This window comes from Acidovorax sp. Leaf191, from assembly GCF_001424425.1.
Taxonomy (GTDB): Bacteria; Pseudomonadota; Gammaproteobacteria; order Burkholderiales; family Burkholderiaceae_C; genus Acidovorax.
On sequence record NZ_LMPT01000003.1, the window covers coordinates 115,344 to 170,974 of the forward strand.

Annotated in this window: 53 protein-coding genes (2 of these 53 cut by a window edge); 26 read left to right on the top strand and 27 right to left on the bottom strand. The window is 67.3% G+C overall.

The features are described from left to right. From ASG27_RS04955 to ASG27_RS04965, 3 genes are all read right to left on the bottom strand, one after another. Positions 1-256: the start of an efflux RND transporter permease subunit gene (locus ASG27_RS04955; protein ID WP_056411798.1), read on the bottom strand. The gene continues 2,978 nt to the left of window position 1, outside the view; 256 of the gene's 3,234 nt are visible here — the first part of the coding sequence; the start codon lies at positions 254-256; its stop codon lies off the left edge, out of view. Positions 257-290: 34 nt separating this feature from the next. Further along, a complete protein-coding gene (locus tag ASG27_RS04960; protein WP_156370982.1) occupies positions 291-1,544 on the bottom strand; it encodes an efflux RND transporter periplasmic adaptor subunit in 1,254 nt (417 codons plus the stop codon). A 476-nt stretch (positions 1,545-2,020) separates the two neighbouring features. After that, positions 2,021-2,905, bottom strand: a complete 885-nt coding sequence (locus tag ASG27_RS04965; protein WP_082486161.1) for an alpha/beta hydrolase — start codon at positions 2,903-2,905, stop codon at positions 2,021-2,023. A 189-nt stretch (positions 2,906-3,094) separates the two neighbouring features. Here ASG27_RS04965 and ASG27_RS04970 point away from each other — a divergent pair, with 189 nt between their 5' ends. Then, positions 3,095-4,012 (top strand): LysR family transcriptional regulator, encoded by a 918-nt coding sequence (locus tag ASG27_RS04970; RefSeq protein WP_056411800.1) that lies wholly within the window; start codon positions 3,095-3,097, stop codon positions 4,010-4,012. Between the two features lie 155 nt (positions 4,013-4,167). After that, a complete protein-coding gene (locus ASG27_RS04975) occupies positions 4,168-4,482 on the top strand; it encodes a VF530 family DNA-binding protein (RefSeq protein WP_082486162.1) in 315 nt (104 codons plus the stop codon). A gap of 73 nt (positions 4,483-4,555) precedes the next feature. Here the strand turns inward: ASG27_RS04975 and ASG27_RS04980 are convergent, their stop codons facing one another. The 3 genes from ASG27_RS04980 to ASG27_RS04990 form a co-directional block, all read right to left on the bottom strand. Next, positions 4,556-5,515, bottom strand: a complete 960-nt coding sequence (locus tag ASG27_RS04980; RefSeq protein WP_056411801.1) for an alpha-E domain-containing protein — start codon at positions 5,513-5,515, stop codon at positions 4,556-4,558. Position 5,516: 1 nt separating this feature from the next. Next, positions 5,517-7,052: a circularly permuted type 2 ATP-grasp protein gene (locus tag ASG27_RS04985; RefSeq protein WP_056411804.1), complete on the bottom strand. Its 1,536-nt coding sequence runs from the start codon at positions 7,050-7,052 to the stop codon at positions 5,517-5,519. Positions 7,053-7,143: 91 nt separating this feature from the next. Further along, positions 7,144-9,591 (bottom strand): DNA internalization-related competence protein ComEC/Rec2, encoded by a 2,448-nt coding sequence (locus ASG27_RS04990; RefSeq protein ID WP_056411806.1) that lies wholly within the window; start codon positions 9,589-9,591, stop codon positions 7,144-7,146. 325 nt (positions 9,592-9,916) lie between these two features. Here ASG27_RS04990 and ASG27_RS04995 point away from each other — a divergent pair, with 325 nt between their 5' ends. Next, positions 9,917-10,375 carry a RidA family protein gene (locus ASG27_RS04995; RefSeq protein WP_056411808.1) on the top strand — a complete coding sequence of 153 codons (459 nt, stop codon included), beginning with the start codon at positions 9,917-9,919 and terminating at the stop codon, positions 10,373-10,375. A gap of 53 nt (positions 10,376-10,428) precedes the next feature. Here ASG27_RS04995 and ASG27_RS05000 read toward each other — a convergent pair whose 3' ends face one another. The 4 genes from ASG27_RS05000 to ASG27_RS05015 all read right to left on the bottom strand — a co-directional run bounded on the left by ASG27_RS05000 (position 10,429) and on the right by ASG27_RS05015 (position 17,630). Beyond that, positions 10,429-12,216 (bottom strand): methyl-accepting chemotaxis protein, encoded by a 1,788-nt coding sequence (locus ASG27_RS05000; protein WP_056411936.1) that lies wholly within the window; start codon positions 12,214-12,216, stop codon positions 10,429-10,431. A gap of 254 nt (positions 12,217-12,470) precedes the next feature. Beyond that, positions 12,471-14,831, bottom strand: a complete 2,361-nt coding sequence (gene parC / locus ASG27_RS05005) for a DNA topoisomerase IV subunit A (protein WP_056411810.1) — start codon at positions 14,829-14,831, stop codon at positions 12,471-12,473. Beyond that, positions 14,828-15,667 (bottom strand): lytic transglycosylase domain-containing protein, encoded by an 840-nt coding sequence (locus tag ASG27_RS05010; protein ID WP_369817193.1) that lies wholly within the window; start codon positions 15,665-15,667, stop codon positions 14,828-14,830. Before ASG27_RS05010 ends, parC begins: the two co-directional genes overlap by 4 nt. Then, positions 15,645-17,630 (bottom strand): DNA topoisomerase IV subunit B, encoded by a 1,986-nt coding sequence (locus ASG27_RS05015; protein WP_056173725.1) that lies wholly within the window; start codon positions 17,628-17,630, stop codon positions 15,645-15,647. The genes ASG27_RS05010 and ASG27_RS05015 overlap by 23 nt, the downstream gene beginning before the upstream one ends. A gap of 261 nt (positions 17,631-17,891) precedes the next feature. On the opposite strand from ASG27_RS05015, the gene ASG27_RS05020 reads away from it, so the two are divergent. The 6 genes from ASG27_RS05020 to ASG27_RS05045 all read left to right on the top strand — a co-directional run bounded on the left by ASG27_RS05020 (position 17,892) and on the right by ASG27_RS05045 (position 22,913). After that, a complete protein-coding gene (locus ASG27_RS05020) occupies positions 17,892-19,109 on the top strand; it encodes an MFS transporter (RefSeq protein ID WP_056411813.1) in 1,218 nt (405 codons plus the stop codon). A 2-nt stretch (positions 19,110-19,111) separates the two neighbouring features. Next, on the top strand, positions 19,112-19,291 hold the full coding sequence (locus ASG27_RS05025; RefSeq protein ID WP_056411814.1) for a hypothetical protein: 180 nt from the start codon (positions 19,112-19,114) through the stop codon (positions 19,289-19,291). Between the two features lie 92 nt (positions 19,292-19,383). After that, positions 19,384-19,938, top strand: coding sequence for a class I SAM-dependent methyltransferase (locus ASG27_RS05030; RefSeq protein WP_056411815.1), 555 nt, complete (start codon positions 19,384-19,386; stop codon positions 19,936-19,938). A gap of 30 nt (positions 19,939-19,968) precedes the next feature. Further along, positions 19,969-20,865, top strand: coding sequence for a 4-hydroxy-tetrahydrodipicolinate synthase (gene dapA / locus ASG27_RS05035; protein ID WP_056411817.1), 897 nt, complete (start codon positions 19,969-19,971; stop codon positions 20,863-20,865). 40 nt (positions 20,866-20,905) lie between these two features. After that, positions 20,906-22,000: an outer membrane protein assembly factor BamC gene (gene bamC / locus ASG27_RS05040; RefSeq protein WP_082486169.1), complete on the top strand. Its 1,095-nt coding sequence runs from the start codon at positions 20,906-20,908 to the stop codon at positions 21,998-22,000. Between the two features lie 112 nt (positions 22,001-22,112). Then, positions 22,113-22,913 (top strand): MBL fold metallo-hydrolase, encoded by an 801-nt coding sequence (locus ASG27_RS05045; RefSeq protein WP_056411818.1) that lies wholly within the window; start codon positions 22,113-22,115, stop codon positions 22,911-22,913. A 688-nt stretch (positions 22,914-23,601) separates the two neighbouring features. Here ASG27_RS05045 and ASG27_RS05050 read toward each other — a convergent pair. Together ASG27_RS05050 and ASG27_RS05055 are read right to left on the bottom strand one after the other, a co-directional pair. Continuing rightward, entirely contained in the window at positions 23,602-24,129 is a 528-nt protein-coding gene (locus ASG27_RS05050; protein WP_056411821.1) for a hypothetical protein, read from the bottom strand. 37 nt (positions 24,130-24,166) lie between these two features. Beyond that, complete coding sequence (locus ASG27_RS05055; RefSeq protein WP_056411823.1) at positions 24,167-25,303, bottom strand: cupin domain-containing protein; 1,137 nt, start codon at positions 25,301-25,303, stop codon at positions 24,167-24,169. 55 nt (positions 25,304-25,358) lie between these two features. Between ASG27_RS05055 and ASG27_RS05060 the strand changes: the two genes are divergently transcribed. Further along, complete coding sequence (locus tag ASG27_RS05060) at positions 25,359-25,883, top strand: FKBP-type peptidyl-prolyl cis-trans isomerase (RefSeq protein ID WP_056411826.1); 525 nt, start codon at positions 25,359-25,361, stop codon at positions 25,881-25,883. 63 nt (positions 25,884-25,946) lie between these two features. On the opposite strand, the gene ASG27_RS05065 is transcribed toward ASG27_RS05060, so the two are convergent. The 4 genes from ASG27_RS05065 to coaBC form a co-directional block, all read right to left on the bottom strand. Continuing rightward, positions 25,947-26,453, bottom strand: coding sequence for a glycine zipper 2TM domain-containing protein (locus ASG27_RS05065; RefSeq protein ID WP_056411827.1), 507 nt, complete (start codon positions 26,451-26,453; stop codon positions 25,947-25,949). Positions 26,454-26,648: 195 nt separating this feature from the next. After that, on the bottom strand, positions 26,649-27,095 hold the full coding sequence (gene dut / locus ASG27_RS05070; RefSeq protein ID WP_056411829.1) for a dUTP diphosphatase: 447 nt from the start codon (positions 27,093-27,095) through the stop codon (positions 26,649-26,651). Beyond that, positions 27,092-27,589, bottom strand: a complete 498-nt coding sequence (locus ASG27_RS27465; RefSeq protein ID WP_235503900.1) for a hypothetical protein — start codon at positions 27,587-27,589, stop codon at positions 27,092-27,094. The genes dut and ASG27_RS27465 overlap by 4 nt, the downstream gene beginning before the upstream one ends. A 39-nt stretch (positions 27,590-27,628) precedes the next feature. Next, the gene (gene coaBC / locus ASG27_RS05080) at positions 27,629-28,852 is read right to left on the bottom strand and encodes a bifunctional phosphopantothenoylcysteine decarboxylase/phosphopantothenate--cysteine ligase CoaBC (RefSeq protein ID WP_056411831.1); all 1,224 of its coding nucleotides are present in this window, start codon (positions 28,850-28,852) and stop codon (positions 27,629-27,631) included. A gap of 91 nt (positions 28,853-28,943) precedes the next feature. On the opposite strand from coaBC, the gene ASG27_RS05085 reads away from it, so the two are divergent. The 7 genes from ASG27_RS05085 (at position 28,944) to ASG27_RS05115 (ending at position 34,987) form a co-directional block, all read left to right on the top strand. After that, positions 28,944-30,602, top strand: a complete 1,659-nt coding sequence (locus ASG27_RS05085; protein WP_056411832.1) for a CTP synthase — start codon at positions 28,944-28,946, stop codon at positions 30,600-30,602. Positions 30,603-30,612: 10 nt separating this feature from the next. Next, on the top strand, positions 30,613-31,467 hold the full coding sequence (kdsA, locus tag ASG27_RS05090; RefSeq protein WP_056411834.1) for a 3-deoxy-8-phosphooctulonate synthase: 855 nt from the start codon (positions 30,613-30,615) through the stop codon (positions 31,465-31,467). Positions 31,468-31,534: 67 nt separating this feature from the next. Beyond that, positions 31,535-31,933 (top strand): hypothetical protein, encoded by a 399-nt coding sequence (locus tag ASG27_RS05095; RefSeq protein ID WP_156371003.1) that lies wholly within the window; start codon positions 31,535-31,537, stop codon positions 31,931-31,933. Positions 31,934-32,036: 103 nt separating this feature from the next. After that, the gene (locus tag ASG27_RS05100) at positions 32,037-32,327 is read left to right on the top strand and encodes a DUF1330 domain-containing protein (protein WP_056411837.1); all 291 of its coding nucleotides are present in this window, start codon (positions 32,037-32,039) and stop codon (positions 32,325-32,327) included. 172 nt (positions 32,328-32,499) lie between these two features. Beyond that, positions 32,500-33,786 (top strand): phosphopyruvate hydratase, encoded by a 1,287-nt coding sequence (gene eno, locus ASG27_RS05105; RefSeq protein ID WP_056411840.1) that lies wholly within the window; start codon positions 32,500-32,502, stop codon positions 33,784-33,786. Between the two features lie 198 nt (positions 33,787-33,984). Beyond that, positions 33,985-34,263, top strand: coding sequence for a septum formation initiator family protein (locus ASG27_RS05110; protein WP_056411842.1), 279 nt, complete (start codon positions 33,985-33,987; stop codon positions 34,261-34,263). Between the two features lie 211 nt (positions 34,264-34,474). Further along, positions 34,475-34,987 carry a hypothetical protein gene (locus tag ASG27_RS05115; protein ID WP_156371005.1) on the top strand — a complete coding sequence of 171 codons (513 nt, stop codon included), beginning with the start codon at positions 34,475-34,477 and terminating at the stop codon, positions 34,985-34,987. A gap of 106 nt (positions 34,988-35,093) precedes the next feature. Here ASG27_RS05115 and ASG27_RS05120 read toward each other — a convergent pair whose 3' ends face one another. The 3 genes from ASG27_RS05120 to ASG27_RS05130 form a co-directional block, all read right to left on the bottom strand. Then, positions 35,094-35,576, bottom strand: a complete 483-nt coding sequence (locus ASG27_RS05120) for a CZB domain-containing protein (RefSeq protein WP_056411846.1) — start codon at positions 35,574-35,576, stop codon at positions 35,094-35,096. A gap of 254 nt (positions 35,577-35,830) precedes the next feature. Beyond that, positions 35,831-36,823 (bottom strand): Hsp33 family molecular chaperone HslO, encoded by a 993-nt coding sequence (gene hslO / locus ASG27_RS05125; RefSeq protein ID WP_056411848.1) that lies wholly within the window; start codon positions 36,821-36,823, stop codon positions 35,831-35,833. Between the two features lie 208 nt (positions 36,824-37,031). After that, positions 37,032-37,556 (bottom strand): gamma carbonic anhydrase family protein, encoded by a 525-nt coding sequence (locus tag ASG27_RS05130; protein WP_056411851.1) that lies wholly within the window; start codon positions 37,554-37,556, stop codon positions 37,032-37,034. 118 nt (positions 37,557-37,674) lie between these two features. Here ASG27_RS05130 and ASG27_RS05135 point away from each other — a divergent pair, with 118 nt between their 5' ends. The 3 genes from ASG27_RS05135 to ASG27_RS05145 all read left to right on the top strand — a co-directional run bounded on the left by ASG27_RS05135 (position 37,675) and on the right by ASG27_RS05145 (position 41,209). Continuing rightward, positions 37,675-38,478, top strand: coding sequence for a ferritin-like domain-containing protein (locus ASG27_RS05135; protein WP_056411852.1), 804 nt, complete (start codon positions 37,675-37,677; stop codon positions 38,476-38,478). Between the two features lie 89 nt (positions 38,479-38,567). Then, positions 38,568-39,836, top strand: coding sequence for an EAL and HDOD domain-containing protein (locus ASG27_RS05140; protein ID WP_056411854.1), 1,269 nt, complete (start codon positions 38,568-38,570; stop codon positions 39,834-39,836). Between the two features lie 92 nt (positions 39,837-39,928). After that, positions 39,929-41,209: an EAL and HDOD domain-containing protein gene (locus ASG27_RS05145; protein ID WP_056411855.1), complete on the top strand. Its 1,281-nt coding sequence runs from the start codon at positions 39,929-39,931 to the stop codon at positions 41,207-41,209. 242 nt (positions 41,210-41,451) lie between these two features. On the opposite strand, the gene ASG27_RS05150 is transcribed toward ASG27_RS05145, so the two are convergent. From ASG27_RS05150 to ASG27_RS05165, 4 genes are all read right to left on the bottom strand, one after another. Next, the gene (locus ASG27_RS05150) at positions 41,452-42,417 is read right to left on the bottom strand and encodes a Bug family tripartite tricarboxylate transporter substrate binding protein (protein WP_056411857.1); all 966 of its coding nucleotides are present in this window, start codon (positions 42,415-42,417) and stop codon (positions 41,452-41,454) included. Between the two features lie 80 nt (positions 42,418-42,497). Next, positions 42,498-43,421, bottom strand: a complete 924-nt coding sequence (gene xerD / locus ASG27_RS05155; RefSeq protein ID WP_056411858.1) for a site-specific tyrosine recombinase XerD — start codon at positions 43,419-43,421, stop codon at positions 42,498-42,500. Positions 43,422-43,699: 278 nt separating this feature from the next. After that, positions 43,700-45,232, bottom strand: coding sequence for an aldehyde dehydrogenase family protein (locus ASG27_RS05160; protein WP_056411860.1), 1,533 nt, complete (start codon positions 45,230-45,232; stop codon positions 43,700-43,702). Between the two features lie 18 nt (positions 45,233-45,250). Next, positions 45,251-46,246: an NAD(P)-dependent oxidoreductase gene (locus tag ASG27_RS05165; RefSeq protein WP_268751116.1), complete on the bottom strand. Its 996-nt coding sequence runs from the start codon at positions 46,244-46,246 to the stop codon at positions 45,251-45,253. Between the two features lie 6 nt (positions 46,247-46,252). Between ASG27_RS05165 and ASG27_RS05170 the strand changes: the two genes are divergently transcribed. Then, positions 46,253-47,197: a LysR family transcriptional regulator gene (locus ASG27_RS05170; protein WP_235503901.1), complete on the top strand. Its 945-nt coding sequence runs from the start codon at positions 46,253-46,255 to the stop codon at positions 47,195-47,197. 79 nt (positions 47,198-47,276) lie between these two features. On the opposite strand, the gene ASG27_RS05175 is transcribed toward ASG27_RS05170, so the two are convergent. Both ASG27_RS05175 and ASG27_RS05180 read right to left on the bottom strand, forming a co-directional pair. Further along, positions 47,277-48,641, bottom strand: coding sequence for a DUF3100 domain-containing protein (locus tag ASG27_RS05175; RefSeq protein WP_082486171.1), 1,365 nt, complete (start codon positions 48,639-48,641; stop codon positions 47,277-47,279). A 244-nt stretch (positions 48,642-48,885) separates the two neighbouring features. Beyond that, positions 48,886-49,851: a tripartite tricarboxylate transporter substrate binding protein BugE gene (locus ASG27_RS05180; protein WP_056173646.1), complete on the bottom strand. Its 966-nt coding sequence runs from the start codon at positions 49,849-49,851 to the stop codon at positions 48,886-48,888. 131 nt (positions 49,852-49,982) lie between these two features. Here ASG27_RS05180 and ASG27_RS05185 point away from each other — a divergent pair, with 131 nt between their 5' ends. Together ASG27_RS05185 and ASG27_RS05190 are read left to right on the top strand one after the other, a co-directional pair. Further along, complete coding sequence (locus ASG27_RS05185; RefSeq protein ID WP_056411946.1) at positions 49,983-50,888, top strand: AEC family transporter; 906 nt, start codon at positions 49,983-49,985, stop codon at positions 50,886-50,888. Further along, the gene (locus ASG27_RS05190) at positions 50,885-51,586 is read left to right on the top strand and encodes a GDSL-type esterase/lipase family protein (protein ID WP_056411866.1); all 702 of its coding nucleotides are present in this window, start codon (positions 50,885-50,887) and stop codon (positions 51,584-51,586) included. Before ASG27_RS05185 ends, ASG27_RS05190 begins: the two co-directional genes overlap by 4 nt. 76 nt (positions 51,587-51,662) lie before the next feature. Here ASG27_RS05190 and queG read toward each other — a convergent pair whose 3' ends face one another. Beyond that, positions 51,663-52,754, bottom strand: a complete 1,092-nt coding sequence (gene queG / locus ASG27_RS05195; protein WP_056411868.1) for a tRNA epoxyqueuosine(34) reductase QueG — start codon at positions 52,752-52,754, stop codon at positions 51,663-51,665. 12 nt (positions 52,755-52,766) lie between these two features. Between queG and tsaE the strand changes: the two genes are divergently transcribed. The 3 genes from tsaE (at position 52,767) to ASG27_RS05210 (ending at position 55,261) form a co-directional block, all read left to right on the top strand. Further along, positions 52,767-53,300, top strand: a complete 534-nt coding sequence (gene tsaE, locus ASG27_RS05200) for a tRNA (adenosine(37)-N6)-threonylcarbamoyltransferase complex ATPase subunit type 1 TsaE (RefSeq protein WP_056411870.1) — start codon at positions 52,767-52,769, stop codon at positions 53,298-53,300. A 4-nt stretch (positions 53,301-53,304) separates the two neighbouring features. Continuing rightward, positions 53,305-54,744, top strand: coding sequence for an N-acetylmuramoyl-L-alanine amidase (locus ASG27_RS05205; RefSeq protein ID WP_056411872.1), 1,440 nt, complete (start codon positions 53,305-53,307; stop codon positions 54,742-54,744). Between the two features lie 178 nt (positions 54,745-54,922). Further along, positions 54,923-55,261 (top strand): cupin domain-containing protein, encoded by a 339-nt coding sequence (locus tag ASG27_RS05210; protein ID WP_056411875.1) that lies wholly within the window; start codon positions 54,923-54,925, stop codon positions 55,259-55,261. A 59-nt stretch (positions 55,262-55,320) separates the two neighbouring features. Here ASG27_RS05210 and ASG27_RS05215 read toward each other — a convergent pair whose 3' ends face one another. Next, positions 55,321-55,631, bottom strand: partial view of a methyl-accepting chemotaxis protein gene (locus ASG27_RS05215; protein WP_056411877.1) — the 3' end only. Its footprint extends 1,255 nt past the window's final position; the window shows 311 of its 1,566 coding nt (coding positions 1,256-1,566); the start codon falls outside the window, past its right edge — the gene reads right to left on this strand; it ends in the stop codon at positions 55,321-55,323.

Here is a 55,631-nt window from a genome sequence, read left to right on the forward strand (position 1 = left end):
TGGTGGCCTGGCTGCCCATGTAGAGCATGCCTTCCACGCCGTTGATGGATTCCTCCAGCGGCGTGGCCACGGTCTCGGCGATCACCTTGGGGTTGGCGCCCGGGTACTGTGCGCGCACCACCACGGAGGGCGGCGCGACTTCAGGGTATTCGGAGATAGGCAGACCGCGCAATGCGATGAGCCCCCCGAGGAAGATGAGCACCGACAGCACCCCGGCGAAGATGGGGCGGTCGATGAAGAAGCGGGATAGATTCATGGATGCAAATTCCTGGTGTCGCTCTGGCCCGTGCTCACGCGGCAGGCGACTTGGTGTTGTTCTTGGCTTCCTTGCGATCACCCGCAACTTCGGCCTTGGCGGTCATGGGGACGGACTGGGGTGCCACCACGGCACCGGGGCGCACGCGCTGCAGGCCGTTGACGACGATGTTCTCGCCCGCCTTCAGGCCCGACGTGACCACACGCAGGCCGTCGATGGGCGCGCCCAGCGTGACTTCGCGGTACTCGGCCTTGTTGCCTTCGCCCACCACCATCACGAACTTCTTGTTCTGGTCGGTGCCTACGGCACGCTCGTTGATCAGCAGGGCCTGGGTGTCGCGCGCCTGGCCCATGCGGATGCGGGCGAACTGGCCGGGGATGAGTGCGCCGTCTTCGTTGTCGAACACGGCACGCACGCGCACCGTGCCACTCTTGGCGTCCACCTGGTTGTCGATCAACTGCAGGCGGCCGGTGTGCGGCGTGCTGCCCGCGGTGCCAGTGCCCATCTGCACAGGAATGCGCTCGATGAGTTGGCGCGCGCTGTGGCCCCGTTGGCTGCTTTGCAGGTCGGCCAGCGCCTTCACCACGATCTGCTCGTCGGTGTCGAAGCTGGCGTAGATGGGGCTCACCGACACCAGCGTGGTCAGCACCGGGGCGCCGGCGCCGGCGGCCACCAGGTTGCCCACGGTGACTTCGATGCGGCCCACGCGGCCCGCCACGGGTGCACGCACCTGGGTGTAGCCAAGGTTCAGCTTGGCGGTCTGCAGCGCGGCCTGGGCGGCGCGCAGGTTGGCGTCGGCCTCCCGCTGGGCGTTCAGGCGCTCGTCGTGCTCACGCTGGGCAATGGCGCGTTCTTCGAGCAGGCGCGTGGCCCTCTCCATTTCGCTGCGGGTGTAGGACACGCGGGCCTGGGCGGCGACCACCTGGGCTTCGGCGCGGTCGACCTCGGCCGCATACGGCGCGGGGTCCACGGTGACGAGCAGGTCACCCTGCTTGACCAGCGAGCCTTCGCGGAAGTGCACGGCCTGCACGGCACCCGAGACGCGCGGTCGCACGTCCACACGCTGCACGGCCTCGAGGCGGCCGGAGAATTCATCCCACAGGGAGATGTCCTTTTGCACCACGGCAGCGACCGACACCGGCATGGCGGGCGGCGTGGCGCCTTCGCCGTTGGCCTGGGCCGTGGGCGCCTGGAAGACGAGGACCAATGCAGCCACGGCAGCGGTGACGGCGGTGGCGATGGTGGCCAGGCCCAGGGGGCGGTTCTTGGAGAGCGGGTTGGTGGTCATGGTCGTTTCAATCAATCGTTGAGGCGGGCGTTGCAGGCGCGCCAGGGAAGTTGTTGTCTGCGCCACGCGGTGCAGACGCGCAAGAGGCAAAGGTCACGGCGGGATGGACGGGCAGTCTCGGCAATGACACGGTGGAAAGGTCAAGGCCCCGGCCGGCACGCCCGGGGCATCGGCCCGCCTGTGTCACAAGACGCTGCGGCGCAGCGTTCTGTGACCAGCGGGGTGGCTGCAGGCAGCCGTTGAAAAGTGCGTTGTGTTGTTCACGTTGTTATTTCCTCCGTATCGTTGACGTCAGTAGCTCCGCGCGCCGTCCAGCCCCTCACGGGCACGGCGTGCAGAAATGCGCGGGCAAAGCTGTTCCCTCCGGCACGGCGTGCCGGAAAAATCAGCGTTGAAAACCAGGGTTCGGTAGAGAGGCTGCAGTATCGAACCTCAACTTACGTTGAGGTCAACACCTTTTTGCAGCGGGGGGGCGGTCAGGAAGGCACCGGACATCGGGTGGCCTCGAAGAACTGGCGGAACTGCTCCTGCGCACCAGCGGCACAGGGGCATTCGTGCGGGCCTGTCTGCGTTTGCAGCAGGGCATCGGGCCACTGCGCGGCCTTGGCAAACACATGGCAGGTGACCTGGAGCCCGGCAGCTTCCAGCCGGGCGGCATAAGCCACCGCCTCATCGTGCATGGGGTCGGTGTCGCCCACCAGCACCAGCGTGGGCGGCAGGCCCGCCAGGCGGCGCGCTGCACCGGGCACGGCGTAGGGATGGTCGGCATCGCGCGGGCAGCTCAGGAAATTGCGCCACCCTTCGGACCACTTGCAGCCGGTGGCGTCGCCCGTGGCTTCGCGCAGCGACGCCGTGCCCACGCAGGGGTCCAGCATGGGCGACAGCAGGATCTGTCCGGCCAGCGGCGGGTGCGACTGGTCGCGCGCCATCAGGCTCACGGCTGCGGCCAGGTTGCCGCCCGCCTCTTCACCGGCCAGGTACACCAGCGAGCCCTGCCCGCCCAGCTTGGTCCGGTTGCGGTGCACCCACTTGAGGACACTGTAGCCGGTGTCCACCGGCTGGGGGAACGGGGTGAGCGGGTAGGCGACCGACACCACCACAGCGCCCACGCTCTCCAGCAGCGACGCCACGGTGCAGCCATTGTCCAGGTCGCCCGAGGTGAATGCGCCGCCGTGAAAATGCACCACCACCGGAGACACCTTGCCCGTCTTCTTGCGGCCATACATGCGCACGGCCACGTCCTGCCCCGCCGCCACCTCAATGGTGGAATCGGTGCACACGGACGCCGCCTTGGACACCTTGGCAGGTGCGGCGGTCGGCTGCGATGTAGAGGATGGCGAAGACGGTCTGTCGGGCTGCATGGCATGTACCCAGGGAATGGAGGATGGGATAAATGTAGTGGCTCAGGCCCACGGGATAAACAGGCCAAACACCACTGCACTGTTTCCAAAAGCTCAACAATCAAACGGCGGCTTGCGTGTGAGAATTCCTCAGCACCCACTGGTGGGTGCTGCAGTCCGGATTGCAGTTTCAGATTTCAAGGAGAAGCCATGGACCAGATACAGGCCATGCGCATATTCGTGCGGGTGGTGGAGGCCGGCACGTTCACCCGGGCAGCGGATTCGCTTTCGCTGCCCAAGGCCACGGTCACCAAGCATGTACAGGCGCTGGAGGAGCGCCTGCGCGTGAAACTGCTCAACCGCACCACCCGCCGCGTGACGGTGACGCCCGACGGCGCCGCCTACTACGACCGGACGGTGCGCCTGCTGACCGACCTGGACGACATCGAGGCCAGCATGACCAACGCGCGCGCCAACCCGCGCGGGCGCTTGCGCATCGACGTGGGGACGTCGGTGGCGCAGTTGCTGCTGATCCCGCACCTGGCGGAGTTCCACGAACGCTACCCGGACATCCAGCTCGACCTGGGGGTGAGCGACCGCATCGTGGACCTGATCGGCGACAACGTGGACTGCGTGATCCGCGGCGGCGAGCTGAGCGACCAGTCGCTGGTGGCGCGGCGCATCGGCAATCTCGAATTCATCACCGTGGCATCGCCCGACTACCTGGCGCGCAAGGGCACGCCCGCGCACCCGCTGGAGATCGAGGAAAAGCACACCAGCCTGCTGTACTTCTCGCCGCACTCGGGGCGGCACTACCCGCTGGAGTTCCGCAAGGACGCCGAGTCCATCGACATCTCCGGCCCCTACCAGCTGAGCGTGAACGAAGCCAATGCGTATGTGACGTCGCTGGTGGCGGGGCTGGGCATCGGGCAGATCACGAGCTTTCAGGCCGAGAGCCACCTGCAGGGCGGCACGCTGGTGCAAGTGCTGCCCGAATGGACGCAGCCCCTGCTGCCGGTGTATGTGGTGTACCCGCCCAACCGCCATTTGAGCGCCAAGGTGCGCGCCTTTGTCGACTGGGCGGCCGAGCTGTTCCAGCGCGAAGCCCAGATGCAGCGCAAGGGGTAGACCCGCCTGCGCCGGCCTGCGGGCTGGGTGCCGCAGTACCCGGCGCCTGAAGGGGCTCCACCGGCCAGCGGGCCCACCGGCTCCCATGCCGCGATGGCACGCCACCAGCCCGCTCCCAGGCGCTGCGGGCATCTGCGGTCTGTATGCTTCAGGGGATGAGCATTTCTGAGACCCCACCGCCCGCCACGCCGGGAACCCCGGCACCCGACGAAGCCCCCGCCCCGGTTGCCAAGCCCGTCCAGCCCCGCAACCCGCTGCACGGCGTGACGCTGGAGGCCATGGTGGTGGCCCTGGCGGACTATTTTGGCTGGGATGAACTGGGCCAGCGCATTCCCATCCGCTGCTTCCAGAGCGACCCCAGCGTGGGATCGAGCCTCAAGTTCCTGCGCAAGACGCCCTGGGCGCGCGAAAAGGTCGAAAGCCTGTACCTCTTCATGCTGCGGGATCAAAAGCGCAACAACGAGGGCTGAGCCGGAGGGTTGCCGGCCTGCCGCGCCGGCAAAGCCACGGCGGCCAGCCCCCTCCCCTGGCCTGCCTTGACCGTCAGTCGCCCGCCGCCACCAGGAAGTCGCGGCTGATGCCCCCGCCCAGGTCGTTGACCCGGTCGAGGAACTGCGTGAGGAACGCATGCAGGCCCGTCGACAGGATCTCGTCGATGCGCCCGTACTGCAGGTCGGCCAGCAGGCGGCCCGCGCGGCGCTGGGTTTCGGCCGACTGCTGGTTGGCCACCACGCTGAGGTTGTCCACCACCTCGCGCATGCAGGCGTGCAGGGACCTGGGCATGTCGCGGCGCAGCACCAGCAGGTCGGCCACACGGCCCGGGGTGATCACGTCGCGGTAGACCTTGCGGTACACCTCGAACGCCGAGACGCTGCGCAGGATGGAGCTCCAGTGGTAGAAGTCGGCCTCCTGGTTGCGCTCGCTTGCGCGGCCGAAGAAGTCGTTTTCCACCGCGTGGAACTTCACGTCCAGCAGCCGCGCCGTGTTGTCGGCGCGCTCGAGGAAGGTGCCCAGCCGCAGGAAGTGAAAGGCCTCGTCCTGCAGCATGGTGCCCAGCGTCACGCCGCGCGACAGGTGCGAGCGGTATTTCACCCACTCGAAGAACTGGCCGGGCTCACGCTCGAAGGCGCCGCTTTCCAGCACGCGGTGCAGCTCCAGCCAGGTCTGGTTCTGCGTCTCCCACACCTCGGTGGTGAGCGCCCCGCGCACGGCCCGCGCGTTTTCGCGCGCAGCGCGCAGGCACGACAGGATGGACGACGGGTTCTCGCCATCGCGCACCATGAATTCCAGCACGTTGTGGGGCGTGACCTTGCCATGTTTGGCGGTGTAGGCGGGAATCAGCTCGCTGATGGACAGCAGGCCTTCCCAACCCTCCTGCACCACGTCGGCAGACTGGGGCAGGAGCGAGGTCTCGTAGCTCACATTGAGCATCCGGGCGGTGTTCTCCGCCCGCTCGGTGTATCGAGACATCCAGAACAGGTGATCGGCAGTGCGGCTCAGCATCTCAAAATCCTCCCTGTGTTTGTGTCATCCCATCCATCGACTGCGACTGCGATTGCGACAGGGTCTCCGGCCGCGGCGCTGCTGCGGCGGCGTGTTCGCCCAGGACCCAGGTGTCCTTGGTGCCGCCGCCCTGTGATGAATTGACGACCAGAGACCCCTCCTTCAGCGCCACGCGCGTGAGGCCGCCCGCGGCCATCTGCACCTCGCGGCCGCTGAGCACGAAGGGGCGCAGGTCGATATGGCGCGGCGCGATGCCGGCGTCCACATAGGTCGGGCAGCTCGACAGGCTGAGCGTGGGCTGCGCGATGTAGCCGGCCGGGTTGGCCAGCAGCGCGCGGCGAAAGTCCTCGATCTCGGCCTGCGTGGCCGCGGGGCCGATGAGCATGCCGTAGCCGCCGGCGCCGTGCACTTCCTTGACCACGAGGTCCTTCAGGTTGGCCAGCACGTGCTGCAGGTCGTCCTGCTTGCGGCACATCCAGGTGGGCACGTTCTTGAGGATGGGTTCCTCGCCCAGGTAGAAGCGGATCATCTCGGGCACGTAGGGGTAGACGGACTTGTCGTCGGCCACGCCGGTGCCCACTGCGTTGCAGATGCCCACGTTGCCGGCGCGGTACGCCTCCATCAGGCCGTAGCAGCCCAGCGTGGAGTTGCGGCGGAACACCTGCGGGTCGAGGAAGTCGTCGTCCACGCGGCGGTAGATCACGTCCACCCGCTGCAGGCCGCGCGTGGTGCGCATGTAGACGAACTTGTCCTTGACCACCAGGTCCTGCCCTTCGACCAGCTCCACGCCCATCTGCTGCGCCAGGAAGGCGTGTTCGAAGTACGCGCTGTTGTGCATGCCGGGCGTGAGCACCACCACCGTCGGCTCGTCGGCCGCCGCGGGCGCGCTGGCGAGCAGGGTCTCGAGCAGCATGTCGGGGTAGTGGGCCACCGGCGCCACCTTGTGCAGGCTGAACAGCTCGGGAAAGAGCCGCATCATCATCTTGCGGTTTTCGAGCATGTAGCTCACGCCGCTGGGCACGCGCAGGTTGTCTTCGAGCACGTAGTACTCGCCCTCGCCCTGCGCGTTGGGGGCGCGCACGATGTCGATGCCGGCGATGTGCGCGTAGATGTTCTGCGGCACGTGGAGCCCGGCCATCTCGGGCCGGTACTGGGCGTTGTTGACGATGAGGTCCTGGGGCACGATGCCGGCGCGGATGATGTCCTGGCCGTGGTACACGTCGTGGATGAACCGGTTGAGCGCGGTGACCCGCTGCACCAGCCCCAGCTGCATGCGGCTCCACTCGTGGGCCGGGATGATGCGGGGGATCAGGTCGAACGGGATCAGCCGCTCGTTGCCGGCGCCGCCCTCGTCCTTGGCGCCGTAGACGGCGAAGGTGATGCCCACGCGGCGAAAGATCATCTCTGCCTCGGCCCGGCGGGCCTGCATCACGTCAGGGGGCTGTTTGCTCAACCACTGCGCATAGCGCTTGTAGTGTTCCCGCACATCGCTGCCCTCAAACGGCAGCATGGCGTACATCTCATCAAATTTCTGCATGAACGGGCCTCCTGCACGCAGGATAGCAAGTTGTGAGCCCACCTCCGGCCTGGTGGCCCCTTGGCGCGGCCTGCGCTTGCAAAAAGTCCGCTCAACCGGGTCGCGGCGCCATATCGTGCTGCCAGTAATGCCTGGCACCGTCGCGTTCGCAGCCGACTTCGTCCGGCCGCGCCGATGACCAGGTGGCGGCGCCGCACCGGGCGGACTCCACCATGCGGATGCCTCGCGCGCGGTAGCGCTCGAACACATCGGGCGCCGGATGGCCGAAACGGTTGCGGTAGCCGGCCTGCACCAAAGCGGTGCGAGGCTGGACAGCCTCCAGAAACGCGGCGGTGGACGACGTCTTGCTGCCATGGTGCGGCACCAGCAGCACGTCCGCCCGCACCGGGGCACCGCGCGCCAGCAGCGCCTGCTCCTGCGGCGCTTCGATGTCGCCGACGAGCAGGGCGACCGGCGGGTCTGGCCTTGCCCCCTGCCCCGCCGCCGTGACACGCAGCACGCAGCTCAGTGCATTGGGGCGGCGGGCCTGCGCGGCATCGCCGTCTTGCGGGTGCAGCACCTCGAAGGCCACGCCATCCCAGGTCCACCGCTGGCCCTGCAGGCAGGGCTTGACCGGGCGCAGCGCCTGCAGCGCGTGGTCGGCTTCGATGGAGCCGGTGAGCTCGGCCTGCGGCTGCTGCGCGAGCACGGCAGCTGCGCCACCCGTGTGGTCGATGTCGCGGTGGCTGAGCATGAGCACGTCCACCCGCTCGCCCAGCGCGCGCAGCAGAGGCACCAGCACGCGGTGGCCGGCATCGCTCTCACGGCTGAAGCGCGGGCCCGCGTCGTACAGCAGCGTGTGCGTGGCCGTGCGCACCAGCACCGCATTGCCCTGGCCGATGTCTGCCGCCAACAGCTCGAACTGGCCCGCCGCCGGCCGCGCCGGCTGCCACGCCAGCAACGGCCACAGCAGGGGCAGCGCCAGCAACCGCAGCCGCCAGGGCAACCGGGTGGCCAGCAACGCGCCGCCCGCCACGGCCGCCACGCCCGCCCAGAGAGGCGCCACAGGCAGAAAGACCACCGCCCAGGGCCACTGCGCCAGCCACTGCAGCAAGGCGGCCAGCGGCTGCAAGGCCAGCGCCGCCAGGCTCCACAGCGGCGCCCACAGCACGCCGCCCAGCGCCAGCGGGGTGACCACCAGCGTGACCCAGGGGATGGCCACCAGATTGGCCGCAAAGCCGACCAGCGACACCTGGCCGAACAGCAGCACACCCAGCGGTGTGAGGGCCAGCGTCACCACCCATTGCTCGCGCAACAACGAACGAAAATGCCCTCCACCGCTCGATCCATGAGCGCCAGCAGCTATCGAATTAGTAGCAAACAGCACACCGACCGCCACGAAGCTCAGCCAGAAGCCCGCCTGCGCCAGCGCCCACGGGTCGGCCACCACCACGGCGGCGCAGGCCAGGAGCCACACCTGCGGCCACGGCCACCGCCGGCCGCTGAGCTGCAGCAGCGCGATGGCCGCCAGCATGATCACCGTGCGCTGGGCCGGCACGCCCCAGCCGCTGAACAGCGCGTAGCCAGCCGCCAGCAGCACGCCCGCAGCCAGCGCCACCGACTGCGCCGGGGCCCGCAGGCACAGCCGGGTGGAACGGCGCCACAGCGCACGCACGGCCAATGCCGCCAGCCACGCGAAGAGCGTGATGTGAAGCCCCGAGATGCTCATCAGGTGCGCCACGCCTGTGGCGCGGAACACGTCCCAGTCGGCGCGGTCGATGGCGCGCTGATCGCCTGTCACCAGCGCCGCCACCACCCCGGCGATGCGGGCACGTGTCGGGTCGTCGCTGTGCCCATCGTGCACCAGCCGCTCGATGATGGCGTCGCGCACCGCCTGCCGTGCGCGCTCCACGGGGTGCTGCCAGGTCGAACCGAGCAGCACCGGCGCCTCGTCCTTGGGACCGGCGCGCACATAGCCGGTGGCCTGCACGCCCTGCTCCCACATCCAGAGTTCGTAGTCAAACCCGTGGGGGTTGCGCAGGCCGTGCGGCGCTTTCAACCGCACGGTCAGGTCCCAGCGCTCGCCGGCACGCAGGGCGGGCGGCGGGCGCTGCAGGTCGGCCACGCCCGCCGCATCGCGAAAGGCGCCGCCGTACCACGCGACCTCGATGCGCGGCGGCAACTGCACGGGCGCGCCCTGCAGCAGCGCGGTCTCCACATCCAGGCGCAGGCGGGTGCCTGCCTCATTGCTTTGGGGCATGGCGGCCACCATGCCGGTGACGCGGATGTCGCGCCCTTCCAGCTGCGGCGACAGCGCCTGGCCCAGGTAGTCGGCAGACCGCAGGCCGCTGCTGCCGAACAGGGCGAGCCCACCGGCCGCAGCGGCCAGTGCCATGGCGGCGATGGGCATCCACCCAAGGTCCGCCGCCCTTGTGCGGCCCACAGCCCATGCTGCCAGCGCAAGAACACACGCAGCCACCAGCAGGCCGGCGTACGCGGTGGCGCGCCACAGCGCAGGTTGCTGCAGTTGCAGCGCAGCGCCCGCCACGGCGCCCAGCATCAGGGCGGGCAACAGCCAGGGCCGGGGTGGGCGTGCAGCCTGTGCGGTGGGCCTTGCGGCCAGCTGTGCCCCCACGCCACCGTCTTGCGCCATGCCGCCGGCCCGAGGTGACGGCCGGGCCGGAACGGCATTAGAAGCGCTTATGTGGGGCATGGGCTGATGCTAATGCGCAGGCAGCGCGCCGCGCCGGTGGCAAGCACAGCGGGCTGTGTAACACTCGCGGCCACCCGGGCGCTGTCTGCCGGCCGCAACGCCACGCAAGCGCATGCACCTGCGCTCGCACGCACGCCCCGACATCCACCCCTTTGATCATCAAGGAACCACCATGAGCGTTTACGACAAGCTGACAGAACTCAACATCACCCTGCCACCGGTGTCGGTGCCCGCCGCAGCCTACGTGCCGTTCGTGCAGACCGGCAATCTGGTGTTCCTGTCGGGCCACATCGCCCGCAAGGACGGCAAGCCCTGGGCTGCGCAGTTCGGCCGCGACATCGGCACCGAAGAAGGCAAAACGGCCGCACGCGCGGTGGCCATCGACCTCATGGGCACGCTGCAGGCCGCCTGCGGCGGCGACCTGAACCGGGTCAAGCGCATCGTCAAGCTCATGAGCCTGGTGAACTCCACCGGCGACTTCACCGAGCAGCACCTGGTGACCAATGGCGCCAGCGAACTGCTGGGCCAGGTGTTTGGCGACAAGGGCGTGCACGCACGCAGCGCGTTCGGCGTGGCGCAGATCCCGATGGGTGCCTGCGTCGAGATCGAGCTGATCGCTGAATTGGTCTGATGACTGCCCAGGCCTCGGAGTTCAAGAGCCCCGGGAGCCGTGGAACCCCGCCATCAGAAGGACTCCCAGTCCTCCTCGGCGCCCTGGGCCAGGGCGGGTGAGCGGGCCGGCGCCGTCTTTGCAGGCGTCTTTGCAGGCGCCTTGGCAGCGGGCTTGCCGGTGGCCTGCGCACCCTGCGTGATGCGCGGCGCGGCGGTCTTGCCCACCGCCATCGGTTGGGATGCGGCAGGCCTTGCGACTGGCTTAGCAGCCGGCGTATGCGCTGCCCGCATCGGCTCCACCGCACCGCCGTAAGCCGCTCCATTGACCTTGAATACCGAGACCACCTGCGCCAGGTGTTCCGCCTGCTCACGCAGGCTCTGGGCCGCTGCCGCGCTTTCCTCCACCAGTGCCGCATTCTGCTGGGTCATCTGGTCGAGATTGCCCACGGCCTGGTTCACCTGCGTGATGCCTGCGCTCTGCTCGGAAGACGCCGAGGTGATCTCGCCGATCATGTCGGTCACGCTTTGCACCGAGCGAACGATGTCGGTCATGGTGCTGCCTGCGTCGGCCACCAGGCGGGTGCCTGTCTCCACCTTCTCCACCGAGGCGCTGATCAGCACCTTGATCTCCTTGGCGGCTTCGGCGCTGCGCTGCGCGAGGCTGCGCACCTCGCTGGCCACCACCGCAAAGCCGCGGCCCTGCTCGCCGGCACGCGCGGCCTCCACCGCGGCGTTGAGCGCCAGGATGTTGGTCTGAAAAGCGATGCCGTCGATGGTGCCGATGATGTCCGAAATCTTCCGGCTGCTCTGGTTGATGTCCTCCATGGTGGACACCACCTGCGTCACCACCGAGCCGCCGCGCTCGGCCACGCCCGTGGCGCTGGCGGCCAGGGTACTGGCTTGGCGGGCACTGGCCGCGCTCTGCGCGATGGTGCTGGTGAACTCCTCCATCGCTGCCGCGGTTTCCTGCAGGTTGCTCGATGTCTGTTCGGTGCGCGCCGACAGGTCATGGTTGCCGGTGGCGATTTCTGCGCTGGCGATGGCAATGCTGTCCGTGCTCTGGCGCACCTGGTGCACCATGCGTCCGAGCGAATCGCTCATCGCATACTGCGAACGCAGCAGGTCCCCGAACTCGTCACCGCGCGTGACCGCTGCCTGCTCGCTCAGGTCGCCCGCTGCGATCTTGGCCGCCAGGTCGTTGGCCTGCGCCAGCGGACGCTGGATGCTGCCAATCAGGTAGTACGCACCGGCGACGATGGCCGCCAGCAGGGCCGCCACTGCGACGGCCGCGATCTTGACGGTGAGCATGCGCGACTCGGCCATGTCGGCCAGGCGCGTTTGAGCGGTCTTTTGCTGCAGGTCCACAAAGTCGCGCAGCGCCGTCAGGTAGGTCGTCACGGCCGGGTTGTAGCTTTGCTTGACCAGCGTGACCGCGTCCTCGGCCTTGCCGTCGGCCTTGAGCTGGCGCGCCTTGCCGCGCAAGTCGATCATGGTCTTGCGTGCATCGGCGATCTTCGCCATCTGCGCCTTGTCTGCATCCGACAGTGTCATGGCCTCGAGCGACTTCTGCACTTCGGTGATCTGGGCCGACGTGGCGGTGATCGCGTCCTTGAATTCGGCCTCGACCGCCGGATCGCTGCTGACGATGAGCGCCTGGGTGCGTGCCGCATTGGTTTCGGTGAGCCCAGCCCAGCGGATGGCGGCCCCGACACGGGCCTGCATCTCGCGGGACACCTCGTCGGCTTCGGCCTGTACCTTGGCCGACCGATAGGCGGAAAAGCCCACCACACCGGCCAGCATGACCACGATGAAGAGGACGGCGAGCCACAGCTTCTGGGCAATTCGGATGCGTTGGAACATCATGTCTCCTCAAGTTGTGGGTTACTTCAGGCAAATCTGCCAATGTCAGCCTTTGATCCGGGAGATTGTTTGCACCGCCAGCCCGCACCTGCTAAGACATTTTTTTACATATGGTGCGCCTGTTCGGCCTTTTCTTCCAATCCGTAGCAACCCGTGATGTGCTGCGACGCAACAAAAAAGCCACCCGGCAGGGTGGCTTCAGGGTGGCTTGATTGGAGCGCCGGTGGCGTGGGGCGCACGCTCCGCGGGTGGTGTCATTCCACGCGCGTGACGGCCGAGGGCTTGAAGCCCAGGTCCGCCGCCTTGCCCTTGCGCCCCCGCGCAGCGCGGGCGTTGTTCAGGGACCGGATCTCCAGCGTCTCGTCGCGCTGCTTGCCGCCGCGGCCGATGCCGTCGATGCGGATGCTGCGCGTGTACGCCGCGGCGCCCGCCAGGGTGTCCTTGTCTTCCAGGTCGATCAGCATCAGGCCCCGGCCGCCGTTGGCCATGGTTTTCAGTTCGGCGATCTCGAACGTAAGGATGCGCCCGCCCGCCGAGGCGCAGGCCACGTGCGTCGCCGGCGCCAGGGCGGGTACGCTGGTGCTGGACGTCCCCGCGGCGTGCGAGGGCTGGCACAGCGTCTCGCCCTCGCCCAGGGTGATGAACGACTTGCCGCCCTTCTGGCGCGAGACCATGTTCTCCACCGACGCCAGAAAGCCGTAGCCGCCCGAGCCGGCCAGCAGCAGCGAGGCCTGCGCCGGTCCGGCAAAGTAGTACAGCAGCTGCGTGCCCGACTCCAGCTCGATCAGCGTGGTCACCGGCTGGCCGTCGCCCCGCGCGCCGGGCAGCGCCGACACCGGCACGGAATACACGCGCCCGTTGCTGCCGAAGGCCAGCAGCGTGTCGACCGTGCGGCATTCGAAGGTGTTGTACAGGCCGTCGCCGGCCTTGAAGGCAAAGCTGGCGGACTCGTGGCCATGGCCGGTGCGGGCGCGCACCCAGCCCTTTTGCGAGACGATCACCGTCACCGGCTCGTCCACCACCTTGACCTCTGCCACGGCCTTCTTCTCGGCCTGGATCAGCGTGCGGCGCGCGTCGGCAAAGGTCTTGGCATCGGCCTCGATCTCCTTGACCATCAGGCGGCGCAGCGAGCTGGGGTTGTTCAGGATGTCTTCGAGCTTGCCCTGGCTTTCGCGCAGCTCCTTGAGCTCCTGCTCGATCTTGATGGCTTCGAGCCGGGCCAGCTGGCGCAGGCGGATTTCAAGGATGTCTTCGGCCTGCCGGTCGCTGAGGTTGAAGCGCGCGATCAGCGCGGCCTTCGGGTCTTCCGCTTGGCGGATGATGGCGATCACCTCGTCGATGTTGAGCAGAACGATCTGCCGCCCTTCGAGGATGTGGATGCGCTCCAGCACCTTGCCCAAACGGTGCTGCGTGCGGCGGGTGATGGTGGCTTGGCGGAAGGCAATCCACTCTTCCAGCATCTGCCGCAGGGATTTCTGCGTGGGCTTGCCATCGAGCCCCACCATCGTGAGGTTGATGGGGGCCGACGACTCAAGGCTGGTGTGCGCCAGCAGCGCGGTGATGAGTTCCTGCTGCGGCGTCTTGCCGGTCTTGGGCTCGAACACGAGGCGCACGGGCGCGTCCTTGCTGGACTCGTCGCGCACGACGTCCAGCACGGCCAGCATGCTGGCCTTGAGCTGCGTCTGGTCCTGCGACAGCGCCTTCTTGCCGGTCTTGACCTTGGGGTTGGTGATCTCTTCGATCTCTTCGAGCACCTTCTGCGTGCTCACGCCCGGGGGCAGTTCGTTGACCACCAGTTGCCACTGGCCGCGCGCCAGGTCCTCGATCTTCCAGCGCGCGCGCACCTTGAGGCTGCCGCGGCCGGTGCGGTAGGCGTCGGCAATGTCGGACGCCGCGCTGATGATCTGGCCGCCGCCCGGGTAGTCCGGGCCGGGCACGAGCGCCAGCAGGTCTTCCTGGCTCAGCGCCGGGGCCTTGATGAGCGCGATGCACGCATCGGCGATCTCACGCAGGTTGTGGCTGGGGATTTCGGTGGCCAGGCCTACGGCGATGCCGCTGGCGCCATTGAGCAGCGCGAACGGCAGGCGTGCAGGCAGCTGGCGCGGCTCCTGCACGCTGCCGTCGTAGTTGGGCATGAAGTCGACCGTGCCTTCGTCGATCTCGTCGAGCAGCAGGCTGGTGATGCGCGACAGGCGCGCCTCGGTGTAGCGCATGGCCGCAGCGCCATCGCCGTCGCGGCTGCCGAAGTTGCCCTGGCCGTCGATCAGCGGGTAGCGCTGGGCGAAATCCTGCGCCATGCGCACGAGTGCGTCGTAGGCCGACTGGTCACCGTGCGGGTGGTACTTGCCCAGCACATCGCCGACCACGCGAGCGCTCTTGACCGGCTTGGCCGCCGTGGTGCGCGTGGGGCCGCTGTAGCCCAGGCCCATGCGGTCCATCGAGAACAAGATGCGCCGCTGCACGGGCTTGAGCCCGTCGCAGACGTCGGGCAGAGCGCGGCCCTTGACGACCGAGAGTGCGTACTCCAGGTACGCACGCTGGGCGTAGCCGGCCAGGCCCTGGGAATCGCCGCCGTCGTCGGAGGCCGGAAAATCGAGAGTGGGTTGGTCGCTCATTCGTTCTTGTTGGAGTCAGATTCAATCGGTGGGGGCGTCTGCGCCACCCGCGTGGGCGGCAGGTTGCCCCGGTTCACGGCGCCGCCCGACAGTTCCATGCGCACGCGGCCCGGCGCGGCGCGCTGGGCCAGCACCGGCGCCGGCGGCTTGAGCTGGTGGTACAGGCCCATCACGGTGCGCACATAGTTTTGCGTTTCCTTGTACGCCGGCACCTGGTTGCCGGCGCGCTGCACCGCGCCTTCGCCCGCGTTGTAGGCCGCCAGTGCCAGGTCCAGCCGCTCGGGAAACATGTCGATCAGGTGGCGCAGGTAGCGCGTGCCCGCGGGCACGTTCACGGCCGGGTCGGCCAGTTTCTTCTCGACCGAGCGCTTGGCGTCGGCACTGACCCCGAAGCGCGTGGCGGTGGCCGGCATCACCTGCATGAGCCCCACCGCACCCTTGGGCGACACGGCGCCCGCGTCGAACCCGGACTCGGTGGCGATCAGGGCCTGGAGCAGTTCATAGTCGATGTCATGCCGGGCCGCTGCCGCGCGCAGATGGTGCTTCACCCGCTTGTAGTCCGGCGCGATGTCGAAAAAAGCCAGCAGCCGCGCGCCTGCCGGCGGCAGCGCATTCGGCATGGGCGGCGCACCTGCGGGCACATCGCGCGTGGAGTCGAACTCGTTGCCCTTGAAGAACAGGTGGTAGTTGGCGTCCACCTGCTCCGGCGCAAAGTGCGTCACGCCACGCGCGTCGACAAAGGCCCACAGGTCGGCGTGGGCCGCGCCGTGCGCCAGGCACAGCAGCAGGCCCGCGCACGCCAGGCGCAGGCGGTCAGATGTCGATGTCGACCGCATCGCCATGCAGCTCCATCAGCTCGCGGCGCGAGGCGGCTTCACCCTTGCCCATGAGCTTGGTGATCAGTGCCTCGGTCGCGGCGAAGTCCATGTCGCCCAGCTGCACCGGCATCAGGCGGCGGGTGTCGGGGTTGAGCGTGGTTTCCCACAGGTGCTCGGCGTTCATCTCGCCCAGGCCCTTGAAGCGGCTGACCTGGCACTTCTCGCGCGCCACGCCGTCCTTGGCGCATTTGTCGAGGATGGCGGTGAGCTCGCCCTCGTCCAGCGCATACATCTTGGCCGCGGGCTTCTTGCCGCGCGCGGGCACGTCCACACGGAACAGCGGCGGGCGCGCCACATAGATGTGGCCGGCCTCGATGAGCTTGGGGAAGTGGCGAAAGAACAGCGTGAGCAGCAGCACCTGGATGTGCGAGCCGTCCACGTCGGCGTCACTCAAGATGCAGACCTTGCCGTAGCGCAGGCCCGAGAGGTCGGGCGTGTCGTTCGGCCCATGAGGGTCCACGCCGATGGCCACCGAGATGTCGTGGATTTCGTTGTTGGCGAACAGGCGGTCGCGCTCCACCTCCCAGGTGTTGAGCACCTTGCCGCGCAGCGGCAGGATGGCCTGGCTTTCCTTGTCGCGGCCCATCTTGGCGCTGCCGCCGGCCGAGTCACCCTCGACCAGGAACACTTCGTTGTGGGCGATGTCGCGGCTTTCGCAGTCGGTGAGCTTGCCGGGCAGCACGGCCACGCCGGAGCCCTTGCGCTTTTCGACCTTCTGGCCGGCCTTCTGGCGGGTCTGCGCGGCCTTGATGGCCAGCTCGGCCAGCTTCTTGCCGTAGTCGACGTGCTGGTTGAGCCACAGCTCGAGCGCCGGCCGCACGAAGCCCGACACCAGGCGCACCGCATCGCGCGAGTTGAGCCGCTCCTTGATCTGGCCCTGGAACTGCGGGTCCAGCACCTTGGCACTGAGCACGTAGCTCGCGCGGGCGAACACGTCTTCGGGCAGCAGCTTCACGCCCTTGGGCAGCAGGCTGTGCAGTTCGATGAAGCTCTTGACGGCGTTGAACAAACCGTCGCGCAGGCCGCTTTCGTGCGTGCCGCCGGCGCTGGTGGGGATCAGGTTGACGTAGCTCTCGCGCATGGGCTGGCCGTCTTCGGTGAAGGCCACGCACCACGACGCGCCCTCGCCCTCGGCAAAGCTCTCGTTGTGGCGGTCGGCAAAGCCCTCGCCCTCGAACAGCGGGATCACCGGCTCGCCGTGCAGCGTCTGCATCAGGTAGTCGCGCAGGCCGCCTTTGTACTGCCAGGTTTGCGTGTCGCGCGTCTTCTCGTTGACGAGCTGCACCGTCACGCCCGGCATCAGCACGGCCTTGCTGCGCAGCAGGTGGGTGAGCTCGCCCATGGGCAGCGCGCTCGACTCGAAATACTTGGCATCGGGCCACACGCGCACCGAGGTGCCCTGCTTGCGCTCGCCGACTTCCAGGGCGCGCGCCACCAGGGGCTCGATCACGTCGCCGGCAGAAAACACCAGACGCGCCATCTTGCCTTCGCGGTAGCTGGTGGCTTCGAGCCGGGTGGCCAGCGCGTTGGTGACCGACACGCCCACACCGTGCAGGCCGCCCGAGAAGCTGTACGCGCCGCCCTTGCCCTTGTCGAACTTGCCGCCCGCGTGCAGGCGGGTGAACACCAGCTCGATCACCGGCGCTTTTTCTTCGGGGTGCATGCCGAAGGGGATGCCGCGGCCGTCGTCTTCGACGCTCACCGAGCCGTCGGCGTGCAGCGTGACGCGGATCTTCTTGCCGTGGCCGGCCAGGGCCTCGTCGGCGGCGTTGTCCAGCACTTCCTGGATGATGTGCAGCGGGTTGTCGGTGCGGGTGTACATGCCCGGGCGCTGCTTGACGGGCTCCAGGCCCTTGAGCACACGGATGGACCCTTCGGAATATTCACTACTGGTGGACACGGAAGACGGTTTGGCAGACATAGCGGCGGATTGTAGTGCGGCAGCGGGCCAATAGCTGGATGAAAAACCAGTGACGGTAGCACTGTCAAAGACGGTGGTGACGGTCCACGCGGTGCCGGGCCGCGAGAACGGGGCTGCGTTGGATGAACAGTGAGGCCGTTGGGGCCAGTTGCAACACACGAGGGTACTGTCGTGCTGAAGGCGGGGCCGCAACCCCGCTGCCAACTGTATTGGTTACCGGTGTATCAGCGCGTTTCGCCCAATCTGGCTACATTCCTGCGCATGCATATGAATACTCCCAAACTGTCCATGCTCCAGGTGCTCGCCTGCGGCGCGGCCATCGTGACGCTGTCCATGGGTATCCGCCATGGGTTCGGGCTCTGGCTGCTGCCCATCACCCAGGAGATGGGCTGGACGCGCCAGTCGTTCGCGCTGGCCATCGCGATCCAGAACCTGTCCTGGGGCGTGATCGGCATCTTTGCGGGCATGGCGGCCGACCGGTTCGGGGCGTTCCGGGTGCTGATGGGCGGTGCAGTGCTGTACGGCCTGGGCCTGGCGGGCATGGCCCTGTCGCCCACGCCCACGCTGTTTGCGCTGACCGCTGGGGTGCTCATCGGCGCCGCGCAGGCCGGCACCACCTACGCCGTGATCTACGGCGTGCTGGGGCGGCAGATTGCGCCGGAGCGCCGGTCCTGGGCCATGGGCGTGGCAGCCGCGGCGGGATCGTTCGGACAGTTCCTCATGGTGCCGGTGGAGGGCTGGCTGATTGCGGGGCTGGGCTGGCAGCAGGCGCTGCTGGTGCTGTCGATGGCGGTGCTGCTCATCGTGCCGCTGGCCTTCGGCCTGCGCGAGCCGGGCTTCAAGGGAAGCGCACCGGTCAAGCGCGAGCAGACCATCGTGCAGGCGCTGGGCGAGGCGTTCCGCTACCCCAGCTTCAACCTGCTGATGGCCGGGTATTTCGTGTGCGGCTTCCAGGTGGTGTTCATCGGGGTGCACATGCCCAGCTACCTCAAGGACCATGGCCTGTCGCCGCAGGTGGCCAGCTACGCGCTGGCGCTGATCGGCCTGTTCAACGTGCTGGGCACCTACGTGGCTGGCACCCTGGGCCAGCGCATGCCCAAGCGCTACATCCTGGCCTTCATCTACTTCGCCCGTGCCGCGGTGATCACAGTGTTCCTGATCGTGCCGCTGTCGCCGATGTCGGTGTATGTGTTCTCCGCCGTGATGGGCACGCTGTGGCTGTCGACCATTCCACCCACCAACGCCACCATCGCCCAGATCTTCGGCGTGCAGCATCTGTCGATGCTGGGCGGCTTCGTGTTCTTCAGCCACCAGATCGGCAGCTTTCTGGGCGTGTGGCTGGGCGGCTACCTCTATGACGCGACGGGCAGCTACGATATCGTCTGGTATATCGCCATCGGGCTCGGGGTGTTTGCCGGCCTGGTGAACCTGCCGGTCAAGGAAAGCCCCATCGCGCGCAGCACGCCCCAACCCGCCTGACCATGACACCACAAGCCGCCGCCCCCACACCCGCGTCCGCCGACGCACCGGCCAAGCCTGCGCGTGCGCTGCGCTGGCTGGCCGGTGCGGTGGCGGTGCTGGCCTGCCTGGCGGTGTTCGGTCTGTACACGGCGCCGGACTTCATGGTGATGCTGGCCGACCAGATGTGGGCCTGCTTCTGAGCTGCGCAGGCCGGGCCTGCCCCGGGGATTCAAGTCTTTTTGGCTGCTACCGCGCTTCTGACTAGCGCTAGCAGCTATTATTTTCATAGCATATGCACGGTCAAGAATTGGCGTCCGAATGGGTGCGCCGCTGGAGCCACCTGATCGCCCCTGGCAGCACCGCCCTGGATGTGGCCTGCGGTGCGGGCCGCCACCTGCGCTGGCTGCGCGGCCTGGGCCACGCGGTGGTGGGCGTGGACCGCTCGGTTGAGGCCTTGGCAGCCTGCGAGGGGCTCGGCGAGTTGCTGCTGGCGGACATCGAAGCAGGGCCGTGGCCCTTGGCGGGGCGCCAGTTCGGCGCCGTGGTGGTCACCCACTATCTGTGGCGGCCGCTGCTGCCCGTCATCGTGCAGAGCGTGGCGCCGGGCGGCGTGCTGATCTACGAAACCTTTGCGCAGGGCAACGAAACCGTGGGGCGCCCTGCCCGGCCTGAATTCCTGCTGCAGCCGGGCGAATTGCTCGCGGCCTGCGCGCCGCTGCGCACCGTGGCGTACGAGGATGGCTTACTGCAAAATCCCGACCGTTTCGTGCAGCGCATCACCGCAGTGCGGGAACTCCCGCACGCGGGGAGTCCGCCCCGGCACCCTTTGGTCTCGCCGCCTAGTTAGAATGCTCTTTTACCGTTTTACAACGCGGACATGACCCTCCCCAGCGCCCCCCTTACCGGCAGCATCGTCGCCCTCGTCACCCCCATGCACGAGGACGGCAGCGTGGACTACCCCACCCTGCGCAAACTGATCGACTGGCACATCGCCGAAGGCACCGACTGCATCGGCGTGGTGGGCACCACGGGCGAGTCGCCCACGGTCAACGTGCAGGAGCATTGCGAGATCATCCGCGTCGCCGTGGAGCAGTCTGCCAAGCGCGTGCCCATCATGGCCGGCTGCGGCGCCAACTCCACCGCCGAAGCGATCGAGCTGGCCAAGTTCGCGCGCGGCGTGGGTGCCGACAGCCAGCTGCAGGTCGTGCCCTACTACAACAAGCCGACGCAAGAGGGCCAGTTCCAGCACTTCAAGGCGATTGCCGAAGCCACGGGCGACCTGCCCGTGGTGCTGTACAACGTACCCGGCCGCTCCGTGGCCGATATGCAGCACGACACCGTGCTGCGCCTGGCGGAAGTGCCCGGCATCATCGGCATCAAGGAAGCCACCGGCAACATCGAGCGCGCCCAGTGGCTCATCCGCGATGTGCCCGAAGGCTTTGCGGTGTACTCGGGCGACGACCCGACCGCCGTGGCCCTGATGCTGTGCGGCGGCCACGGCAACATCAGCGTGACGGCCAACGTGGCACCGCGCCTGATGCACGAACTGTGCGTGGCCGCGCTGGCAGGTGATGCCAAGCGCGCGCTGCAGATCCAGTTCCAGCTGATGCCCGTGCACAAGAATCTGTTCGTCGAAGCCAACCCCATTCCGGTCAAGTGGGCCATGGCCCGCATGGGCCTGTGCGGTGGCACCATGCGCCTGCCCATGACACCCTTGTCCAGCGGCAACGAAGCCATCGTCGAATCTGCGCTGCGCACGAGCGGCCTGATCTAATCCGGGCCGCGCCCGCACCTGACACTTCAAGGATTTCCGCGTGAATGCTGCTACCACCCGCCTGAGCCTGCTGGCCGTTGCCATGGCCCTGTCCGCCTGCGCCGCCCTCGAAGGCGACAAGATCGACTACAAGAGCGCCACCAAGGGCTCGACCCTCGAAGTCCCGCCCGACCTGACCCAGCTGTCGCGCGACTCGCGCTACGCCGTGCCCGGCGGCGCCGTCTCTGCCGCTGCCATGCAGGCAGGCCAGGCGGCGCAGCCTTCCGGCACAGCCAACGCCGCGGCCCTGCAACTGGGCGACGTGCGCATCGAGCGCGATGGCAACCAACGCTGGCTGGTGGTCAACCGCCCGGCCGACAAGCTCTGGGAACCGGTGCGCGACTTCTGGCAGGAAAGCGGCTTCAACCTGGAGCAGGCCGACGCCAACGTGGGCATCATGGAAACCGACTGGGCTGAAAACCGCGCCAAGCTGCCGCAGGACTTCATCCGCTCGACCCTGGGCAAGCTGCTCGACTCGCTGTATTCCACCGGCGAGCGCGACAAGTTCCGCACCCGCCTGGAGCGCAATGCCAACGGCGGCACCGAGATCTACATCACCCACCGCGGCATGATCGAGGTCTATGGCACTGCCACCAAGGACAACACGGTGTGGCAGCCCCGCCCCTCCGACCCGGAGCTGGAAACCGAATTCCTGCGCCGCCTGATGGTCAAGCTCGGCGTGAGCCAGGAGCAATCCAAGGCCGTGGTGGCCGCACCCGCACCGCGCGCGCAGTCTGCCCGCATGGCCACGGTGGACAACAAGCCCGTGGTCCAGCTGGACGAAGGCTTCGACCGCGCATGGCGCCGCGTGGGCCTGGCGCTGGACCGCACCGGCTTCACCGTGGAAGACCGCAACCGCAACGAAGGCACGTACTTCGTGCGCTATGTCGCCCCCAACGCCGACAAGAAGGAACCCGGGTTCTTCGGCAAGCTGTTCAGCGGCTCGTCGTCGGCCACGCCACCGCTCAAGTTCCGCATCGTCGTGCGCAGCCAGGGCGAGTCCAGCACGGTGTCGGTGCTCAACGAAGCCGGCGTACCCGAATCGTCGGCCAACGCCGAGCGCATCGTGCGCGTGATCGCGGACGACCTCAAGTAACCACCAGCCGCATCGCCGTGGAGTCTGGGCGGGTCCCCGTGGCCCGCACCGCTCCACGGGCGCCTGACCGGGATAACCATCTCGTCCGGGCACCACACTTAAAACACTCCCCATGCTGCGCTTCAAGAACCTGGGGAGTGGCAGCACCGGCAATGCCACCGTGGTCGAAGGCCGCAGCGACACCCAGGTGCGCCGCCTCCTGATCGACTGCGGCTTCGGCATTCGCCAGTTACAGGGTCGCCTGGCACAGGCACAGCTGCAGATCGAAGACCTCGACGCTGTCTTCATCACCCACGAACACTCCGACCACATCGGCTGCGCGCAAGCCGTGGCCATGCGCTACCGCATCCCGGTGTGGATGAGCCAGGGGACCCACGCGGCGCTGGGTGCGCCGGACTTCGGCGACATGCTGCGCATTGCGCACGACATGGCGCCCATCGACCTGGGCACCTTCGAGGCGCGGCCCTTCACGGTGCCCCACGATGCCCGGGAACCATTGCAGCTGCGCTGCTCCGATGGGGCAGCCCACCTGGGCGTGCTGACCGACCTGGGCCATGCCAGCGACCACGTGCTGCAGCAGCTGCAGGGCTGCCATGCGCTGATGATCGAAGCCAACCACGACCCCGCCATGCTGCAGGCGTCCCGCTACCCGCTGTTTCTCAAGCGCCGGGTGGGCGGCCCGTATGGCCACCTGGCCAATGGCGTCACGGCCGACATCCTGCGGGCAGTGCGACATACCGGCCTGCAGACCATCGTTGCCGCCCACCTGAGCTCCACGAACAACGCACCCGCCATCGCCCGCGAGGCATTGGCTCCCGCCCTCGACTGGCCCACGGAAGCCATCCAGGTGGCATGCCCCACGGCCGGCACGCCCTGGCTCGATGTCATCGCGACCCGCGCTGCGGCGGCGTGACCTGAAACCCGCGCAGGAGCTGCGGACGCGGTCGTGTCTTCCAACGGCCGCCACAGTCCTTCACCAAGGCTTCGTGGCCACGGCAGGTGCAAGCGCCTGCGCTGGGCAGATCAACGACGGACCCACTCCGGATGAAAGCAGGCCGAGCCCCAAAAACAAAAAAGCCCCGACCTTGCGGTACGGGGCCTTGCAGCGATGGCCGGTTCTTCAACCAGCCAGCACCTGCAGCGAATTACTTGGCTGCGGAAGCGGCAGTTGCAGCAGCGGCGGCAGCGTCAGCAGCAGCCTTGGAAGCGTCAGCAGCTGCGTCGGAAGCAGCGGATGCAGCCTCGGAAGCGGCTGGAGCGGCTTCGGAAGCAGGAGCCATTGGTGCTGGAGCAGGAGCTTCCACAGGAGCTGGTGCTGGAGCAGGAGCGGGTTCTTCCTTCTTGCCGCAAGCGGCGAGGGCTGCAGCAGCGATCAGGGCGGCCAGAACGAGGGAGTTCTTCATTGGATTTTCCTAGTTGGACAAAGTATCTTGAAAAGCCACGGCGTCAGGCTCTTGGAAGCCGCTGTACGCGTTGGCACAATGCACTTGGCTTGCACCTTTTTGGCGCAGCCGCCGATTATATTGGTATTTAGTCAATACTGACTAACACTGACGAAAGCTTTACAAGCCATTGACATCCGTGACCCCTGGTCACGGCACTCACAAACCCAGCGTGGAAGCGGGGAAACCGGGCGTGCTTTTGCTGCGCAGCCACTCGTTGAGCGTCTCGCGCAGCAGCACGCGGCGTTCCGGCTCCGGGCCGGTCACCCCCACGCAGCGTTCAGGATCGAGCCGGTGCATCACCCACTGCGGCGACCACAGCACGCTGGGGATGTCCAGCGGGTCCGCCGAGGCGCTGCGCCGGCAGGTGATGATGTGGTCCCAGGTACTGCGCCAACGGACAAACCGTGCGTGGCGGCGCACCACGTCGTCAAAATTGCCCGCGAGCATGGTGAACCGCCGGCTGCCATGGGCCCATTCCTGCAGCAGGTCGGCCACGCTGCGCTCACCCAGCGGCCAGTCGTGAAAGTTCGCATCGCTGATGACGATTTCCTGCCAGCCATCGCGCACGGCCGTGGCGAACGCGTCCCGCACCATTTGCCGAAAGTCCTCGCGGCTGCTGAACCGGCCTGCGGGCAGGCTGGGCGGCACGGGGTGGGGCGAAGGGGATGAAGGCGTATCGCTCATGCAGGGTCTCCGGTGAATGGCTCGATCGACCGATCCGTCAGCCAGGGTGCTCCGTCCAGGCATGCGCCCATCCGTCATCGCACCAGGACGACAGCAGCTCGAGCGCGTCGTCGCTGGCCTTGGCCAGCTCGCGCGCCGTCAACTGGCGCTGGTCGGCCAGGCGGCGCATCAGGGTGGCATCGCGGCCTGCGGCGCGGTAGCTCTCGCCATTGATGAACACATGGTGCGCGTCGTACATCATGCGGCTCTTGCGGTCCAGGCGCACGCCTTCCAGCATCACGCGCGTGTCGCCGGGTTCGAACCACACGCTCGCCTTGGGCTCGGTCAGGTATTCGCCCAGCGCGCGCTCCAGCACCAGCGGCTCCGCCAAGGCCTTGGCCAGCGCCTCGCGGGCAAAGTCGGTCAGGCCTGCCGGGATGGCCGCAGGCTGTGAGACCGCCTCTTGCCCGGCATCGCGGTACAGCGATGGCGGGCCCTCCCCGTCGCCTGCATCCTCGGCCAGGCGCACCAGCAGCTCCTGGGCAAGCTCGGCACGCGCAGGCGCGCGGAAGCCGATGGAATAGGTCATGCACTCCCCTTCGGCAATGCCGTCGTGCGCGTAGCGGGGAGGCAAATACAGCATGTCACCCGGCTCCAGCACGAACTCTTCCTCGGGCTCGAACTGGGCCAGCACCTTGAGGGGAATGTCGTCGCGCAGGCTCAGATCCTTCTGGCGCCCGATGCGCCAGCGGCGTTTGCCGTGGGCCTGCAGCAAGAACACGTCGTAGCTGTCGAAATGCGGACCCACGCCGCCGCCGTGCGAGGCATAGCTGATCATGAGGTCGTCGAGCCGCGCCTCGGGCACGAAGCGGAACTGCTGCATCAGCGCATGCACGGCATCGTTGTGCAAATCCACGCCCTGCACCAGCAGGGTCCAGTCGGGCTGCTGCAGCGCAGGCAAGGCCCTGCGGCTGAAGGGCCCGTGGCGCAGCTTCCAGGCGCCTTTGACCAACTGCACCAGGCGCGACTCCACCCCCTCCTGCGCAGCCAGCGAGAAAAGGTCGGCCCGCAGCACGGGCGCCTGAAACTGGGGAATGGCCTGGCGCACCAGCAACGGCTTTTTTTGCCAGTGGCGGCGCATGAACTGCGCAGGGGTCAGACCGCCGAGCAGGGAAAGGGGTTGCTGGATATCCATGGAAGCGGTCCGCCCCGAGCGACAGGGCCTTTGATCAAACTGCGACAATTCTCCTATGGAAATTACCCAACAATGCGTGGTCGCGCTGACCTGGACACTGAAAGACACCCTGGGCGAAGAACTTGACGTTCTGGACGAACCGGTGGAATTCTTGGTGGGCGGAGACGACCTTCTGCCCCGTATCGAAGAAGCACTACAAGGCCACGGCCCCGGCGCTACCCTGCAACTGCACCTGGAGCCCGAGGACGCCTTTGGCGACTTCGATGACCAGGTGCTCTTCCTGGAGCCGCGATCACTCTTCCCGGCAGAGATCGAGGAAGGCATGACCTTTGAAGGCACCGCCCTGCCCGACGGTTGCAACCCCGACGCGCCGCGCAACGCGCTGTACACCGTGGCGGAAATCTACCCGGAGCACGTCGTGCTGGACGGCAACCATCCGCTGGCAGGGATTGCGCTGCGCCTGCAGCTCACGGTTCAGGCCGTGCGGGAGGCGAGCGAAGAGGAAATTGGGCGGGGCACGGCAGGCACCGGCTTCTTCCGCGTGCAGCCGCAGGCGCCGGGCGGCTCGATGCTGCATTGATGGCTGTCAGGTGCTGGAAGGTGAGGCCCCTTCAAGCACCCGACACCCGCAGGCGTGCACAGGTCAGACGCGCGAGATCTGGCCGTTGTACAGGCGAACGCGGTCGCCGATGCGCAGGTCGCCGGGGTTCGCGACGTCGTACACACGGTAGCCGCCCTGATCCAGTTGGACTGACAGGCGGTAGCCCTGGGCTTCCTGGTTGTTGTAGTTGCGGCCTTCGATGGCGTTGCCGGCTACGGCACCACCGATGATGCCCACACCCGTCGCGGCAGCGCGACCGGAGCCCTTGCCGATCTGGTTACCCAGCACGCCACCCACCACCGCACCGATCACGGCGCCAGCGCCGGACGTCTGGCCTTGACCGCGGCTCTGCAGGACTTCGATGTTGGAGACACGGCCGTACTCGGTGCCTTGCGGGTTGTTGGGGTAGGACGGCGCGGTCTGGTAGCCGCCAGAGTACCCGCCGGAGTATTGGGGCGCAGGAGCGGATTGGTTGTGGCCACAGGCTGTGAGGGAAGCAGCCAGCACGACGGCACCGGCAACAGCGAAGGAACGGGTCATTTGCAACATATTCATCTCCTAAGGTCAGATTCAGGGCAAGCAAGGTATCAAGCACGGTACGCAGGCATCACGCCTTGCAACACACCATCATTGGAACAACGCCCCAAGCCTACCCAGCGTAGACGCAGAGACCACGCTCCTGTGCGTAACAGACCCTTAGAAAAGTAAGCGCCGTCTTACATCTTCACCTGTCCTGCATCGCTTTCAGGACTTGCCCGTGGAGCCGTAGCCCCCCTCGCCGCGCTCCGTTGCTGCGAACTCCGTCACCACATTGAACTGCGCCTGCACCACCGGCACGATGACCAGTTGCGCAAGGCGCTCCATCGGCTCCAGGGTGAACGCAGTGCTGCTGCGGTTCCACGCACTCACCATGAGCTGCCCCTGGTAGTCGCTGTCGATCAGGCCCACCAAGTTGCCCAGCACGATGCCGTGCTTGTGGCCCAGGCCGGAGCGCGGAAGGATAAGCGCCGCGTAGCCGGGGTCCTTGAGGTACATCGAGATGCCCGTGGGCACCAGTTGCCACGCGTTGGGCTGCAGGGTGAGCGGTACATCCAGACAAGCCCGCAGGTCCAGCCCTGCGCTGCCGGGCGTGGCGTAGGTGGGCAACTGGTCCGCCATGCGCGGGTCGAGGATCTTGACGTCAATCTTCACTGCGGTTTCTTCTTTCCTGTTTGGTTGCGTTGCTGGGCTACCCGCCGCAGTCGGTCTTGCAATGCGTCGGTGCCAAAGCCCGCCGCATCTTTACTGGTGGCGATGATCTTCGGCGCCGACTCGATCAACCAGCCGAGCCCCCACCAGATGCTCGCCATGACCACGAGGCCGGGCAGTGAGCCCTGGCTGAAAATGAACAGCGCAATACCGTGGATCACGATCAAAAGCAGCAGCAAGGGCCGAACGATACGCAGCAGACCGAGGAACGGCATCACCGCCTGGGCCAGGTCCGGGGGCACGATCTGCCCCGCTGCGCGTGCGGCGTCCGATGCCTGGGATTTGCTCGCGGCGGTGCTTCGGATGGACGCCACAGGCACCGCTCTCGCCGCCCTGGCGGCGTTCGCCGCGGCCGGTGCGGTCAAGCGCTCCACGTAGCTTGCAAAATCGCCATCGGGCGGCGTGTCCCACTCGGGCTTGGTGGCACCAGTCTTCATGTGGCCTCCTGGATGGCTGTGTCAGAACGTGTTCGCGTCTTAGGCCCGCGCAGGCGGCAGGCGTGCCGCGATGTCCTGGATGAGCTGCTGGGCCAGCACGCGCTTGGAGGCGCGGGGCAGCTCCCGGTGCCCCTTCTCGTCGACCAGCAACAAGGCATTGTCATCCTGCCCGAAGGTTGCCGGGCCGATGTTGCCCACCAGCAGCGGCACGCCCTTGCGTGCGCGCTTGGCCGTGGCATGGGCCAGCAGGTCGTGGCTTTCTGCCGCGAACCCCACGCAGAACAGGCTGCCGTCCACAGCGCGTGCAGACTGCGCCACGCGGGCCAGGATGTCGGCGTTCTCGACGAAGCCGAGGGTCGGCGTCTGGCCGGAACCATCCTTCTTGATCTTCTGGGCCGACGGCGCAGCGGGGCGCCAGTCGGCCACGGCGGCAGTTGCTATGAAAACCGAAGCATCCTGCGCCCGCTGCTCCACCGCCACCAGCATGTCCTGGGCCGACTGCACATCCACACGGCGCACGCCGCGCGGCGTGGGCAGGTGCACCGGGCCGGCCACCAGGGTGACATCCGCACCCGCTTCGCGCGCAGCCCGCGCGATGGCGAACCCCATCTTGCCGCTCGACAGGTTGGTGATGCCCCGCACCGGGTCGATGGCTTCGAAGGTGGGGCCCGCCGTGACCAGCACCTTGCGGCTCGCCAGCACCTTGGGCGCGAAGAAGGCGATCACTTCTTCGAGCAACTCGGCCGGCTCCAGCATGCGGCCGTCACCCGTCTCCCCGCAGGCCTGGTCGCCATTGCCCACGCCCAGCACCACGGCGCCGTCCTGTGCCACCTGGGCCAGGTTGCGCTGCGTGGCCGGGTGGGCCCACATTTCGCGGTTCATGGCGGGCGCCACCAGCAGCGGCACGCGCTGCACCGGTCGCGCCAGACACAGGAGGCTGAGCAGCTCGTCCGCCCTGCCCTGCACCAGGCGGGCGATGAAGTCCGCACTGCACGGCGCAATCAGGATCGCGTCGGCCTCGCGGCTCAGGTTGATGTGGGGCATGTTGTTGGGCTCGCGCGCATCCCACTGCGAGCCATACACCGTGCGGCCGGACAGCGCCTGCATGGTCACCGGGGTGATGAACTGCTCGGCCGCCTCGGTCATCACCACCTGTACGGTGGCCCCTGCCTTGATGAGCTGGCGGCACAGATCGGCCGACTTGTAGCAAGCCACGCCTCCACTCAGACCCAGAACCATGTGTTTGCCAGCGAGCTCATTCATGCGGCGAATTTAGCAGACGGTATGCCCCCCTGCCGGCGGGGGGCTGGCGGGGGGGCATCTATAATCCCAATTTCCCACCACCAAAAAAGACATGACCAAATTTGTCTTCGTCACCGGCGGTGTGGTGTCTTCCCTGGGCAAGGGAATCGCCTCAGCCTCCCTTGCCGCGATCCTCGAATCGCGCGGACTCAAAGTCACCCTCATCAAGCTTGACCCCTACATCAACGTAGATCCGGGCACCATGTCGCCGTTCCAGCACGGCGAGGTTTTCGTGACCGACGACGGCGCAGAAACCGACCTCGACCTGGGCCACTATGAGCGTTTCATCGAAACGCGCATGAAAAAGACCAACAACTTCACCACGGGCAAGATCTATCAGTCCGTGCTGGAGAAGGAGCGTCGCGGCGACTACCTGGGCAAAACCGTGCAGGTCATCCCGCACGTCACCAACGAAATCCAGGAGTTCATCAAGCGCGGCGCCGGTATCGGCACGCCCGATGCCGTGGATGTGGCCATCGTCGAGATCGGCGGCACTGTGGGCGACATCGAATCGCTGCCGTTCCTGGAAGCCGTGCGCCAGATGAGCCTGCGCATGGGCCCCAACAATGCGGCCTTCGTGCACCTGACCTACCTGCCCTGGATCGCCGCGGCCGGTGAGCTCAAGACCAAGCCCACCCAGCACACCGTGCAGAAGCTGCGCGAGATCGGCATCCAGGCCGACGCCCTCTTGTGCCGCGCAGACCGCCGCATTCCCGAGGAAGAGCGCGCCAAGATCTCGCTGTTCACCAACGTGCCCGAATGGGGCGTGATCAGCATGTGGGACGTGGACACCATCTACAAGGTGCCCCGCATGCTGCACGAACAGGGGCTCGATGGCCTCATCTGCGACAAGCTGCGCCTGAACACGCCGCCCACCAGCCTCAAGCGCTGGGACGACCTGGTGCACGAAACCGAGCACCCGCAGGGCGAAGTCACCATCGCCATGGTGGGCAAGTATGTGGATCTGTCGGACAGCTACAAATCCGTCAACGAGGCCCTGCGCCACGCCGGCATGCGCAACCATGTGCGCGTGAAGATCGACCACGTCGACTCCGAGACCATCGAGAGTGCCGACGCTGCCGCCAAGCTCGCAAAGTACGACGCCATCCTGGTGCCCGGAGGCTTCGGCGCCCGCGGTGTGGAAGGCAAGATCGCCACCGCCCAGTTCGCACGCGAGCACAAGGTCCCTTACCTGGGTATCTGCCTGGGCATGCAGGTCGCGACCATCGAATACGCGCGCCACGTGGCGGGACTGGCCAACGCCAACAGCACCGAGTTCGATGCCACCACCCCGCACCCCGTGATCGCGCTGATCACCGAGTGGAAGGATGCCGACGGCACCATCAAGACCCGCAACGAGAACTCCGACCTGGGCGGCACCATGCGCCTGGGCGCGCAGAGCTCCGACGTGTCGGCCGACACCCTGGCGCACACGATCTACGGCGACGTGGTGACCGAGCGCCACCGCCACCGCTACGAAGCCAACGTGAACTATCTCGACCAGTTGCGCGAAGCCGGCCTCGTGATCTCGGCGCTGACCCAGCGCGAGCAGTTGACCGAGATCGTAGAGCTGCCCCAGGCCGTGCACCCCTGGTTCATCGGCGTGCAGTTCCACCCCGAATTCAAGTCGACGCCATGGAACGGCCACCCGCTGTTCAATGCCTTCATCAAGGCAGCCGTCGAACACCACCAAGCGGCTGTCAAAGCCTGATGGGAGACCTATGCAGCTGTGCGGATTCAACGTCGGCCTGGACCAGCGCTTCTTCCTGATCGCGGGTACCTGTTCCATCGAAGGCCTGGACATGTCGCTCGACGTGGCCGGCCAACTCAAGGAAGCCTGCGCACCGCTGGGCATTCCGCTGATCTACAAGGGCTCGTTCGACAAGGCCAACCGTTCGTCCGGCTCCAGCAAGCGCGGTGTCGGGCTGGAGGCGGGCCTGAAGATCCTCGACGAAGTGCGCCGCCAGCTGCAGCTGCCCATCCTGACCGACGTGCACGACACCTCGCACGTGGCCGAGGTGGCCAGCGTGGTCGATGTCCTGCAGACCCCGGCCTTCCTGTGCCGCCAGACCGACTTCATCCGCGCGGTGGCCCAGTCCGGCAAGCCGGTGAACATCAAGAAGGGCCAGTTCCTCGCGCCCTGGGACATGAAGAACGTCATCGACAAGGCCCGCGCTGCTGCTAGGGAAGCGGGCCTGTCGGAAGACCGCTTCCTGGCCTGCGAGCGCGGCGTGAGCTTTGGCTACAACAACCTGGTGGCCGACATGACCAGCCTGGCCGAGATGCGCAACTCCGGCGCGCCGGTGGTGTTCGACGTGACCCACTCGGTGCAAAAGCCCGGCGGCCTGGGCGCTGTCAGTGGCGGCGCGCGGGACATGGTGCCGGTGCTGGCCCGCGCCGGTGTGGCCGTGGGCGTGGCGGGGCTGTTCATGGAAACCCATCCCCGTCCCGCAGAGGCGTGGTCGGACGGACCGAACGCCGTGCCTTTGAAGCACATGAAGGCGTTGCTGGAGACGCTGGTGGCCCTGGACCGCGTTGTGAAGGCACAGCCTCTGCTTGAAACTGATTTCGAGTGAGCTCATTTTTCAGCGTGCACTTCACAGATCTGTCGCCAGCGTAGCCATACAGCAGCACCTAGAAGCTATGAGTGCACCTCAGTTCGACCTGTCTGCACGAGACCAGAAGGCAACTTCGAACATGGCAAACGGGAGCGCCGTCATACGCACTGCCGGACAAAAAACGCCGATGCGGCCGCTATGGAGAATCGTGCTGTTTGGCATGTATGCGGCGGGCCTGTTCCTGCTGGTGCTGTTTGGCGGAAACGAACACGACTGGATGCTGCAGATGGACCCGAGCCTTGAGGAAGGCTCCATCGAGAGCAACGGCAACCGGCAATTATTTACCGGACTGGTCTTCGCCTCCATTTGCGTCACGCAAGGTTTAGCCATCGCCACAGCGGCATCGACGGGCCAAAAAATTCTTTCTGGATCATTGATCGTTCTCGCATGCGCAATTTGGTTTGTTTTGTCGTTCAACGCTTGAGATGAATCAGAGCGCCCTGATGGACTGCGGCAGAATGCTGCGCTTGCTACTCGCAGGTCCTGTCACCCGTATTTCTCCCACAAGCAACTTTGGAGCCTGAGACATGAGCAGTGGTTACGTCATCGCATCCGTCACCGTCACCAACCCCACGCAGTACGAGGAGTACCGCAAGTGGAGCACGCTGGCCATGCAGGCCCACGGTGCCGAAGTGTGCGTGCGCGGCGGCAAGGTCGAGGTGCTGGAAGGCGACTGGAACCCCGGCCGGACCGTGATCCTCAAGTTCGCGAGCTTCGACGCGGCCCGCGCGTTCTACGACACGCCCGAGTACCAGAAGGCCAAGGCCGCGCGCGAAGGCGCGGCCATCATGAGCATGGTCTGCGTGGAAGGCGTCTGAGCGCACTGGCGTCCCGTCGCCGGTCGGGTTGTACCCTGTTCGTACCTGCCCGGCCAGACCACTATCAAATCAGTAGCATAGAATGACTACAGACGTGCCGCAGCGGCCATCCAGCGCCTGAAGAAGCCCGTCTTGCCCGTCTGAACGAATTTCAAAAACCTCAAGGAAAATCATGAGTGCCATTGTTGACATCGTAGGCCGCGAAGTGCTGGACAGCCGCGGCAACCCCACCGTCGAATGCGACGTGTTGCTGGAGTCGGGCGTGATGGGCCGCGCAGCCGTGCCCTCGGGAGCCTCCACCGGCAGCCGCGAAGCCATTGAAATGCGCGACGGTGACAAGGGCCGCTACCTGGGCAAGGGCGTGCTCAAGGCTGTGGAGCACATCAACACCGAGATCTCCGAAGCCGTGCTGGGCCTGGATGCCTCCGAGCAGGCCTTTCTGGACAAGACGCTGATCGACCTCGATGGCACCGAGAACAAGGGCCGCCTGGGCGCCAACGCGATGCTCGCCGTTTCCATGGCCGTGGCCCGTGCCGCGGCTGAAGAGTCCGGCCTGCCGCTGTACCGCTACCTGGGTGGCATGGGCGCCGTGCAGTTGCCCGTGCCGATGATGAACGTGATCAACGGCGGCGCGCACGCCAACAACAGCCTGGACCTGCAGGAGTTCATGATCATCCCCGTGGGCGCCCCCACCTTCCGCGAAGCCGTGCGCTGGGGCGCCGAAGTGTTCCACGCCCTCAAGAAGATCCTGCACGACAAGGGCATCAGCACCGCCGTGGGCGACGAAGGCGGCTTCGCCCCCAGCGTCGAGAACCACGAAGCGGCCATCCGCCTCATCCTGCAGGCCATCGAAGCCGCAGGCTACACGGCCGGCGAGCAGATCGCCCTGGGCCTCGATTGCGCGGCCAGCGAGTTCTACAAGGACGGCCACTACGTGCTGGAAGGCGAAGGGGGCCTGAAGCTCACCGCCCAGCAATGGACGGACATGCTGGCAGCCTGGGTCGACAAGTACCCGATCATCAGCATCGAAGACGGCATGCACGAAGGCGACTGGGACGGCTGGAAGCACCTGACCGAACGCCTGGGCGACAAGGTGCAGCTGGTGGGCGACGACCTGTTCGTGACCAACACCAAGATCCTCAAGGAAGGCATCGACAAGGGCATCGCCAACTCGATCCTGATCAAGATCAACCAGATCGGCACGCTGACCGAGACGTTCGCCGCCATCGAAATGGCCAAGCGCGCCGGCTACACCGCCGTGATCTCGCACCGCTCGGGGGAAACCGAAGACAGCACCATTGCCGACATCGCCGTGGGCACCAACGCCGGGCAGATCAAGACCGGCTCGCTGTCGCGCTCGGACCGCATCGCCAAGTACAACCAGCTGCTGCGCATCGAAGAAGACCTGGGCGAGATCGCGTACTACCCTGGCCGCGCCGCGTTCTACAACCTGAAATGAAGCTTGCCCTGAGCCGCTTCGCGTCTTTCCCCTCTCCTGCGGGAGGGGGACGCACCCCCTGGCCCGTCCAAGCCGGCTCCACGGGTGCGCTGATGTGGAGCGTGCCCAGGGCGTCCGTTGCGCCCCTGCGCGCAACGAGTGGACTGTGCCGCCCTGGCGGCCCGGCAGCGCCACACTGACCCACCCACCGCCTGAGTCATGGGTTCACGCATCGTGCCTGTCATCCTGCTGGCCTTGCTGGCAGCGCTGCACGCCCAGCTCTGGCTGGGGCGTGGCAGCGTGCCGCGCGTCAACGAGATGCAGCGGCAGATCGACGTGCAAAAGGCCGCCAACGACCAGGCGCGGCAGGCGAACGAGCGCTTGTCCTCCGAGGTGCACGACCTCAAGGAGGGCCTGGACATGGTGGAAGAAAAAGCACGCAGCGAGCTGGGCATGGTCAAGCCCAACGAGGTGTATGTGCAGTTCACGCCGCGCTGAGCCCACGCTGCGCCCTCTGTAGTGCCGGTGATGCCGGTGGCGCCTGTGTGGGTGGCTGGAGCTTTTACCTGCAGAGGGGCACGCACTGCAGACCTCGCGTGCACCGCTCAAGAATTGTCTGCGCACGCCCCTTGGCTGTCTTTATCCTTCCCGCCCATTACCCCAAAGGCTGCCGCATGACGGGCGGCATCCACCCCAGGCCCATTGCACCGTGACTTCTCCGCCTTCCGTCATCCTGCTGGGCGCGCCCGGTACCGGCGTGCAGACGCTCTGTGCAGCGCTTGAGCGGCACCCAGCCACCACATCGGTGCGCCTGGCGTGGGGCCACATGCTGGATGCCACGGCAGACCCGGCGGCGACCGCCGACGCGGCGGGCACCACGGTGTTGCTGATGGGCCTGGATCAACCCTGCCCGGACAGTGACCGGCTCGCCCAGGAGGCCGCCGACGCGGAGCTGCGATCAGCACTTGCACGCGCGGGCATCAGCTACCGGGTGGTGTATGGACAGGGTGCACAGAGAATCACCAGCGCACTCAACGCTATAAAAAGCATAGCGACTGGCGCTTATCCATCAAGCGGTAGCGGCCATTTTGAACCCGATACGGACCCATCCGCCACCCGCACGGCAAGGCTGCGGGCGTGGAACTGCGAGAAATGCAGCGATCCTGAGTGCGAGCACCGCCTCTTCACCGCCCTGACCGGGCGCGACAGCCAGCGCGGCTGACGACGGCCACCCCGTCTTGCACACAGGCGGCTCGCCGGCTCAGCGGTGCTGCAGCGCCTGCAGGGCGCGCAGCCCCGGACGGCCATCGACGACGCCGGCCCCTCACTCAGGCCTGCGTTTGCTGCACCAGGCCCCGCTTGAGCTCCTTGAGCAGCAGCACCACCTGGCCGGAGCCGTAGCGGTAGCCGCCGTTGAGCACCTGCACCGCCTTGTCCCACTCGCCCTGCTGGGCCAGTTCCACCAGCAGCGCCGCCTGCTCATGAAAGTACTGGTGGCGCGCCATCAGCACGGCGTAGGCAGGCTGGTCGCTCAGCAGTTCACCGCCCAGACCATGCAGCCAGCGCCCCAGGGTGCCGCGGTCGCTGCGGCGCACCTCGGCGGGGTCCAGGCCGTGGGTCGTGCGGCCTTCCAGGTAGTCCATGAGGTGCGCCTTCCAGCGCTCGTGGGCGTTGATCGCGGCATCGATATCCAGGGCCGCCAACAGGGTGTCGGCGCGCAGGGAGTCCCGCCCCGAGGCGCCGTCACCCAGTTCCAGCGGCGGCGCCGCAGCGCGTCGTGACCCACCCCATACCCGACGAAGAATACCCATAGCCCCTCTTGCAGCACCGCCCGCAGTTCCCACCCACCCGAGAAGATGCCCGGGGTTACGCCCTCCAAAGCGGGGCAGCGCCGAAGACGCCCGCCACCCCGCGCGAGAAGGCCGATGTTAGGTGCCCACCAGCGGGCCGTGCAAGAAAAAAAGGCGCGCCATTGTCAACGATGGTCAATGCGGGCGGCCGCGGCGACCCTGCACGCCAGCCCGGCGCGCCGGGGGCGCCGGGCACCGCCGACGGCCAGGGCGCGCTACTGGATGCCGCTGGGCCCCGGCGGCTGGCTGGCTGCGGGCGACACGAAGATCTGCGCGGCATCCACCGCGTCGAAGCGGTACTGCTGGCCGCAGAATTCGCAGCCCACCTCGATGTCCTCGCGCTCGGCCAGGATGCTCTCGGCCTCCTCGGGGCCCAGGCTGCGCAGCATGCTGCTCACGCGTTCGCGGCTGCAGGTGCATGCGAAACGCGGGCCCTGGTCTCCCTGCTGCGGCTCGAAGCGCAGCAGTTTTTCTTCCCAGAACAGGCGGCGCAGGATGGTGTTGACGTCCAGCGTGAGCAGCTCTTCACGCGTCAGGCTGGACGCCAGGTGCGCGATGCGGTTGTAGTCCTCGTTGTGGCCGATCTGGTCTTCGTTCTCGCTGTGGGTGAGGCTGGTGGCCAGGTTGCCTTCGCCCTTGATGGGCATGCGCTGGATCAACAGGCCTGCGGCCACCTGGTCGTTGGCGGCCAGCACCAGCACGGTGTCGAGCTGCTCCGACTGCAGCATGTAGTGCTGCAGCACGTCCGACAGGCGATCGAGCTTTTCGCGCTGGTCGCCGTGCAAGGGGACCACACCCTGGTAGGGCTGCTGGCCGGGGTGGCGGTCCTTGGGGTCCAGCGTGATGGCGCAGCGCCCGCCACCGCCCACGTTGACCATGTGGCTCAGGCGTGCGCCGTCGGGCAGCTCGCCGTTCACCGTGGCCGTGGCGCGCAGGCTCAGATCGGACTGCACCTCGGCCACCGCCAGCTTCACCGGGCCGTCGCCGAAGATCTGCAGCACCAACGCGCCGTTGAACTTGATGTTGGACTGCATCAGCACGCCGGCGGCAGCCATCTCGCCCAGCAGCTCGCTCACCGGTGCCGGGTAGGCGCCGGTGCTGGTGTTGTTGGCGCGGCGGCGCAGGATTTCGGTCCACGCATCGGTCAGGCGCACGATCATGCCGCGCACCGGCAGGCCGTCAAAAAGAAACTTGTGAAGTTCAGACACGCAAAAAATTCCCAGAAAATTACCGGCACTCAGGCGGTGCCATCCATCGCATTGCACACCGCCAGCCACCCGCAAAGCCGGCCCGGCACTGCGAGCGCCCCGGTGTGACGGGCTGCGCCCACCCACCAGGTGCATCCCCCTCCCGCAGCGCGCAGCACGGCGAGACCGTGCGAAGGCGCGAAGCGGCGCAGGGAGCGTTTCAAAGTCTTCAACCGATTTTATGCAGCCCGTTCTGGAACCGGCGCGCGTTGTCGATGTAGTGCTGGGCGCTTTGGCGCAGGCCCTCGATCTGCTCGGGCGTGAGTTCGCGCACCGCCTTGGCGGGGCTGCCGATGATCATGGAGCCGTCGGGGAACTCCTTGCCCTCGGTGACCAGGGCGCCCGCCCCCACCAGGCAATGCTTGCCGATCTTCGCGCCGTTGAGCACCACCGCACCGATGCCGATCAGCGTCTCGTCGCCGATGGTGCAGCCGTGCAGCATGACCTGGTGGCCCACCGTCACGCGTTCGCCCACCACCAGCGGCTTGCCGATGTCGGCATGCAGCACGCTCGCATCCTGGATGTTGGAGCCCGCGCCGATGGTGATGGTCTCCGTGTCGCCCCGGATCACCGTGCCGAACCACACGCTGGTGTCTTCGCCCAGCACAACGTGGCCCATCACCTGGGCACTGTCGGCCACCCAGGCCGATGCCGCCAGCTGGGGCACCATGCCATCGAGTTCGTAAATCGCCATGCAATAGTCTCCGAGAGGGTGGGCCCGCCTGGGCGCCCCGTGTTGGTATCCATGCGCCGCGGGCCAGCGTTACAAACGCGTGCACGGTGCGCCAATGGCAAGGCCTAGAATTGTAAGGATGGAGCTTCGCCACCGTGCACTGCAGGTCTTGTGCCTTGCAGACCCCGAACAAAAAGCGGCTGCGGCGCTGGACCTGCATGCGCAAGCAGCTACGCTTTCGATAGCAGAAGACACCCCTGCCCTGCCGGACGGCGCTGGCGACCTGCCCGGGCGCCCCGCGCGGCCCGAACTGCGGCGCCACACCGACATGGCGCGGCGCTCGCCCGCCACTGCAGAGGGCCGCGCCGTATTGGTCCATGCGATTGCGCACATCGAATTCAATGCCATCAACCTGGCCCTGGACGCCGTCTGGCGCTTTGGCGGCATGCCGCGTGCGTACTACCTGGACTGGATGCTGGTGGCGGCCGAGGAAGCGCGGCACTTCAGGCTGCTGCGCGACCACCTGCGCAGGCAGGGGCACGACTACGGCGACTTTCCGGCCCACCAGGGCCTGTGGACGATGTGCGAGAAGACCGGCCACGACATCCTGGCGCGCATGGCGCTGGTGCCGCGCACGCTGGAGGCCCGGGGGCTGGACGCCACGCCGCAGATCCAGGCCAAGCTGCGCCAGGTGGGCGCGCCGGACGCCCTGGAGGCCGTGGCCATCCTGGACATCATCCTGCGGGACGAGGTCGGCCATGTGGCCATCGGCAACCACTGGTACCGCTGGCTGTGCGAGCGTGCGGGGCACGACCCCGAAACCCTCTATGGCACCCTGGTCACCCAGTACGAAGCCCCGCGCCTCAAACCCCCCTTCAACGAAACCGCGCGCCGCAAGGCAGGCTTTACCGACAACGAATTGCGCTGGCTGCAGCAGATCTGACCCCGGCCACGACGGGCCCGGCGATCGCTCCTACAATGCGCCGCGCCCGCGCCGCTGACACCCGCCTCTCTTTCTTTCATACTCTACCCATGACTTCACCCACTGCTCCCGGCGCCCCTCCCTCCCCTCCGCCACCCGGCAGCCAGGCTTCGGTCGCGATGATCGCGCGGCAGGCCATCGTGAATGCGCAGCAGGTCGTGGTGGGCTACGAACTGTTCAACCGCTCACGCACCGGCGCCGCGCACACTGCGGCCACCGACGTGATCCTGGTGTTCACCGCGCTCTCGCACGCGGGCACCGAAGAGCTGGTGGGCAAGAAACTGATCTTCGTCAATTGCACGCACGAAAGCCTCTCGGGCGGCCACCTCGAGCTGCTGGACCCGGACAAGGTGGTGCTGGAGATACCGCCCCTGGGCCACGCTGCAGCGGACGAAGTCGCCACGCGCATGCCGATCCTGGCCGAGCTGCGCGAGCGTGGCTTTCACCTCGCGTTCAACCACACGGTGCTGCAGTCGGCCTACGCCCCCTGGCTGCCGCTGGCCGACTACATCAAGCTCGACCTCTCCGTGCTGGCCCATGACCAGCTGGCCGTGCTCATCAGCTATGCAGGACGCAACTCCAAGGCCGAGCTGATCGCCGAGAAGGTCGAAACCGCCCAGCAGTACGACATGGTGTCCAGCCAGGGCGTGCAGCTGTTCCAGGGCTACTGGTTCGCGCGTCCGGCGCTGGTCGAGGCCAAGCTGCTCGCGCCCTCGCAGGCCGCCATCATCGAGCTCATCAACCAGGTGCGCAAACAGGCCAGCACGGACGACATCGAGGAGACGCTCAAGAAGGACGCGGGCCTCGCCTTCAACCTCATGCGCCTGATCAACTCGGCCGGTTTCGGCCTGTCGCGCGAGGTCACGTCCTTCCGCCAGGCGGTGATGCTCATGGGCCTCAAAAAGCTGTTCCGCTGGGCGGCCCTGCTGCTGACGGCCTCGCGCGCTGGCGGCACGCCGTCGTCCGTGGGCCAGACCGCCGTGGAGCGCGGCCGCCTGATGGAGCTGCTGGCGCTGGAGACGCTGCCGCCGGAAGAAGCCGACCAGGCCTTCGTCGTGGGCATCTTCTCGCTGCTGGATGTGATGCTGTCCATGCCCATGGAGTCGGCGCTCGGCCTGCTCAACGTGCCGGAGCCCGTGGCGGCGGCCTTGCTGCGCCGCGAAGGCTTTCTGGGCGACCTGCTCACGCTGGCCGAGGCGTGCGAGTCGAGCGACGACGCCGCCTTCGACCGCACCGCCGGCCTGCTGCACCTGACCAGCCAGCAGATCAACTTCGCCCACCTGCAGGCCCTGGCCTGGGCGGACCAGGTCACGGCATGACGCAGCGCCCGCACCCCTGCAAACCAGTGCTGGGCTGCGGCGGCTGTGGGGTCTAGAATCAACGCAGCCCCGAAAACCCTACCGCAGACCCCATGTCCAGCTCACCCGAACAAGACGCCCCCGAAGCAGTTGCTCCTGCGGTCGAACCCGTCGACGAGAACATTGCCATCATTGCGCGTCAGGCCATCGTGGACGAGACCCGCGCGGTCTACGGCTACGAGCTGTTCGACCGCTCCACCGCCTCCGATGCGCACACCGCCGCCAGCGATGCGGCCCTGCTCTTCAATGCCCTGTCGTACGCGGGCACCGAAGCGCTGGTGGGCAAGAAGACGGTGTTCATCAATTGCACGCACGACAGCCTCTCGGGCGGCCACCTGGAGCTGATCCACCCCGAAAAGGTGGTGCTGGAAGTGCCCCCGCTGCCCGACGGCGCCACGCCGGAAGAAATCGAAGGCCGCCTGCCCACGCTCGAAGCCCTGCGCACCCGCGGCTTTCGCCTGGCGTTCGACCAGCAGGCCCTGCGCCGCGCCTACACCAGCTGGCTGCCGCTGGCGGCGTTCATCAAGCTGGACATGATGGCGTTCAAGCCCGAGCTGGCCACACCGCTGGTCAAGTTCGCCACCACCCACAGCAAGGCCACCCTGGTCGCTGAAAAGGTGGAAACCGCCGAGCAGTACGAACTGATGCGCGGCCTGGGCGTGAAACTCTTCCAGGGCTTCTGGTTCGCCAAGCCCTCGCTGGTCAAGGCCACCACCATCCGTCCGTCGCAGGCCACCATCATCCAGCTGATCAACCTGGTGCGCAAACAGGCCACGACGGCCGAGATCGAAGACCTGCTCAAGAAAGACCCCACGCTGTCTTTCAACCTGCTGCGTTTCATCAATTCATCGGGGTTCGGCCTGTCGTGCGAGATCACCTCGTTCCGCCACGCAGTGATGATCCTGGGGCTCAAGAAGCTGTTCCGCTGGGCGGCCCTGCTGATGACCACCACCCGCGCGGGCGGTGCGCCGCCGGCCGTGGGCCAGACCGCCGTGGTGCGCGGCCGCCTGATGGAGCTGCTGGCCGCCGAACTGCTGCCGCCCGAAGAATGCGACAACGCCTTCGTAGTGGGCGTGTTCTCGCTGCTGGACACCATGCTGGGCGTCCCCCTGGAAAAGGCCCTGGAGTCCGTCGCCCTGCCCGAACCCGTGATGGACGCGCTGCTGCGCCGCACGGGCGTGTTCGCGCCGTTCCTGGAGCTGACCATTGCCTGCGAAAGCGGCGACGAAGTGGCGTTTGCCAAGAACGCCGATGCACTGCACCTGTCCAACCGCCAGGTCAACTGGGCCCACCTGCAGGCGCTGACCTGGGCCGAGGGCTTGAACGACGAGTAGGCCTGTCAAGCGCAGCGTGAGCGCTTCGGTGCCGTGGCAAGCGCTTGTCCCCCCCTGCAAAAAGCCCTGCTCGCCAGGGCTTTTTGCATTTTGCTTTCTGCTTTTTGCGATGTCTTCCAGTGCATCTGGCTGCGTGGCGCGTGGCAGTTGCTGCCGCGCTGCCACGTGATCCGCCCACAAGCACCGCCGCCGGTCCGGCGGCGGTGCTTGCCAGTGCATCCACTCATCAATCCATCAATCCATCAATCGAGTTCCAGCTTGCGCTCGCGGATGAGCCGGGCCCATTTCTCGTTCTCGCCCTTCACGAAGCTGAAGAACTCCACCGGGCCCAGCGAATGCACTTCGGAGCCCGTGGCCGCGAACTTGGCCTTGATGTCCGCTTGCGCCAGCACCTTGGCAAGCTCGGCGCTGAGTCTGTCCACCACCTCCTTGGGCAGACCCGCAGGACCGACCAGGCCCTGGAAGCCCACCGACTCCATCGCCCCCAGGCCCAGCTCGCCCACCGTGGGCACATCGGGCAGTTGCGGGTCGCGCCGGGGCCCGGTCACGGCCAGCGCTTTGAGCTTGCCGCCCTTGATCTGCGGCAGCAGCACCGGCCCCGCATCGATGAGCAGCTGCGTCTGCCCGCCGATCAGGTCCTGCACCGCCGGCGCGCTGCCCTTGTAGGGCACATGCGTCACATCGAGGCCGGTGGCCTGGTTCATGAGCTCGCCGTTCAGGTGGGTGGAGGTGCCCGCGCCGCCCGACGCGAAGTTCACCTTGCCGGCGTTGGCCTTGGCCCAGGCCACCCAGTCCTTGAGGTCCTTGGCAGGGTGGTCCAGGCGTGTCACGGCGATGTAGCTCCCCTGGCTGATCTGGCCGATGTAGCTGAACTGCTTGAGCGGCTCGTAAGGCATCTTGCGCTGCAGGTAGGGCGCGATGGCGAACGGCCCCGTGTTGGCCAGCAGGATGGTGTAGCCGTCCGGCGCTGCGCGCGTGAGCTCGGTCGCGGCCAGCATGCCGCCCGCGCCCGGCTTGTAGTCGACCACGATCTGCTGCTTGAGCGCCTCCTGCAGCGGCACCTGCACCGTGCGAGCGGCAAAGTCGATGCCGCCGCCCGGCGGGTAGCCCACGATGAGGCGGATGGGCTTGGCCGAGGGCCAGCCCTGGGCCATGGACAGGGTGACCAACCCCAGCAGCAACGCGCCAGCCATCAGTTTCTTCTTCATGCTTTTGTCTCCTTGTGTTGTTGTGTGAAATCAGACTTGGCACTGCAATGCCCCGCAACGCAACGCAACGCAGCGCTGCGTCACCCGCGCGGATGGTGCTCCGAATGCAGCACCTTGAGCCGCTCCCGCGCCACGTGGGTGTAGATGGTGGTCGTGGAGATATCGGCGTGCCCCAGCAGCAGCTGCACCACGCGCAGGTCGGCGCCGTGGTTGAGCAGGTGGGTGGCAAAGGCATGGCGCAGCGTGTGGGGCGACAGCGGCACGGTGATGCCCGCCACGGCCGCCCATTTCTTGACGATGACCCAGAACATCGCCCGCGTCATGCCGCTGCCGCGCTGCGTCACGAAGAGGTCGTCCGTCTGCTGGCCCGAGAGGATGGCGCCGCGCGCCTCCTGCAGGTATTGGTCCAGCCACTGGCGGGCCACCTCGCCAAAGGGCACCAGGCGCTCCTTGCCGCCCTTGCCCATCACGCGCAGCACGCCTTCGGCCAGGCCCAGCTGAAAGGTCTTGAGCGTCACGAGTTCGGTCACGCGCAGGCCGCTGGCGTACATCAGCTCCAGCATGGTGCGGTCGCGCACGCCCAGCGGGTTGCCCAGGTCGGGCGCGTTCAGCAGCGCCTCCACCTGCGCCTGCGACAGGGTCTTGGGCACGCGCAGGGGCTGGCGGGCGGCCGTGAGCCGCACCGTGGGGTCGGCCGTGATGCGGCGCTCGCGCAGCGCCCAGTGGAAGTAGCGGCGCAGCACCGTGAGCCGCCGGTTGGCGGTGGTGGCCCGGGTCTCTGCGTGCCGCGCTGCAAAGTAGCCGTTCAGGTGGCGTTCGGCCGTCTCGTCCAGCGCCACGGCGGGCTGCTGCGCGGCCAGCCACTGCGCGTACAGGGTCAGGTCGCGCCGGTAGGCCGCCAGGGTGTTGCGCGACAGGCCGTCCTCCAGCCACAACGCGTCGATGAATGCGTCGATGGCGGAGTCGCCCGCACGACCCTGCCCGGTGGCGGCGAGGGCCGTCATGGAGCCCACGCGTACCCCCGTCGCTGCGGGGTGAGGTCACCCAGGACGGGGCAGATGCTGTGGTGGTGCGAACGGTGGTCCGCTGCGAAATCGGGGGTGGTCATGGTCAGGCTCTGGGGCTTGGCCATGATAGCGATGCAGCGGGCGCCTTGGCCAACCTGCATGCCACTGGCACGCCCTGCCAGGCGCGACGCCGGGCCCAAGTTGTTCAGGGGTGCCGGTTCAGGCGGGCCGCACCCCTGCGTTGGGCGGGGGCTGGGCTGTTGCAGGCGTTCCGATCATCTCGCCGCATCGAGGCTGGGCGCGTAGCCGAAGGCCTGCACCGGCTTTTCGGCGGTTTCCACCCAGACGCTTTTGACCTGGGTGTATTCGTGCAGCGCCTCGATGCCGGAAGATCGACCGTACCCACTCGCGCCATAGCCGCCGAAAGGGGCCGCGACGTTGATGACCTTGTACATGTTGACCCAGAAGGTGCCTGCGTTGACCTTGGACGCAACGCGGTAGGCGCGGCCGATGTCCTGCGTCCATACGGCTCCGGCCAGCCCGAAGTCGCTGTCGTTGGCGATGGCGATCGCCTCTTCCTCGGTGTCGAACGGGATCGCCACCAGCACCGGCCCGAAGATTTCGGTCTGCGCCACGTCCATCCGGTTGTGCACGTTCTTCAGCACCGTGGGACGCACCCAGTAGCCGCCTTCGGCGGGCTGGCCGTCGCAGCCTTGCGCGACTTCGGCGCCGTCCCGAAGGCCCGAGCGGATCATGTCCAGCACATGCTGGTACTGCCGGGCGTTGTGGATCGGACCGATGTCGGTCGCGGCAGAGGCCGGGTCGCCCATCTGGATCTGCGCGGCGCCGTCGGCCACCATTTTCACGAAGCGTTCGTAGATGCTGCGCTGAACCAGCAAGCGCGAGCCCGCGACGCAGCTTTGGCCCGCGTTGCCAAAGATGGCCGCCTGGGCGCCGATGGCTGCGCGCTCCAGGTGGGCGTCCTCGAACACGATGTTGGCCGATTTGCCGCCCAGCTCCAGCACGCAGGGAATGCCGCGCTGCGCCGCTGCCGCGGCGACCTTGCCACCGGTCGCTGGCGAACCGACGAACACCACCTTCTTCACCGCGCGGTTCATCAACGCGTGCTGACCGGTGGTGTGGCCAAAGCCGGCCAGTACCGACAGCACACCCCGGGGAACGCCCGCCTTTTCGATCAGCGATGCAAGGGCCAAAGAACTGAGGGGCGTGAGCTCCGAGGGCTTGAGGATCACCGCATTGCCCATGCAGAGGGCAGGTGCCACGTTCCAGCCGCAGGTGAACAGCGGTGCATTCCACGGCGTGATCTGCAGCAGCACGCCGCAGGGCTCGCGGCGGGTAAAGCTCAGGTGGCCGCTGGGCACGGGGATCACGTGGCCATGGACCTTGTCGGCCCAGCCGGCGTAGTACTCGAACATTTCGGCCACGCGCAGTGCCTCGCCGCGGCAGTCGCGGATGGGCTTGCCGGCAGACATGCACTCCAGCTGCGCCAGCGGCTCGATGTGCTCGCGCAGCAGCCGGCCCGCCGCATGCATGGTGCGACCGCGCTCCGCATGGCTCAGCGCAGCCCATGTCCGCTGCCCCTCCAGTGCGGCCTGCGCGGCGGCGGCGGCCACGTGCTCGCCAGCGTCCTGGTAGGACAGGAAGCGCTGGCCCGTGGCGGGGTCGATCAGCGCGATGTCCGCGCCATCACCCGGCAGGATGGCGCCGCCCACATAGGACCCGATCTGCGTGTCGGGGAAGAAGGCGGCAAAGGCAGCCAGCAGTTGCTCGGTGGCGTGGGTGTTCATGCAATGGCTCCTGGGGTGTCAGGCCGCAGCCAGGGCGTTGCGGGTGCCGAGTTCGACGATGCGGTTGAAGTCTTCGGCGTCGCCGATGGAGTCGGCGCTCTGCGCCCACAGCTCGGCCACGCGCCGCGTCAGCGGCAGGTCCAGCCCCACGCCTGCGGTGAGCTCCTGGGCCAGCCGCACGTCTTTGCGCATGAGCTGCATGGTGAAGCCGGAGTCGAACTTGCCGTTCATCACCCACGTCGGAAAGTTGTGCTCGGTCACGAAGCTTCGGCCCGAGCCTGCGTTGACGCCCTGCAGCACCTGCTCCACCGGCACGCCGGCGGCAGCAGCCAGGCGGGTGACCTCGCCCGCGACCAGCAGGTGGGCCGCAGCCAACAGGTTGTTGGCGATCTTGGCGACGTGCCCGGCACCCACCGGGCCGACATGCACGCGCTTGGCGCTCATGGCCTGCAGCACGGGCTGCGCCTGGGCAAAGTCTTCGTCGGAAGCGCCGATCACCATGGTCATGGTGGCGTTGATGGCGCCCCTGGGGCCGCCGCTCACGGGCGCATCGATGATGCGCATCCCCGCCGCCTGCAGCCTGGCTGCCAGGTCGCGCGTGGTGTCGGGGTGGGAGGTCGAGGTGTCCACGACGATCAGCCCGGGCTTGGCATGGTCGATGATGCCGCCCGCACCGGCCACGACCTCCGAGACGATCGCGGCTGTGGGCAGCGACAGGACGACCATTTCGGCCGCTGCCACCACCTCTCCGATGGAATCGACCACGCGGATGCCGTCGGCCGCCAGCTGGGCGCGAACGGCGCTCGCGGCATCGGTGCCCACCACCTCGTAGCCGCCGCGCTGCAGCGACAGGGCCATGCCGCGCCCCATGTTGCCCAGTCCAATGATGCCGATGGTTTTCATGCCGTATCTCCGTGTGAATGGCGTTGCGTGCCGATGGCAGGAATCTTCGCGCCGGCCCTTGAGTTCATCAATGTCAACACCAGTAGAATTTCGTTGACTACAAGGCAACAAAATCCCATGACCACGATGGCTGATCTGGCGGCGGGCTTCATCGACGACCGCCGCGTGCGCTACCTGTACGAGGCGTCGGTCTCCGGTTCGGTCCGGGCTGCGGCCGACAAGATGGACATGAACCCGTCGGTGGTCAGCCGGCAGATCGCGCAGCTGGAGGCCGAACTGGCGGTCACGCTGATCGAGCGCCTGGGCCGTGGCGTGCGACCCACCGAGGCCGGGCAGATGGTGTGCGACTACTACCGCCAGCATCGGGCGCATCAGGACGACCTGATCGTCAAGCTGCAGGAACTGCGCGGACTTGCGCGCGGACACATCGACCTGGTGCTGGGGGAAGGCTTCGTCAGCGACCTCATGGACGAGCCGCTGCAGGACTTCTGGCGGCGCCATCCGCGCCTGACGGTCAACCTCAGCCTGGCCGGCACCAACGACGTTCTGCGCCGCGTCAGCGAGGATGCTGCACACATCGGGCTGGTCTACAACCCGCCACCCACGCCAGGCATCCGCTCGCGCGCGGCGGTGCGCCAGCCGATGTGCGCCATCGTGGTGCCGGACCATCCACTGACCCGGCTGCAGCGCCAGCCCCTTTTCAAGCAGCTGGCAGAGCATCCGCTGGCCCTGATGCACGGCTCTTACGGCACGCGCCAGATCGTGGCGCTGGCAGAGCAGATGGAAACGCTGAGGCTGGTGCCAAAGCTCACCACCGATTCGATCTCGGTGGTCAAGCATTTCTGCAAGGCGCAACTGGGGGTGGGGCTGCTGCCTGCCTTCGCCGTGTCGCAGGAAACGCAGGCCGGCGACCTGGTGGCCATTCCGATCGATCAGGCGGTGCTGGCCAGCGCCGAAGCCCACATCATCACGCGGCTGGGTCGCAGCCTGCCGGCCGCCGCCAACCAGCTGCTGCTGCAGCTCATTGCCACCATGCGGGCCTTTCGCAAGACCAGGACCTGAGCGCCGGCTGCGCAGCGCCGGGAGGCAGAGCGATCAGGCCCGATCCGTGCCACCGACCCACCTGCGGCAGCGATGCGGTTCAGCCTCCGAAGTACTGGGCGATGACAGCCCCTGCCAGGAAGGCACCTGCTGTGGCGATCAGCGAAGTGACCACGATGCGCCAGCCCAGGGCCCTGAGCACCGGCAGGTCCTTGGCCAGCGAGAGGCCGGCATAGGCCAGCACCGGGGTCACCACGGTCAGCAGGTTGACCTTTTCCACCATTGGATTGACCAGCGGGGCCAGGGGAGACACCGGTACGCTGACCAGCACGCCCATGATGGACACCCAGATGATGGCCGGGATGCGCAAGCGCGGTGCGAGCCGCGACATCACCAGACCCGCCAGCGCACAGGCCACGAGCACCAGCATGCCCGGCAGGGCGAGCACCAGGGACTTGCCGCCGGTGAACTGATTGCCCACCAGCGCGATCGCCGCCGTGCCCACGACCGCTGCCAGCATGCCGCCCCACGGCAGGCGCGCCTGCTGGTGCATCTCGCCCATGGCCTCGCGCATTGCGGCGTCGTGCTCGACGATGATGGCCTTGCGATTCTTGCCGAGGATGGGCTCCAGACGCGCGTACAGCCAGTTGGCCATGGGCAGGGAGAACACGACCAGTATGTAGGTGCCGACGACGGTGGTGATGAGATTGCTCGCGGCGGCCAAGGCGGCGATGGTGTCCTTCTCGGCCGGGTACTGGACCGAGATCGCACCGACGGCCGCCGCCGTCATGCTGCCCGAGCCAATGCCCGCCGCCATGCCCAGAGCCTCGGGGCTGAAGATGCCCGTGTGCGCCACCATGCTCGCGAAGAATGCCATGAAGGCCGCGCCGATGACCGAGCCCGTCACATACTCGGCCAGGACGCCGCGGCCCTCCGCCGAGTTCATGCCGTAGCGCTCGGCGATCAGCGCGACACCGGGTTCGCGACCCACGGAGAACGTGGCGCCGATGGCCTCGCGCTTGATCCCCAGCAAGAGCGCCACGGGCAGCGCCAGCACGATGGTGCCCAGGAAGTTGCCCGCCTCCTGCAGCAGCAGGACCGGGCCTGCGGCGATCACCTTCTGCAGGTTGATGCCCACCGTGAAACCCAGCTTGGCGATGAACAGCATGATGCCGATCTGCACGAAGTCCGACGCGATGGTCTGCGTGCGGATGTATTCGCGCCCCGACGCATCCGCCCTTTTCATGGCGATGCTGCACAGAACGCAGGCGAGCAGCGCCCACAGGAACGGAAACAGCGTTACCTTCGTGAAGCCGACCGGGAACGTGGCGGTGCCAGCCCATTCCGACGCGATGGTCAGCACACCGGCGATCCCCAGCACCAGGGCAATCTGATGGACTTTCAGGGATCGCACCGGGCTGGCCTCAGGTGCCGTCGCAGGGGAAGAAGGGGAAATGGTGGACATGTGGGCCTCTGGCTTGGGTTGACGACGTCCGGCGCTCCCGTTGTGGCTCGGCCGATCCGTTCGTGCAGGCAAGATTCTTTGAATTGCCCTGGTGTTGCAATGTCACCCTCGGTAGATTTGCGTTGACTACCGAGCAACACCCAATCGCGCCGCACAGGCCATGGCCGACAGGGCCGCGTGCGCCCACAAAAAAGCCGCCCGAAGGCGGCCTGGAAACGGTGGTGCGGAAGCACCGGGCCCGGTTTCACTCCAGCGTCAGCTTCTGCTTGACGACCACTTCCTTGTACACGGCAAACTCGGCCTTGATCTGCTCGGCAAACTGCTCGGGCGTGTTGCCCAGCACGATGGATCCGGTCTCTTCGATGCGCTTTTTCACGGCCGGATCTTCCAGCGCCTTGCGCACGCCGGCGTTGATCTTGTCCACGATGTCCTTGGGCAGGCCCTTGGGGCCGACGATGCCGTAGTAGGCCATGCGGTTCACAGGCTCCAGGCCCAGTTCCTTGAACGTGGGCACGTTGGGCAGGGCTGCCACGCGCTGGGGTGCGGCCACCACGATGGGCACCAGGCGGTTGTCCTTGATGAACGGCAGGGCCGAGGGCAGGTTGTCGAAGATCATCGGCACCTGGCCGGCCACGGTGTCGTTCAGCGCGGGGCCCGCACCACGGTAGGGGATGTGCGTGACGAAGGTGTTCGACAGGCTCTTGTACAGCTCCATCTGCAGGTGGCCGATGCCGCCCGTGCCCGACGACGAGTACGAATACTTGCCCGGCGACTTCTTGAGTTCCGCCACGAAGGCCTTGTAGTCCTTGGCGGGGAAGTTGGGGTTCACCGCGATGATGTTGGGCGTGGCCGCGATGTTGATGACGGGCGTGAAGTCCGTCAGCGGGTTGTACGGCGTCTTGGGGTTGATGGCGGGGTTGGCCGCCGTGGTCGACACGGTGGCGATGCCCAGCGTGTAGCCGTCCGGTGCCGAGCGGGCGGTTTCCGACGCGCCCACGATGCCGCCGCCACCGGCCTTGTTCTCCACGATCACGCTCTGGCCCAGGGCGCGGCCCAGGGGGTCGGCGATCACGCGCGCAATGATGTCGGTGGTGCCGCCGGGTGCAAACGGCACCTGCAGCTTGATCACCTTGTTGGGGTAGCCCTGGGCGGCGGCCGATCCGGCGGCCGCGGCCAGTACAGTCAGAGCAAGCCATTGACGACGATGCATTCGAGTTCTCCTTCGTGCGGGGGTACAGACAGACAGCGCCGATGGTATGCGCAATGCACGCTGCGGCAGCCTGCGGATTCCACATAAGGGCTAACCCCAGGTTCTTGCCCGGCATCAAGTATTCTCAGGCGGTGAACTACGCCCAGCTCCTGCTCCCCGACTTCTCCCTCATCCTGTGCGGCTACCTCATCTGCCGGTACACCGCGCTGAACCGGTCGGTGTGGCAGCCCGTGGAGAGCCTGGTGTACTACCTGCTCTTTCCGGTGCTGCTGTTCCAGTCCATCGTCAAGAGCCCGGTGGACATCGGCGCCGCCTCGGGGCTGATCGCGGCGGGGCTGTTGTCGGGGCTGATCGGCATTGCGCTCGCCTACAGCCTGCCGCACTGGCCCTGGGTCGGCAAGCGCATCGATGTGCGCGACCATGCGGCCAGCGCGCAGGTGGCGTTTCGCTTCAACTCCTTCATTGGCCTGGCGATTGCCGAGCGCCTGGCGGGCACCGAGGGGCTGCTCATGATCGCCGTGCTGATCGGCGTGTGCGTGCCGCTGTTCAACGTGGCCGCCGTGTGGCCCATGGCGCGCAATGGCAAGCACAGCTTCGTGCGCGAACTGGCGCGCAACCCGCTCATCGTGGCCACGCTGTCGGGGCTGGTGGCCAACCTGCTCGGTTTTCAGATTCCCGATTGGGCGGCGCCCACCGTGGGCCGCATCAGCGCGACGTCGCTGGCGCTGGGGCTCATGGCCGCGGGCGCGGGGCTGGAGTTCGGCCTGCTCACCCGGGGCAAAACGCTCAGCGTGGCCGTGCTGTCCATCCGCCACCTGGTGCAACCATTGATCGCCTTCGGCATGGCGCGCCTGTTCGGGCTGAACCCGGTGCAGACCACGATGCTGCTGGCGTTCTCGGCCCTGCCCACGGCCTCCACCTGCTATGTGCTGGCCGCCCGCATGGGCTACAACGGGCCGTATGTGGCCGGCCTGGTGACGATGTCCACCTTGCTCGGCATGGTGAGCCTGCCGTTTGCCCTGGGGTTCCTGCGATGACCGACGCCTGCCTTGCCAGACCTGCCGCACCCGGCACTGCTGCCACTTGCGCTCTGGCGCGCCGCCGCGCGCTGATGGCGGGCTTGGCCCTGCTCGCTGCTGCGCCCCTGGCGGCCTGCGGCCGCAAGGCCCCGCGCGGCCAGGTGGTGCCGCCCGATGCCACCGTGCTGGCGCTGGGCGACTCGCTGACCTCCGGCGTGGGCGCATCGGCCGATACGGCCTACCCCGCCGTGCTGCAGCGCCTGACGGGCTGGAAGGTGGTCAACGGCGGCGTGTCGGGCGACACCTCGGCCCAGGCGCTGGAGCGCCTGCCCGCGCTGCTGCAAAAACACCAGCCAGCGCTCGTGATCGTGAGCATCGGCGGCAACGACTTCCTGCGCCGCCAGAGCGCCACCGCCACCCGCACCCACATCCGCAGCATCTGCACGCAGGCCCGCGCCAGCGGCGCCCAGGTGGTGCTGGTGGCCGTGCCCGAGCTGACGTTTCTGGCGGCGTCGGCCGGCCTGCTGAGCGACCATGCGATGTACGAAGAGATTGCCAGCGACCTGAAGATCCCCCTGCACAGCAAGGGCTGGTCCACGGTGCTGGCCGACGCGAGCCTGCGGTCCGACCAGATCCACGCCAACGCGACAGGCTACGAGCGGTTCGCGCAGGGGCTGGTGGAGACGCTCAAAAGCACGGGGCTGCTGGTGCGTTGATGCGCTGATGCGCTGATGCGCCAACTATCATTTTGATAGCTGCTAGCGCACGCCCATCAAGCGGCAGAGGCCATTTTCATTCAAACTCCCGACCCAGCGCCCACGCCACGTGCTCGCGCACCAGGGCGCTTTCATGGTCCGCCCGCGACTGCAGCGCCACCCGCAAGGCGCCATCCCCCGTGGCCCTGAGCGCATTGCCCAGCGCCACCGCCACGTTGCGCAGCCAGCGTTCGTGCCCGATGCGCCGGATGGGCCCGCCCTCGGTCATGCGCAAAAAGGTGGGCTCATCCCACGCGAACAAATGCACCAGCTGCTGGCCCGACAGCCCCTGGCGCTCGTCGAAGTCGGGCAGCCGGCTGACCTGCGCGAACTTGTTCCAGGGGCAGATGAGCTGGCAGTCGTCGCAGCCATAGATGCGGTTGCCCAGCAGAGGCCGCAGCTCCAGCGGTATGGCCCCCGCATGCTCGATGGTGAGGTACGAGATGCAGCGCCGCGCATCGATGCGGTGCGGCGCGATGATGGCCTGCGTGGGGCACACGTCGATGCAGGCACTGCAGCTGCCGCAGTGCGCGGTGACGGGCGCGCTCTCGGGCAGCGCCATGTCGACATAGATCTCGCCCAGGAAGAACATCGACCCCGCCTCGCGGTTGAGCACCAGCGTGTGCTTGCCGCGCCAGCCCTGCCCGCTGCGCGCGGCCAGCTCGGCCTCCAGCACCGGGGCCGAGTCGGTGAACACGCGGTGGCCGAACGGGCCGATGGCCTCGGCGATGCGGTCGCTCAGCTTCTGAAGACGTGCGCGCAGCACCTTGTGGTAGTCACGCCCCCGGGCATAGACAGAGACGATGCCCTCGTGCGGCCGGGTCAGCCGTGCCAGCTCGTGGGCCTGCCAGGCGGGCCCCGCGCCTTGGCTGCCTTCTTCCGCCGAACCCTGGCCCGCCGCCTGCCCGGTGTCCCGCGGCAAATAATCCATGCGCGCCGTGATCACGCTCACCGTCCCGGGCACCAGCTCGGACGGGCGCGCGCGTTTGAGGCCGTGCGATGCCATGTAATGCATCTCGCCATGGAACCCCTGCGCCAGCCAGGCCGAAAGACCGGGCTCTGCAGCGGACAAGTCCACCCCCGCCACGCCGATTTGGGAAAATCCCAGCTCGCGGGCCCACTCCTGCATTTGAGGAACGAGTTGACTGTTGCACCACATACCGGCCAGATTGTAGAAAGCGGCACGCCCGGCGCCGCCGAACCCGCCCGCCATTTCACCTGGCACAGCGAGGACGTCACCGCCGCCTTCGCCCGCCGCCTCGCCGCGCAGCCCCTCCTCGCCAACGCGTTTGTCACACTGCACGGCGACCTGGGCGCCGGCAAGACCACCCTGGTGCGCCACCTGCTGCGCGCCCTGGGCGTCGAGGGCCGCATCAAGAGCCCGACCTACGCCGTGGTGGAGCCGCACGAGGCGCCGGGCCTTGCGCCGCATGCGACCACGGTCTGGCACTTCGACTTCTACCGCTTCGACGACCCGCGCGAGTGGGAAGACGCCGGATTCAGGGACATTTTTGCCAACCCGGGCCTCAAGGTGGCAGAATGGCCAGAAAAGGCTGCAGCGCTGACCCCGCCTGCAGACCTTGCTATACACATTGAAGCAATTGACGACACCGAAAGGACCGTCACGGTGCACGCCCACACGGCCCACGGCCTCCACCTGCTGCAAGGACTCTGAACGAATGACTCTGCCCCCCCGCCCGGCACCGCGCCAGCCATCCCGCCGCACGCTGCTGCAGGCGGGCAGCCTGGTCCTTTTGCTGGGCACGCAGCAGATCGCCCGTGGCGCCACCATCCTGGCCGTGCGCGTATGGCCGGCCCCTGAATACTCCCGCGTGACCATCGAATCCGACGGCGCGCTGGTGGCCAAGCAGTTCTTCGTGACCACGCCGCCGCGCCTAGCCGTGGACATCGAAGGCATCGACCTGAGCCCCGAGCTGCGCGAGCTGGTGGCCAAGGTCAAGCCCGACGACCCGAACATCGCCGGCATCCGCGTGGGCCAGAACGCGCCCGGTGTGGTGCGCCTGGTGGTGGACCTGAAGCAGGCCGCCATGCCCCAGGTGTTCACCCTGCCGCCCGTGGCCGCCTACCAGCACCGCCTGGTCTTCGACCTGTACCCGGCCGCACCGGTGGACCCGCTCGAAGCCCTGATCGCCGAGCGCCTGCGCGACGTGCCCGCCGCCGGCAAAACGCTGCCTGCGCCGCCCACCGTCACTGCACGCACCGGCCCCCAGCCGCCCGCCGAGACCGACCCCCTGGGCGACCTGATCGCCCAGCGCACCCAGCGCCCCGGTCCGCCCGGAGCGCCACCACCACCTGTGGTGGCCGCAGCGCCGCCTCCGGCCGAGCCTGCGCGCCCCGCGCCCGCCACGCCCAATCGGGCCACTTCGACACAGACCGACCGCATCATCATCGTGGCGCTGGACCCCGGCCACGGCGGCGAGGACCCCGGCGCCATCGGCCCGGCCGGCACGCGCGAGAAGGACGTTGTCCTGCGCGTGGCCCACCTGCTGCGCGACCGCATCAACGCCACCACCGTGGGCGGCAACCCGATGCGCGCGTTTCTCACGCGCGACGGCGACTTCTTCGTGCCGCTGGGCGTGCGCGTGCAAAAGGCCCGGCGCGTGCAGGCCGACCTGTTCGTCTCCATCCATGCCGATGCCTTCACCACCCCGGCCGCACGCGGTGCCAGCGTGTTCGCGCTCAGCCAGGGCGGCGCCTCCAGCACCGCCGCGCGCTGGCTGGCCAACAAGGAAAACCAGGCCGACCTGGTGGGCGGCATCAACGTGCAGTCCAAGGACCAGCATGTGCAGCGCGCGCTTCTGGACATGAGCACCACCGCGCAGATCAACGACAGCCTCAAACTCGGCAGCGTGCTGCTGGGCGAGATCGGCGGCATGGCCAAGCTGCACAAGCCGCGCGTGGAGCAGGCGGGCTTTGCCGTGCTCAAGGCGCCCGACATCCCCAGCGTGCTGGTGGAGACCGCCTTCATCAGCAACCCCGAGGAAGAGCAGCGCCTGCGCAGCAGCGCCTACCAGGAGCAGCTGGCCGATGCGCTGATGCGCGGCATCACCCGCTACTTCGCCAAGAACCCGCCACTGGCGCGCAGCCGCTCGGTGTAGGACCGCCACGGCAGGCCGCACAGCGCGGGGCGCGTTGCTTTGCTTTGCTTCGCCGTGCCTTGGCTTGCCTTGCGCGGACCGCCAAGTACAGGCAAAGTAGCCTGCATCATCCACACCCCGCGTGCAGCCCCCGCCCCCTCCGAGCAGGCCGTGCGCCACGGACGCAAGGAGAACTGCCATGGCACTGCCCCACGCCCAATCCGGCCAGATCGTCAGTGTTCGCCCCCTGGGCGACCGCCTGCCCGAAGCCATCACCACCGCCATACTCAAAGCCGGCCAGCTCGAGGTCATGCGCGTGGTGCTGCCCGTGGGCAAGTCCATGAAAGAACACCAGACCCCGGGCGAAGCCACGGTGCAGTGCATCGAAGGGGTGGTGGAGTTCATGAACGAAGGCGCCGTGCAGCAGTTGCACGCCGGCGACTTCGTGCACCTGGCGCCGCGCATGCTGCATGCGCTCAAGGCGGTGCAATCGGCCTCGCTGCTGGTCACCCTGTGCCTGTTGCCGGGCGAGCGCTGACAAGCATCTTGCACCGGCCCGCCGGTTCCGTCACACCGGGGGCTGCTGGTCAATTCAAGCTACAGGCGGAACACGCTCACCACCTCGGCCAGCCGCGCCGCCTGGTGCTTGAGGCTGTCGGCCGCCGCGGCGCTTTGCTCCACCAGCGCGGCGTTTTGCTGCGTGACCTGATCGAGCTGCGTCACCGCTTCGCCCACCTGGCTGATACCGATGGTCTGCTCGCCCGTGGCGCTCGATATCTCGCCGATCAGATCGCTCACGCGTTTGACCTGGGTGACGATGTCTTCCATGCTCTGGCCCGCGTTGCTCACCAGCTGCGTGCCGTCATCGACCCTGGACACGCTGGCGGTGATCAGGGCCTTGATCTCCT

Coding starts and splice junctions, on each gene's coding strand:
- ASG27_RS05140 (WP_056411854.1), top strand. CDS start 38,568: ATGACTTCACCCACTGCTCCCGGCGCCCCTCCCTCCCCTCCGCCACCC.
- ASG27_RS05055 (WP_056411823.1), bottom strand. CDS start 25,303: ATGGATATCCAGCAACCCCTTTCCCTGCTCGGCGGTCTGACCCCTGCG.
- ASG27_RS04965 (WP_082486161.1), bottom strand. CDS start 2,905: ATGCAGCCCGACAGACCGTCTTCGCCATCCTCTACATCGCAGCCGACC.
- ASG27_RS04970 (WP_056411800.1), top strand. CDS start 3,095: ATGGACCAGATACAGGCCATGCGCATATTCGTGCGGGTGGTGGAGGCC.
- ASG27_RS05060 (WP_056411826.1), top strand. CDS start 25,359: ATGGAAATTACCCAACAATGCGTGGTCGCGCTGACCTGGACACTGAAA.
- coaBC (WP_056411831.1), bottom strand. CDS start 28,852: ATGAATGAGCTCGCTGGCAAACACATGGTTCTGGGTCTGAGTGGAGGC.
- ASG27_RS05120 (WP_056411846.1), bottom strand. CDS start 35,576: ATGGGTATTCTTCGTCGGGTATGGGGTGGGTCACGACGCGCTGCGGCG.
- ASG27_RS05205 (WP_056411872.1), top strand. CDS start 53,305: ATGACTCTGCCCCCCCGCCCGGCACCGCGCCAGCCATCCCGCCGCACG.
- ASG27_RS05130 (WP_056411851.1), bottom strand. CDS start 37,556: ATGGCGATTTACGAACTCGATGGCATGGTGCCCCAGCTGGCGGCATCG.
- xerD (WP_056411858.1), bottom strand. CDS start 43,421: ATGACGGCCCTCGCCGCCACCGGGCAGGGTCGTGCGGGCGACTCCGCC.
- ASG27_RS05015 (WP_056173725.1), bottom strand. CDS start 17,630: ATGTCTGCCAAACCGTCTTCCGTGTCCACCAGTAGTGAATATTCCGAA.
- ASG27_RS05145 (WP_056411855.1), top strand. CDS start 39,929: ATGTCCAGCTCACCCGAACAAGACGCCCCCGAAGCAGTTGCTCCTGCG.
- ASG27_RS05050 (WP_056411821.1), bottom strand. CDS start 24,129: ATGAGCGATACGCCTTCATCCCCTTCGCCCCACCCCGTGCCGCCCAGC.
- ASG27_RS05025 (WP_056411814.1), top strand. CDS start 19,112: ATGACACCACAAGCCGCCGCCCCCACACCCGCGTCCGCCGACGCACCG.
- ASG27_RS05135 (WP_056411852.1), top strand. CDS start 37,675: ATGGAGCTTCGCCACCGTGCACTGCAGGTCTTGTGCCTTGCAGACCCC.
- ASG27_RS04990 (WP_056411806.1), bottom strand. CDS start 9,591: ATGCTGGGCGCCGTGGCGGGCGCTGCGCTGCAACTGCAGCAACCTGCG.
- ASG27_RS04975 (WP_082486162.1), top strand. CDS start 4,168: ATGAGCATTTCTGAGACCCCACCGCCCGCCACGCCGGGAACCCCGGCA.
- ASG27_RS05175 (WP_082486171.1), bottom strand. CDS start 48,641: ATGTCCACCATTTCCCCTTCTTCCCCTGCGACGGCACCTGAGGCCAGC.
- ASG27_RS05065 (WP_056411827.1), bottom strand. CDS start 26,453: ATGTTGCAAATGACCCGTTCCTTCGCTGTTGCCGGTGCCGTCGTGCTG.
- ASG27_RS05085 (WP_056411832.1), top strand. CDS start 28,944: ATGACCAAATTTGTCTTCGTCACCGGCGGTGTGGTGTCTTCCCTGGGC.
- ASG27_RS05190 (WP_056411866.1), top strand. CDS start 50,885: ATGACCGACGCCTGCCTTGCCAGACCTGCCGCACCCGGCACTGCTGCC.
- ASG27_RS05150 (WP_056411857.1), bottom strand. CDS start 42,417: ATGAAGAAGAAACTGATGGCTGGCGCGTTGCTGCTGGGGTTGGTCACC.
- ASG27_RS05210 (WP_056411875.1), top strand. CDS start 54,923: ATGGCACTGCCCCACGCCCAATCCGGCCAGATCGTCAGTGTTCGCCCC.
- ASG27_RS05180 (WP_056173646.1), bottom strand. CDS start 49,851: ATGCATCGTCGTCAATGGCTTGCTCTGACTGTACTGGCCGCGGCCGCC.
- ASG27_RS05020 (WP_056411813.1), top strand. CDS start 17,892: ATGCATATGAATACTCCCAAACTGTCCATGCTCCAGGTGCTCGCCTGC.
- ASG27_RS05000 (WP_056411936.1), bottom strand. CDS start 12,216: ATGTTCCAACGCATCCGAATTGCCCAGAAGCTGTGGCTCGCCGTCCTC.
- ASG27_RS27465 (WP_235503900.1), bottom strand. CDS start 27,589: ATGAAGACTGGTGCCACCAAGCCCGAGTGGGACACGCCGCCCGATGGC.
- ASG27_RS05160 (WP_056411860.1), bottom strand. CDS start 45,232: ATGAACACCCACGCCACCGAGCAACTGCTGGCTGCCTTTGCCGCCTTC.
- ASG27_RS04985 (WP_056411804.1), bottom strand. CDS start 7,052: ATGCAGAAATTTGATGAGATGTACGCCATGCTGCCGTTTGAGGGCAGC.
- ASG27_RS04960 (WP_156370982.1), bottom strand. CDS start 1,544: ATGACCACCAACCCGCTCTCCAAGAACCGCCCCCTGGGCCTGGCCACC.
- ASG27_RS04980 (WP_056411801.1), bottom strand. CDS start 5,515: ATGCTGAGCCGCACTGCCGATCACCTGTTCTGGATGTCTCGATACACC.
- ASG27_RS05170 (WP_235503901.1), top strand. CDS start 46,253: ATGACCACGATGGCTGATCTGGCGGCGGGCTTCATCGACGACCGCCGC.
- ASG27_RS05100 (WP_056411837.1), top strand. CDS start 32,037: ATGAGCAGTGGTTACGTCATCGCATCCGTCACCGTCACCAACCCCACG.
- eno (WP_056411840.1), top strand. CDS start 32,500: ATGAGTGCCATTGTTGACATCGTAGGCCGCGAAGTGCTGGACAGCCGC.
- parC (WP_056411810.1), bottom strand. CDS start 14,831: ATGAGCGACCAACCCACTCTCGATTTTCCGGCCTCCGACGACGGCGGC.
- dapA (WP_056411817.1), top strand. CDS start 19,969: ATGACCCTCCCCAGCGCCCCCCTTACCGGCAGCATCGTCGCCCTCGTC.
- ASG27_RS05095 (WP_156371003.1), top strand. CDS start 31,535: ATGAGTGCACCTCAGTTCGACCTGTCTGCACGAGACCAGAAGGCAACT.
- ASG27_RS05045 (WP_056411818.1), top strand. CDS start 22,113: ATGCTGCGCTTCAAGAACCTGGGGAGTGGCAGCACCGGCAATGCCACC.
- ASG27_RS04995 (WP_056411808.1), top strand. CDS start 9,917: ATGAGCGTTTACGACAAGCTGACAGAACTCAACATCACCCTGCCACCG.
- queG (WP_056411868.1), bottom strand. CDS start 52,754: ATGCAGGAGTGGGCCCGCGAGCTGGGATTTTCCCAAATCGGCGTGGCG.
- ASG27_RS05010 (WP_369817193.1), bottom strand. CDS start 15,667: ATGCGGTCGACATCGACATCTGACCGCCTGCGCCTGGCGTGCGCGGGC.
- kdsA (WP_056411834.1), top strand. CDS start 30,613: ATGCAGCTGTGCGGATTCAACGTCGGCCTGGACCAGCGCTTCTTCCTG.
- ASG27_RS05030 (WP_056411815.1), top strand. CDS start 19,384: ATGCACGGTCAAGAATTGGCGTCCGAATGGGTGCGCCGCTGGAGCCAC.
- ASG27_RS05110 (WP_056411842.1), top strand. CDS start 33,985: ATGGGTTCACGCATCGTGCCTGTCATCCTGCTGGCCTTGCTGGCAGCG.